58 protein-coding genes and 1 tRNA gene (2 of these 59 cut by a window edge) are annotated in these 55908 nt (G+C 71.6%); 44 read left to right on the top strand and 15 right to left on the bottom strand.

The annotated features are described in order from the left end of the window. A protein-coding gene (locus tag IEX37_RS01445; protein WP_188754467.1) for a MaoC family dehydratase crosses the window boundary here: on the bottom strand, positions 1-336 show its 5' portion. The gene continues 129 nt to the left of window position 1, outside the view; only the first 336 of its 465 coding nucleotides appear in the window; the start codon lies at positions 334-336; its stop codon lies beyond the left edge, outside the window. Positions 337-513: 177 nt separating this feature from the next. Here IEX37_RS01445 and IEX37_RS01450 point away from each other — a divergent pair, with 177 nt between their 5' ends. The 14 genes from IEX37_RS01450 (at position 514) to IEX37_RS01515 (ending at position 14842) form a co-directional block, all read left to right on the top strand. Then, on the top strand, positions 514-1599 hold the full coding sequence (locus IEX37_RS01450) for an ABC transporter substrate-binding protein (protein WP_194461739.1): 1086 nt from the start codon (positions 514-516) through the stop codon (positions 1597-1599). A gap of 67 nt (positions 1600-1666) precedes the next feature. Then, a complete protein-coding gene (locus IEX37_RS01455) occupies positions 1667-2494 on the top strand; it encodes an ABC transporter ATP-binding protein (protein WP_188754469.1) in 828 nt (275 codons plus the stop codon). A gap of 1 nt (position 2495) precedes the next feature. Then, on the top strand, positions 2496-3293 hold the full coding sequence (locus IEX37_RS01460; RefSeq protein ID WP_188754470.1) for an ABC transporter permease: 798 nt from the start codon (positions 2496-2498) through the stop codon (positions 3291-3293). 80 nt (positions 3294-3373) lie between these two features. Continuing rightward, positions 3374-3949 carry a UGSC family (seleno)protein gene (locus tag IEX37_RS01465; protein ID WP_188754471.1) on the top strand — a complete coding sequence of 192 codons (576 nt, stop codon included), beginning with the start codon at positions 3374-3376 and terminating at the stop codon, positions 3947-3949. Then, positions 3946-5001: a hypothetical protein gene (locus IEX37_RS01470; protein WP_229662998.1), complete on the top strand. Its 1056-nt coding sequence runs from the start codon at positions 3946-3948 to the stop codon at positions 4999-5001. Before IEX37_RS01465 ends, IEX37_RS01470 begins: the two co-directional genes overlap by 4 nt. A 37-nt stretch (positions 5002-5038) precedes the next feature. Beyond that, positions 5039-5902, top strand: coding sequence for an SDR family NAD(P)-dependent oxidoreductase (locus tag IEX37_RS01475; RefSeq protein ID WP_229662999.1), 864 nt, complete (start codon positions 5039-5041; stop codon positions 5900-5902). After that, on the top strand, positions 5902-7317 hold the full coding sequence (locus IEX37_RS01480) for a 3-oxoacid CoA-transferase (RefSeq protein WP_188754472.1): 1416 nt from the start codon (positions 5902-5904) through the stop codon (positions 7315-7317). Before IEX37_RS01475 ends, IEX37_RS01480 begins: the two co-directional genes overlap by 1 nt. Continuing rightward, positions 7314-8189 (top strand): amidohydrolase family protein, encoded by an 876-nt coding sequence (locus tag IEX37_RS01485; protein ID WP_308421659.1) that lies wholly within the window; start codon positions 7314-7316, stop codon positions 8187-8189. The genes IEX37_RS01480 and IEX37_RS01485 overlap by 4 nt, the downstream gene beginning before the upstream one ends. Before the next feature lie 123 nt (positions 8190-8312). Continuing rightward, positions 8313-9263, top strand: a complete 951-nt coding sequence (locus IEX37_RS01490; RefSeq protein WP_188754473.1) for an IclR family transcriptional regulator — start codon at positions 8313-8315, stop codon at positions 9261-9263. Positions 9264-9583: 320 nt separating this feature from the next. Next, on the top strand, positions 9584-10564 hold the full coding sequence (locus IEX37_RS01495; protein WP_188754474.1) for an ABC transporter permease: 981 nt from the start codon (positions 9584-9586) through the stop codon (positions 10562-10564). Beyond that, on the top strand, positions 10561-11484 hold the full coding sequence (locus IEX37_RS01500; protein ID WP_188754475.1) for an ABC transporter permease: 924 nt from the start codon (positions 10561-10563) through the stop codon (positions 11482-11484). The genes IEX37_RS01495 and IEX37_RS01500 overlap by 4 nt, the downstream gene beginning before the upstream one ends. Further along, positions 11481-12413: an ABC transporter ATP-binding protein gene (locus IEX37_RS01505; protein WP_188754476.1), complete on the top strand. Its 933-nt coding sequence runs from the start codon at positions 11481-11483 to the stop codon at positions 12411-12413. Before IEX37_RS01500 ends, IEX37_RS01505 begins: the two co-directional genes overlap by 4 nt. Further along, positions 12403-13188, top strand: coding sequence for an ABC transporter ATP-binding protein (locus IEX37_RS01510; protein WP_188754477.1), 786 nt, complete (start codon positions 12403-12405; stop codon positions 13186-13188). The genes IEX37_RS01505 and IEX37_RS01510 overlap by 11 nt, the downstream gene beginning before the upstream one ends. 64 nt (positions 13189-13252) lie before the next feature. Then, entirely contained in the window at positions 13253-14842 is a 1590-nt protein-coding gene (locus IEX37_RS01515; protein WP_188754478.1) for an ABC transporter substrate-binding protein, read from the top strand. 64 nt (positions 14843-14906) lie between these two features. Here IEX37_RS01515 and IEX37_RS01520 read toward each other — a convergent pair whose 3' ends face one another. Further along, a complete protein-coding gene (locus IEX37_RS01520) occupies positions 14907-15992 on the bottom strand; it encodes a zinc-dependent alcohol dehydrogenase (protein WP_188754479.1) in 1086 nt (361 codons plus the stop codon). Between the two features lie 278 nt (positions 15993-16270). Continuing rightward, positions 16271-16846 carry a TetR family transcriptional regulator gene (locus IEX37_RS01525; RefSeq protein WP_188754480.1) on the bottom strand — a complete coding sequence of 192 codons (576 nt, stop codon included), beginning with the start codon at positions 16844-16846 and terminating at the stop codon, positions 16271-16273. 77 nt (positions 16847-16923) lie between these two features. Between IEX37_RS01525 and IEX37_RS01530 the strand changes: the two genes are divergently transcribed. From IEX37_RS01530 to IEX37_RS01555, 6 genes are all read left to right on the top strand, one after another. Next, the gene (locus tag IEX37_RS01530; protein ID WP_188754481.1) at positions 16924-17535 is read left to right on the top strand and encodes a biotin transporter BioY; all 612 of its coding nucleotides are present in this window, start codon (positions 16924-16926) and stop codon (positions 17533-17535) included. Then, complete coding sequence (locus IEX37_RS01535) at positions 17528-18259, top strand: energy-coupling factor ABC transporter ATP-binding protein (protein WP_229663000.1); 732 nt, start codon at positions 17528-17530, stop codon at positions 18257-18259. The genes IEX37_RS01530 and IEX37_RS01535 overlap by 8 nt, the downstream gene beginning before the upstream one ends. Continuing rightward, a complete protein-coding gene (locus tag IEX37_RS01540; protein WP_188754482.1) occupies positions 18256-18849 on the top strand; it encodes an energy-coupling factor transporter transmembrane component T family protein in 594 nt (197 codons plus the stop codon). Before IEX37_RS01535 ends, IEX37_RS01540 begins: the two co-directional genes overlap by 4 nt. A 144-nt stretch (positions 18850-18993) precedes the next feature. Continuing rightward, the gene (locus IEX37_RS01545) at positions 18994-20592 is read left to right on the top strand and encodes an ABC-F family ATP-binding cassette domain-containing protein (RefSeq protein WP_188754681.1); all 1599 of its coding nucleotides are present in this window, start codon (positions 18994-18996) and stop codon (positions 20590-20592) included. 114 nt (positions 20593-20706) lie between these two features. Beyond that, the gene (locus IEX37_RS01550) at positions 20707-21252 is read left to right on the top strand and encodes a type 1 glutamine amidotransferase domain-containing protein (RefSeq protein ID WP_188754483.1); all 546 of its coding nucleotides are present in this window, start codon (positions 20707-20709) and stop codon (positions 21250-21252) included. Positions 21253-21382: 130 nt separating this feature from the next. Next, entirely contained in the window at positions 21383-21919 is a 537-nt protein-coding gene (locus IEX37_RS01555; RefSeq protein ID WP_188754484.1) for a hypothetical protein, read from the top strand. Position 21920: 1 nt separating this feature from the next. Here the strand turns inward: IEX37_RS01555 and IEX37_RS01560 are convergent, their stop codons facing one another. From IEX37_RS01560 to IEX37_RS01570, 3 genes are read right to left on the bottom strand one after another with little or no spacing between them, the layout of a single operon-like run. Next, positions 21921-22754 (bottom strand): SURF1 family cytochrome oxidase biogenesis protein, encoded by an 834-nt coding sequence (locus IEX37_RS01560; protein ID WP_188754485.1) that lies wholly within the window; start codon positions 22752-22754, stop codon positions 21921-21923. Next, the gene (locus IEX37_RS01565; RefSeq protein ID WP_188754486.1) at positions 22751-22990 is read right to left on the bottom strand and encodes a hypothetical protein; all 240 of its coding nucleotides are present in this window, start codon (positions 22988-22990) and stop codon (positions 22751-22753) included. The genes IEX37_RS01560 and IEX37_RS01565 overlap by 4 nt, the downstream gene beginning before the upstream one ends. Beyond that, positions 22987-23364, bottom strand: coding sequence for a DUF3099 domain-containing protein (locus tag IEX37_RS01570; protein WP_188754487.1), 378 nt, complete (start codon positions 23362-23364; stop codon positions 22987-22989). Before IEX37_RS01570 ends, IEX37_RS01565 begins: the two co-directional genes overlap by 4 nt. A 145-nt stretch (positions 23365-23509) precedes the next feature. Here IEX37_RS01570 and fabG point away from each other — a divergent pair, with 145 nt between their 5' ends. Next, positions 23510-24220 carry a 3-oxoacyl-ACP reductase FabG gene (gene fabG / locus IEX37_RS01575; protein WP_188754488.1) on the top strand — a complete coding sequence of 237 codons (711 nt, stop codon included), beginning with the start codon at positions 23510-23512 and terminating at the stop codon, positions 24218-24220. 23 nt (positions 24221-24243) lie between these two features. Here the strand turns inward: fabG and IEX37_RS01580 are convergent, their stop codons facing one another. Both IEX37_RS01580 and serB read right to left on the bottom strand, forming a co-directional pair. Beyond that, positions 24244-24939 (bottom strand): alpha/beta fold hydrolase, encoded by a 696-nt coding sequence (locus IEX37_RS01580; RefSeq protein WP_188754489.1) that lies wholly within the window; start codon positions 24937-24939, stop codon positions 24244-24246. 59 nt (positions 24940-24998) lie between these two features. Beyond that, positions 24999-25691 carry a phosphoserine phosphatase SerB gene (serB, locus tag IEX37_RS01585; protein ID WP_188754682.1) on the bottom strand — a complete coding sequence of 231 codons (693 nt, stop codon included), beginning with the start codon at positions 25689-25691 and terminating at the stop codon, positions 24999-25001. Between the two features lie 55 nt (positions 25692-25746). On the opposite strand from serB, the gene IEX37_RS01590 reads away from it, so the two are divergent. Both IEX37_RS01590 and IEX37_RS01595 read left to right on the top strand, forming a co-directional pair. Continuing rightward, positions 25747-26529 (top strand): ABC transporter ATP-binding protein, encoded by a 783-nt coding sequence (locus IEX37_RS01590; protein WP_188754490.1) that lies wholly within the window; start codon positions 25747-25749, stop codon positions 26527-26529. 95 nt (positions 26530-26624) lie between these two features. Beyond that, positions 26625-26876: a type B 50S ribosomal protein L31 gene (locus IEX37_RS01595; RefSeq protein ID WP_135113515.1), complete on the top strand. Its 252-nt coding sequence runs from the start codon at positions 26625-26627 to the stop codon at positions 26874-26876. 83 nt (positions 26877-26959) lie between these two features. Here the strand turns inward: IEX37_RS01595 and IEX37_RS01600 are convergent, their stop codons facing one another. After that, positions 26960-27703, bottom strand: a complete 744-nt coding sequence (locus IEX37_RS01600; RefSeq protein ID WP_373286241.1) for an exonuclease domain-containing protein — start codon at positions 27701-27703, stop codon at positions 26960-26962. Between the two features lie 262 nt (positions 27704-27965). On the opposite strand from IEX37_RS01600, the gene IEX37_RS01605 reads away from it, so the two are divergent. Beyond that, entirely contained in the window at positions 27966-28844 is an 879-nt protein-coding gene (locus IEX37_RS01605) for an alpha/beta fold hydrolase (RefSeq protein ID WP_188754492.1), read from the top strand. Between the two features lie 16 nt (positions 28845-28860). On the opposite strand, the gene IEX37_RS01610 is transcribed toward IEX37_RS01605, so the two are convergent. From IEX37_RS01610 to IEX37_RS01625, 4 genes are all read right to left on the bottom strand, one after another. Continuing rightward, positions 28861-29334, bottom strand: a complete 474-nt coding sequence (locus IEX37_RS01610; RefSeq protein ID WP_188754493.1) for an Lrp/AsnC family transcriptional regulator — start codon at positions 29332-29334, stop codon at positions 28861-28863. A 101-nt stretch (positions 29335-29435) separates the two neighbouring features. Continuing rightward, complete coding sequence (locus IEX37_RS01615) at positions 29436-30467, bottom strand: DNA topoisomerase IB (RefSeq protein WP_188754494.1); 1032 nt, start codon at positions 30465-30467, stop codon at positions 29436-29438. A 14-nt stretch (positions 30468-30481) separates the two neighbouring features. After that, positions 30482-31063 carry a histidine phosphatase family protein gene (locus IEX37_RS01620; protein ID WP_188754495.1) on the bottom strand — a complete coding sequence of 194 codons (582 nt, stop codon included), beginning with the start codon at positions 31061-31063 and terminating at the stop codon, positions 30482-30484. Between the two features lie 79 nt (positions 31064-31142). Further along, the gene (locus tag IEX37_RS01625) at positions 31143-31994 is read right to left on the bottom strand and encodes a Sir2 family NAD-dependent protein deacetylase (protein WP_188754496.1); all 852 of its coding nucleotides are present in this window, start codon (positions 31992-31994) and stop codon (positions 31143-31145) included. Positions 31995-32074: 80 nt separating this feature from the next. Between IEX37_RS01625 and IEX37_RS01630 the strand changes: the two genes are divergently transcribed. Beyond that, positions 32075-32902 carry a TrmH family RNA methyltransferase gene (locus tag IEX37_RS01630; RefSeq protein ID WP_188754497.1) on the top strand — a complete coding sequence of 276 codons (828 nt, stop codon included), beginning with the start codon at positions 32075-32077 and terminating at the stop codon, positions 32900-32902. 11 nt (positions 32903-32913) lie between these two features. Here IEX37_RS01630 and IEX37_RS01635 read toward each other — a convergent pair whose 3' ends face one another. After that, entirely contained in the window at positions 32914-33729 is an 816-nt protein-coding gene (locus IEX37_RS01635) for an SGNH/GDSL hydrolase family protein (RefSeq protein ID WP_188754498.1), read from the bottom strand. Positions 33730-33866: 137 nt separating this feature from the next. On the opposite strand from IEX37_RS01635, the gene IEX37_RS01640 reads away from it, so the two are divergent. The 10 genes from IEX37_RS01640 to IEX37_RS01685 all read left to right on the top strand — a co-directional run bounded on the left by IEX37_RS01640 (position 33867) and on the right by IEX37_RS01685 (position 46146). Next, positions 33867-35618, top strand: a complete 1752-nt coding sequence (locus tag IEX37_RS01640; protein ID WP_188754499.1) for a DEAD/DEAH box helicase — start codon at positions 33867-33869, stop codon at positions 35616-35618. Positions 35619-35971: 353 nt separating this feature from the next. Next, positions 35972-37081: a multiple monosaccharide ABC transporter substrate-binding protein gene (chvE, locus tag IEX37_RS01645; protein ID WP_188754500.1), complete on the top strand. Its 1110-nt coding sequence runs from the start codon at positions 35972-35974 to the stop codon at positions 37079-37081. A gap of 79 nt (positions 37082-37160) precedes the next feature. After that, entirely contained in the window at positions 37161-38699 is a 1539-nt protein-coding gene (gene mmsA, locus IEX37_RS01650) for a multiple monosaccharide ABC transporter ATP-binding protein (protein WP_188754501.1), read from the top strand. Then, entirely contained in the window at positions 38696-39889 is a 1194-nt protein-coding gene (gene mmsB, locus IEX37_RS01655) for a multiple monosaccharide ABC transporter permease (protein WP_188754502.1), read from the top strand. Before mmsA ends, mmsB begins: the two co-directional genes overlap by 4 nt. A 55-nt stretch (positions 39890-39944) precedes the next feature. After that, positions 39945-41171, top strand: coding sequence for an ROK family transcriptional regulator (locus tag IEX37_RS01660; protein WP_188754503.1), 1227 nt, complete (start codon positions 39945-39947; stop codon positions 41169-41171). A 249-nt stretch (positions 41172-41420) separates the two neighbouring features. Next, positions 41421-42443 carry a VIT1/CCC1 transporter family protein gene (locus tag IEX37_RS01665; RefSeq protein ID WP_229663026.1) on the top strand — a complete coding sequence of 341 codons (1023 nt, stop codon included), beginning with the start codon at positions 41421-41423 and terminating at the stop codon, positions 42441-42443. Positions 42444-42602: 159 nt separating this feature from the next. Further along, positions 42603-42688: transfer RNA gene (locus IEX37_RS01670), tRNA-Leu, on the top strand. 362 nt (positions 42689-43050) lie between these two features. Further along, a complete protein-coding gene (locus IEX37_RS01675) occupies positions 43051-43698 on the top strand; it encodes a hypothetical protein (protein ID WP_188754505.1) in 648 nt (215 codons plus the stop codon). A gap of 195 nt (positions 43699-43893) precedes the next feature. Continuing rightward, positions 43894-45195, top strand: coding sequence for a M20/M25/M40 family metallo-hydrolase (locus IEX37_RS01680; protein ID WP_188754506.1), 1302 nt, complete (start codon positions 43894-43896; stop codon positions 45193-45195). 117 nt (positions 45196-45312) lie between these two features. Continuing rightward, positions 45313-46146: an undecaprenyl-diphosphate phosphatase gene (locus IEX37_RS01685; RefSeq protein ID WP_188754507.1), complete on the top strand. Its 834-nt coding sequence runs from the start codon at positions 45313-45315 to the stop codon at positions 46144-46146. 349 nt (positions 46147-46495) lie between these two features. Here IEX37_RS01685 and IEX37_RS01690 read toward each other — a convergent pair whose 3' ends face one another. Continuing rightward, complete coding sequence (locus IEX37_RS01690) at positions 46496-47386, bottom strand: PAC2 family protein (protein WP_229663001.1); 891 nt, start codon at positions 47384-47386, stop codon at positions 46496-46498. A gap of 123 nt (positions 47387-47509) precedes the next feature. Between IEX37_RS01690 and IEX37_RS01695 the strand changes: the two genes are divergently transcribed. The 9 genes in view from IEX37_RS01695 to lnt are tightly spaced (at most 53 nt apart) and all read left to right on the top strand, a layout consistent with a single transcriptional unit that may run on beyond the window. Beyond that, on the top strand, positions 47510-48229 hold the full coding sequence (locus IEX37_RS01695; RefSeq protein ID WP_268236507.1) for an HAD family hydrolase: 720 nt from the start codon (positions 47510-47512) through the stop codon (positions 48227-48229). Continuing rightward, positions 48226-49266, top strand: a complete 1041-nt coding sequence (locus IEX37_RS01700) for a tRNA (adenine-N1)-methyltransferase (RefSeq protein ID WP_188754508.1) — start codon at positions 48226-48228, stop codon at positions 49264-49266. Before IEX37_RS01695 ends, IEX37_RS01700 begins: the two co-directional genes overlap by 4 nt. Positions 49267-49276: 10 nt before the next feature. After that, complete coding sequence (locus tag IEX37_RS01705; RefSeq protein WP_188754509.1) at positions 49277-50242, top strand: FKBP-type peptidyl-prolyl cis-trans isomerase; 966 nt, start codon at positions 49277-49279, stop codon at positions 50240-50242. A 53-nt stretch (positions 50243-50295) separates the two neighbouring features. Then, positions 50296-51276 carry a helix-turn-helix transcriptional regulator gene (locus tag IEX37_RS01710; RefSeq protein ID WP_229663002.1) on the top strand — a complete coding sequence of 327 codons (981 nt, stop codon included), beginning with the start codon at positions 50296-50298 and terminating at the stop codon, positions 51274-51276. Beyond that, the gene (locus tag IEX37_RS01715) at positions 51273-52259 is read left to right on the top strand and encodes a helix-turn-helix transcriptional regulator (protein ID WP_188754510.1); all 987 of its coding nucleotides are present in this window, start codon (positions 51273-51275) and stop codon (positions 52257-52259) included. Before IEX37_RS01710 ends, IEX37_RS01715 begins: the two co-directional genes overlap by 4 nt. Before the next feature lie 32 nt (positions 52260-52291). Further along, on the top strand, positions 52292-52537 hold the full coding sequence (tatA, locus tag IEX37_RS01720) for a twin-arginine translocase TatA/TatE family subunit (protein WP_188754511.1): 246 nt from the start codon (positions 52292-52294) through the stop codon (positions 52535-52537). A gap of 28 nt (positions 52538-52565) precedes the next feature. Next, positions 52566-53354, top strand: a complete 789-nt coding sequence (gene tatC / locus IEX37_RS01725; protein ID WP_308421660.1) for a twin-arginine translocase subunit TatC — start codon at positions 52566-52568, stop codon at positions 53352-53354. Further along, positions 53351-55798 (top strand): DEAD/DEAH box helicase, encoded by a 2448-nt coding sequence (locus IEX37_RS01730; protein WP_188754512.1) that lies wholly within the window; start codon positions 53351-53353, stop codon positions 55796-55798. The genes tatC and IEX37_RS01730 overlap by 4 nt, the downstream gene beginning before the upstream one ends. 5 nt (positions 55799-55803) lie before the next feature. After that, positions 55804-55908, top strand: partial view of an apolipoprotein N-acyltransferase gene (gene lnt / locus IEX37_RS01735; protein ID WP_188754513.1) — the start only. The gene runs 1542 nt beyond the window's last position; only the first 105 of its 1647 coding nucleotides appear in the window; the start codon lies at positions 55804-55806; the stop codon falls past the right edge of the window.

Raw genomic sequence — 55908 nt, forward strand, 5'->3', positions numbered from 1 at the left:
CACGCGGATGCGCGCCCCCGAGGGCACGGGGTGGGGGAAGCGGATGCGGTTGAAGCCGTAGACGATGCCGGTAGAGGTGCCCTCGACGCGGTAGATCTCGCGAAGGTGGGGCACGACCATGCTGAGGGTCAGCATGCCGTGGGCGATGCGCCCGCCGAACGGTGAGGCCGCCGCGGCCTCGGCGTCCACATGGATCGGATTGTCGTCACCGGAGAGCCGCGCGTAGAGGTCGATGTCCTCCTGCGGCACGGGGCGCCAGGCGGAGGGCCCGAACGACGTTCCGGTGATCTCGCCGACCTGGTCGATGGACGTGACGAGGCGCGTGCTGTCGGTCATCTCAACTCCTTCGTTGACGATCGTGAGTGTCAGGTTACCTGTATCACGTTCGCGCGGGGATTTGCGGTTCCGCTAAGTGAAAAGACTCGTTGACCCGGGCATGGCCCGTCAGCGAGTCTCATCGAGACCGCCCGCAAGGATGCGAGCGGCGATCCGACAGTGGAGTCGATGATGATCATGAATCTTGATGCGATGGCTCGGCGGCGGCGACTGGCCGGCCTGACGGTGGGGCTCGCCGCCGGAGCGCTCGCGCTCGCCGGGTGCGCCGGCCAGACGCCCGCTCCCGGAGACGACGGCGCGGGCGCGGGCGGCGAGGACCTGGGCCGGATCGTGGTCGTGAGCTTCCTCCCGCTGGAGTCGTTCACGTTCACGCCCGAGATGTTCGCGTACGCGGGCGGCTACTTCGAAAAGCACGGGCTGGACGTTGAGCTTCAGGCCGTGCAGGGCTCCTCGGCCGCGATCCAGTCCCTGCTGGGCGGGGCCGCGACCATCACTCGCGCGAGCACGGTCGACCTGTTCCCGCCGCTCGAGCAGGGCCAGCCCCTGACGGCCGTGGGCACCATGGCGTACAAGTCAAATCTCCGTGTCATCTCCGCCGACAGCAACCCCGTCGAATCCACCTCGGACATGGAGGGCGAGGTGATGGGCATGGGCTCCATCGGAGGCACGAGCGAGAAGATGCTCGACCTCGCTCTCGACGCCGGCGGCGTCGATCGTGACTCCGTCACGCGTCAGGCCGTCCCCGTCACGGGAGCCACGTTCGAGCTCGTCAAGCAGGGGCAGCTCGCCGGCTACATCGTGAGCCTGGACACGTCCATCCAGATCGGCCAGCAGAACGCCGACGCGATCGTCACGGATGCGGGACTGGGTGACGCCCCCGACATGCAGGCGTGGGTCACCACCTCGGCGAACCTCGAGGACCCCGAGAAGGTCGCTCAGATCGAGGCGTTCCTCGCCGCGATCAAGGAAGCGGTGCAGTTCGTGATCGACGACGCGGAGAACGACTTCGCGAACGTCCTGCAGATCCTGCGCGACAGCGGCGAGTTCTCGTTCGCCGCGCTGGACAACGACGAGGTCGCGAGCGCGGCGCTCGACATCTACACGACCGAGACCTGGGTGGACCCGGACGGGGGCACCGAGCTGCTCGCCAACGACCTCGACGCATGGATCAACGCGTACGAGACCTACGTGGAGGCGGAGTTCCTCGAGGGCGGGCGCGACCCACAGGAGTGGATCACCGACGAGTACCTCCCCGCCGGCTGAGCGTCGCCCGTCCCGGGCTGCGCGAGCCGGCCGGCCCAACCGTTACAGAGAGGGAACGATGTCCACGATGAGCGACGGAGCGCTGGCGACCTCGCCGGCCCCCACTGGCGCCGAGACCCCGGGACTGCGCATCCGGGGGGTCGGTCGCGACTTCCGCACCCGCAGCGGCATCACGCACGCCGTTTCCGGGATCGACCTCACGATCGAGCGCGGCGAGTTCGTCGCCCTGATCGGGCGTTCCGGGTGCGGCAAGACCACACTGCTGCGCATGATCGGCGGCCTCCTGCCGCCCACGACCGGCACCATCGAGGTCGACGGCAAGAACCTCTGGGTGGACGGGCGGGTCGATTCGTCGGCCGTCACGAAGCTCGGGTTCGTGTTCCAGGAGAGCAACCTGTTCCCCTGGTTCTCGGTGCTCGACAACATCGCGCTGCCCATGAAACTCCGGGGCGTGGGCAAGCGGGCCCGGCGCGCGCAGGCGCGAGAGCTCGCGGAGCTGGTCGGACTGAAGGGGTTCGAGCAGTCGTATCCCCGTGAGCTCTCCGGCGGCATGCGGCAGCGCGCGGCGATCGCCCGGGCGCTGTCGACGGAGCCGGAGCTGCTGCTGATGGACGAGCCGTTCGGCGCCCTGGACGCCCTCACGCGCGAGCGCATGAACCTCGAGCTCCAGCGCATCGTGCTCGAGACGTCCTCGACCGTCGTGTTCGTGACGCACGACATCCCCGAAGCGGTGTTCCTGGCCGACCGCGTCGTCCACATGACGCCCCGCCCGGGGCGCATCCGGCAGATCCTGCCGGCGGAGTTCCCGAAGCCCCGGAAGGTCGACCTGCAGACCACGCCCGAGTTCAACGAGATCGTCCGGCGACTGCGCCACGACATCGACGAGGAGGACTGACATGTCCCGCACGCGACTCATGCGGCTCCTGCCGTGGATCGTCACCCCCACGCTGGTCGTGGTCCTCATCGCGACGTGGCACATCGTCGTGACCGCGCTCGAGGTCAACCCGTTCATCTTCCCGCCGCCCGCCGAGGTGTGGCAGTCGTTCGTGCAGCTCATGGGCAACCAGCGCACCTGGTCGGCGACGGCGACGACCGTGAGCGAGGTCGTGATCGGCTTCCTCATCGCGGTCGTCTCGGGCCTCGTCGTCGGCGTGGTGCTCGGCAAGCTGCGGTGGCTCGAGGTGAGCCTGCGCCCGCTCATCGTGATCGCGCAGGTCGCGCCGAAGGTCGCGTTCGTGCCGCTGTTCGTGATCTGGTTCGGGTTCGGCATGACCTCGAAGATCGTGCTGTCCGCACTGCTGGCGTTCTTCCCGATCATGCTCAACGTGCTGCTCGGCGTGCGCTCGGTCGAGCAGGGGCAGCGCGAGGTCATGCAGAGCCTGAACGCGACGCGCTGGCAGAAGTTCGTGCAGCTCGAGATGCGCAGCCTGCAGCCGTACCTGTTCGCCGGCATGGAGGTCGCGATCGTGCTCGCCACGATCGGCGCGATCGTCGGCGAATACCTCGGCGGGAACGACGGGCTGGGCAACATGGTGGTGTCCGCCATGAACTCGCTCGACGCCGCCATGACGTTCGCCCTCATCCTCTGGCTGTCGGTGATCGGTCTGGCGCTGTATCTCATCGTCAACGAGCTCAAGCGGTTCTTCATCCCGTGGCACGAGTCGGTGTACGGGCTGCGGAACACCTCGATCTGACCCCACGGCCCCGGGGCGACGTCCGCTTTCCGCGTCGCGGAATCGCCGGACGCCGCCCCGGGGTCGCGACGGATAGTGGGGTGAGCATTCCCACGAACGATCGGAGCAAGACCATGACGACGACCATCATCGACCCCACCGCGAGCGCGCGGCGGGCGGCGGCGTCGACGGCCTCCGCGTCGCCCACCGTCTCCGAGGTGAACGGGCTGCGGATCGGCCTGCTCGAGAACACCAAGCGCAACGCGGCGCAGGTGCTCGACGCCGTCGGCGACGTGCTCGTCGCCCAGCACGGCGTCGGTGCCCTGGTGCGCCGGACGAAGCCCCAGTTCTCCATGCCCCTCACGGACGAACAGGTCGAGGATCTGCTGGCGTCGTGCGACGCCGTCGTAATCGGTGTGGGCGACTGCGGCTCCTGCAGCGCGGCCGCGGTGGCCGACGGCATCGCCCTCCAGCAGGCCGGGCTTCCGACCGCCGTGATCTGCACCGAGGCGTTCGCGCAGACCTCGCGCGCCATGGCGGCCGTCAAGGGCGACGCGGACTTCCCCTTCCTGACGATCGAGCATCCAATCGCGAACCTCGGTCCGGCCGACATCGCGGCGCGCGCCGCGGGGGTCGCGGGCGGTGTCGTGCGGAGCCTGACGGGCGAGACTCGGTGAGCGGCTCCACGGCGGTCGCGGAGACGACCTCCGACGAGCTCGATCCCGTCGCCGCGGCGCGCGTCAGCGAGTACCTCTTCGAGCGGGGATGGACGGACGGGCTGCCGGCCGTCGCGGCGTCGGAGGAGTCCGTCGCCGACTTCCTCGCGCACACCGATCGGGATCCCGACGAGATCGTCGCGCGCCTGCCGCAGGTGGGACGCACGGCGACCGTGCGGGACGTCGCGACGCACGCCGTCATGGCGGGCTGCCGGCCCGAGTACCTGCCCGTGGTGCTCGCCGCCTGGGACGCCCTCTCGGCGGAGCGCTCCGCGCTCGGTGGCGGCTGGCAGTCGACGAGCGGCCCCGGCCCGCTGCTCGTCGTCAACGGGGACATCCGCGGGAAGCTCGGCATCAATTCCACGGGAGGGGTGTTCGGGCCCGGCTTCCGCCCCAACGCCACGATCCCGCGCGCGATCGGCCTCACGGTGCGCAACAGCTTCGGCGTCCTGCCGCACGAGCTCGAGCAGGCGACGCAGGGCATTCCGGGGCGCTGGTCGATGTGCATCGGCGAGGACGAGGAGAACAGCCCGTGGGAGCCGCTGTCGGTGGAGCTCGGCATGGCGCCCGGAGAGAGCGCCGTGAGCACGCTCCTGCTGCGCACGAGCGAGTTCATCGACAACCGCCACTTCCGTGAGCCCGTCGAGGTGCTGCGCGACTTCGCCGACACCATCCAGCGCTCCGGCCCCTGGATCTTCCGCCATTCGTCGGTCGGCATCGTGATGAACCCCGAGCACGCCCACCTGTTTGCGGGGGCGGGGATGTCGAAGCAGGACGTCCGCGAGTGGCTCGTCGCGCACTGCGGGCGCACGGAGGGCGAGCTGGCGCGCGTCGGGAAGGCGCTGAGCGGGCGCACGGGAGAGACCTTCGCCCCCGACCACTTCCATCCCGTGTTCGCCGACGCGAGCCCGGCGAGCCTGCCGATCGTGGTCGCCGGCTCGCGCAATGCGGCCATCTCGATGGTCGTGCGGGTCTTCTCGACGTGGACGGGCCGGGCGTTCCCGATCCGCTGAAAACCACCCATCCGGCGATGAGGCCAGAAGGAGAACGATGACCACGAAGGATGACTGGGCGGCGCAGACGACCGCCGACGCGCTGGCCTCGGCGGAGACGCCGAGCATGGCCGGGCGCGTCGCGCTCGTCGCGGGGGGCGGGCTGAGCGGGCCCCTCGGCGGCGTCGGATTCTCCATTGCCTGGCTGTGCGCCCGCGCGGGCGCCAGGATCGCGGTGCTCGACCGCGATCGCGCCGCCGGTGAGCGCGCCGTCGATGCGATCCGCGAGGCCGGCGGCGAGGCCGAGTGGTTCTCGGTGGACGTGACCGACTCCGCATCCGTCGCGGGCGCCGTCGCCGCGGTCATCGAGCGTTTCGGGCGGCTCGATCTGGTCGCGGACTCGATCGGCGGGGGCGGGGCGGTGCCGGCGTTCGAGGTGGACGACGAGGAGTTCGAGCGGGTGATGGACCTCAACTTCCTGTCGGCGTGGCGGGTGATCAAGTACGCGCAGCGGCATTTGGGGGAGGGCGGCTCGATCGTCACGATCTCGTCCAGCGCGACGGAGGGGCGAGGCCCCACGATGCCCTACACGATCGCGAAGACGGCGCTCGAGAAGCTCACGGTGGGCGCCGCCTCGACGCTCGCCCCCCGCGGCATCCGCGTCAACGGCGTGCGCGTGGGCATGATCTGGGGCGCCTTCGCGGCGCGCGGCATGACGGAGGAGCAGCGCGAGCTGCGACGGCAGAACGTCGCTCTGCAGAGTGAGGGCAACGTGTGGGACATCGCGTCGGCCGCGTTCTTCCTGCTCAGCGAGCGCGCCCGGTGGGTCTCCGGCCAGGTGCTCGCGGTGGACGGCGGCGGCTTCGCCATGAAGGCCAACACGGGGGCCGCCGGCTCCGCCCCGAAGGCGAAGGACCGGTGATGGACGCCGTGAGGAAGGACAAGGTCTTCGCTTCCGCCGCCGCGGCGGTCGCGGACATCCCGGACGGCGCGTCGGTCGCGATCGCGGGCTTCGGCATCACCCACTCGTTCCCCTCCACCCTGATCCTCGCGCTGCGGGATCACGGCGCGAAGGACCTCACGGTCTACTGCAACGGGCTCGGCTCGTCGGGGCACCCGACGGCCCAGCTGCTCGCCGAGAACCGGCAGATCTCCAAGCTCGTCGCGAGCTTCTCCGCGCGCCCGGGGCCGATCACGGCGGCCGAGGAGCAGATCATCGCCGGTGACATCGAGTTCGAGGTGGTGCCCCAGGGCACGCTCGTGGAGCGGATGCGCGCGGGCGGAGCCGGCATCCCCGCGTTCTACACGCCGGTCGGGGTGGGCACGGCCATCGCCGAGGGCAAGCCGTCGGCCGAGTTCGACGGGGAGTCGTTCGTGCTCGAGCGCGGCATCACGACGGACTACGCGCTGCTGCGCGCCCACCGCGCGGATCGCGCCGGCAACCTGCAGTTCCGCGGCGGCAGCCGCAACTTCAACGACAGCTTCGCCAAGGCCGCGCGCGTGGCGATCGTCGAGGTCGACGAGATCGTCGAGACGGGCGAGCTTGCCGCCGACGACATCGACCTCCCCGGTGTCTGGGTCTCGCGGGTCGTCCTCTCGAGCGTCCGCGTGGACCCCGCGAAGCTGCCCCGCAAGGCGGAGCGCGGCGGTGACACCCACCGGGAGTACAACGGAAAGCCCGCCCTCAGCAGAGCCGAGATCGGCCGTCGGGCCGCCGCGCTGCTGCCCGACGGGGCGATCGTGAACCTCGGTGCCGGTCTGCCGAACCAGGTGACCAACTTCCTCGAGGGCCGGGACGTCACGCTGCATGCCGAGAATGGCATCCTCGGCTACGGCCGGTTCGTCGGCGTCGAGGACGCGGATCCCGACCTGCACGACGCGGGCGGCAACTTCATCGAGCTGGAGTCCGGCGCGAGCTTCTTCGACTCGGTCGCCTCGTTCGAGATCGCACGCGGGAAGCGGCTCGACGCCGTGATCCTCGGCGCGTACCAGGTGGACGCCGCCGGCGACCTCGCGAACTGGGCGCAGCCGGGACGGCCGGGCGGCGGGATCGGGGGAGCGATGGACCTGGCCGTCGGCGCGCGCTCCGTCATCGTGACGATGGAGCACGTCGACAGCAAGGGCCGGCCCAAGCTCGTGGAGACCGCGGCGTACCCGATCACGGCACCGCGCTGTGTGGATATCGTCGTCACGGACCTCGCGCTGCTGCGAAGGGGAGAGGAGGGCTTCGTGCTCGAGGAGATCGCGGACGGTTTCACGGTGGACGAGGTGCTGTCCCTCACCGACATGCGGGTCTCGGTCCCGGCGCAGCCGGCCGTCATGCAGGAGCGCTGGTGACCGCGGTGGGCGACGGCATCGTCGCGATCGACTTCCACACGCACGTCCAGCGTTCGGCTCGGTCGGCGCCGCCCGAGGCGGTCTCCGAGAACGCCGAGGCGATGGCGGCCTATTTCCGGACCGACGCGCGCACGCCCACCGTGCACGACCTGGCCGAGGTGTACCGGGCGCAGAGCATGATGTGCGTCGCGTTCACGGTCGACAACCGCTGGGCGACCGGAGAGGAGCCGGCGGTGACGAACGACGAGGTGATCGAGCTCGCGGCCGAGCACTCCGACACGGTGATCCCGTTCGGCACGGTCGATCCGCACGGCGGACGGCGCGCGGCGCGGGAGGTGACGCGCCTGGCGGAGAAGGGGGCGCGCGGATTCAAGTTCCATCCGAGCAGTCAGGCGTTCTATCCGGACGACCGCGACGTGTACCCCGTCTACGAGGCCATTCAGGAGGCCGGCGCGATCGCGCTCTTCCACAGCGGGCACACCGGAGCGGGGGCCGGCACGCGGGGCGGAGGCGGCATCCGCCTCAAGTACGGCAACCCGATGCACGTCGACGACGTCGCGGTCGACTTCCCGGACCTGCGCATCGTGCTCGCACACCCCTCGTTCCCGTGGCAGGACGAGGCCCTGTCCGTGGCGCTGCACAAGCCGCACGTCTACATCGATCTGTCGGGCTGGTCGCCGAAGTACTTCCCGCCGAACCTCGTGCAGTACGCGCGCACGCTGCTGAAGGACAAGATGCTCTTCGGCACCGACTACCCGGTGATCACGGCGGAGCGGTGGCTGCGCGATTTCGAGGGCCTCGGCTTCGATGAGGACGTGAAGCGGCGCATCCTGCTCGACAACGCCGTCCGCCTGCTGGGCCTTACGCGCTGATCGTTCCGCGTGGGCGGGGGTTTCCGCCCTCCGGAAGGCCGCTCGGCCGCGCGTGCGCCCGATGCGACCATGGAAGGGCGGCGCACTGGCGCGCCGGCGCGACGATCTAAGGCGGCTGGTCGTATGAGCGGTGTCATCGAAGAACGGGATCTCCTGAAGGTGCAGGGCGCGCAGGCGGCGGCCGTACGAGCCCGCCGGGCCGCGCCGGCAGGGCGGTCGCACGAGGCCGGCGCACCGGCCGACGCGCGCGGCGGACGTGCCCCGCGGCAGGAGGAGGGCGTGAAGCGCACGGCGGCGGCGCGCGTCCTGGCACTGTTGGAGGCGTTCTCGCGCGGCGGCGGCGCGCTGACCCTGTCGGAGATCAGCCGATACGCGGACCTCTCGCTGACGACGGCGCACCGCCTCACCCACGAGGTGCTCGAATGGGGCGGACTCGAGCTCGACGCGACGGGACGTTACCGTCTCAGCGGGAAGTTCCTCGAGCTCGCCTCGACGTCGACGCGTGCCCTGCGGCTGCGCGAGAGCGCCCTGCCGCACCTCGTGGACCTGCACCGGGTGACCGGGCTCACCGTGCACCTCACGACGCGGGAGGGCGGCGAAGTGGTCTATCTCGAGGCGCTGCGGCCGCACCCGAACTACACCGGCGAGAACCGGATGGGGGGACGTCTCGCGCTGCACGTGACGGCGACGGGTCTGGTGCTGCTGGCCTACGCCGATCCCGAGGTGCTCGAGGAGTACCTCGACGCGCCCCGGCGCGCGTTCACCGCGCGCACGCCGACGACCGCGGCCGAGATCCGGGCGCGCGTCGAGGAGGTGCGCCGGCGCCGCTATGCCGTCGCCGAGGGGTGCCTCGCGGAGCGTGTCGGCTCGGTGGCGGTTCCGCTCACGGGCGAGGACGGCCGGATCGAGAACGCGGTCGGGATCGTGTACTCGCTCGGTCAGACCGACCCGCGGCGGCTGGTGAACCTCGCGCGCGCCACGGCGGACCGGATCTCCGAGTCGCTCCTGCGGCGCGATGCCCGCCCCGATCCGCGCACGATCGCTTACAACCGCCGCAAGGCCGGCCTGGCCTGACACCTTCGGGCACGCCCGCCGGGCGATCGTCGACGCGAAGGAGCTTCCGCGCCGCGGAAGCGGTGCTTGCCGCGGCGACGCGCGGCGCTCAGCCTGAAGCCGTCCACCCCGACCGTCCCCGATGAGGCGGGATCGCGGTTCCGCACCGCGGAAGAAATCCGATCGGCAGCGGCGGGACGCGGTCAGGATGGACGGCACCCGCGGTCAACGCCGATCGCGGGCCGACCTGCAGACGCTTCGAGGGAGAACGTGCCCATGCATACCGTCCCCATGCACACCGCGCCGACGCGGGGCGCGCGAGCGGAGAGGACGCGACGATCGTGAAGGCGCTCGTCGTTCACTACGGCAGGCTCGTGCTGTCGTCGGTGCTCCTGTTCCTCGCGGTCATCACCTCTCTGTTCTTCCTGCTGGAGATCGCTCCGGGCGACCCGATCCAGTCCCTCGTGGGCGACGCTCCCATCTCGGAGGCGTTCCGTGAGCAGATCACGGCCGCCTACGGCCTGGACCGGTCGATGGCCGAGCGGTACTTCATCTATCTCGGCAACGTGCTGACGGGCAACCTCGGCTACTCGTTCGGCTCCAACGAGGCCGTGCTCGGCCTGATCCTGAGCCGTATCCCCAACACCCTCGCCCTCGCGGTGCCCTCCTTCATCCTCTCGACCATCGGCGCCATCATCCTGGGCTCCATCGCGGCGCGCACCCGCAAGCGCTGGCTGGACGCGTCGATCTCCGGCGCCTCCGTCGCGCTCTTCTCGGTGCCGAACTTCTGGCTCGGCCTCATGCTGATCTCGGTGTTCTCGCTGTGGCTCGGCTGGCTGCCCACACAGGGCAAGGGGCCGTACGGCCAGCCGGGCATCTCCTGGGAGTACGCGATCCTCCCGATCGTCACGATGGCCACGAGCGAGCTCGCGTTCAAGGCGCGCATCATGCGCTCGTCGATGATCGAGTCCCTCGGTCAGGACTACATGGACACGGCGCGCTCGAAGGGGCTGTCGTCGTCCCGGCAGCTGTGGGGCCACGGCCTGCCGAACGCGCTGCTGCCCATGGTGACGGTGGCCGGCTACAGCCTCGGCTTCATCCTCGCCGGCTCCGTGCTCATCGAGCGCGTGTTCGGCTGGCCGGGGATGGGGCTTCTCTTCGTCGACGCGATCGAGCGCAAGAACAACATGGTGGTGCTCGGCGTCGTCATCTTCATGACCATCACGATCATCGTCGTGAACTTCCTCACCGACGTGGTCTACGGCATCGTCGATCCGCGCCTGCGCGCGCGGTTCACCCGTCCTGTGAGGAGCACGGCATGAGCGTCGGCCAGAGCATCGACACCACGTCCGTCTCGGTCGCCCTGACGGGGCGCCCCGGCGGCATCGGACGGCGGCGGCGAGCGCGCGGGAAGCCGGGATCGGCGTGGGGCGCGTTCCTCCGCAAGCCCGTCACGCGCATCTTCCTGCCGATCGTCGTCTTCTTCGCCGCCGTGGCAGTCGTCGGCCCCTTCTTCGTCGGCAATCCCGCCGCGGCGCACTTCTCGAGCGTGCTGCCCCCGAGCGCGGAGCACCTGCTCGGCACCGACCATCTCGGCCGCGACTACCTCGCCCGCGTCGTGCACGGCGCCCAGGTGTCGCTGCTGGTGGGCTTCAGCGTCGCGCTGCTGTGCATGACGATCGGCGTCGTGATCGGCGGCCTCGCCGGCTATTACCGCGGCGCGATCGATGTCGCGCTGGTCAAGATCGCCGAGTTCTTCCAGGTGTTCCCCGGGCTGGTCGTGGCACTCGTGGCCGCCGCACTGATCGGGTCGAACGTGTTCATCATCGTCGCCATCCTGTCGATCACGATGTGGCCGAGCGTGGCCAGGATCGTGCGCGCCGAGGCGATGCGCATCTCCCAGCTCGGATACGTCGAGTCCGCGAAAGCGGCGGGCTTCCGCGGGCCGCGCATCCTGTGGTCGGACGTGATCCCGAACGCGATGCCGCCCGTGCTCGTGGCGACCACGATGACGGTCGGGCGCGCGATCCTGCTCGAGTCGGGCCTGGCGTTCCTCGGCGTCGGCGACGCGAACCGGCCCAGCTGGGGCGCGCTGCTCAACGCCGCGCAGTCGCATCTGCGCGACGGATGGTGGCTCGCGCTGTTCCCCGGCCTGTGCATCTTCATCGTCGTGCTCGCCGTCAACATGCTCGGCGACGCGCTCAACGACGCCTACAACCCCACGATCGGGAGGGTGAAATGACGGTCACGAGCGACACGCTGGAAGCGGATGACGCCGTGCGCGCGGAGGCGGGAGGCAGCCCCCTGCTCGAGGTGAGCGACCTGCGCGTCCACCTGCCCACGGGCGAGGACGAGGAGGTGCTCGCGGTGTCGCGGGTCAGCCTCACGGTCGAACGCGGCGAGCGCGTCGGCATCGTGGGCGAATCGGGTTCGGGGAAGTCCGTGACCGGCCGTGCCATCGCGGGACTGCTTCCGGGCTCGCCGCGCGTGCGCGTCGGCGGGTCGGTCCGGCTCGAGGGGCGCGAGATGCTCGGGGCGCCGCCGAGTGAGTGGGATCGGGTGCGCAGCGAACTGGTGGGCATGATCTTCCAAGACCCGCTGACGTTCCTGAACCCGGTCATGCGTGTCGGCCGGCAGGTCGCCGAGTCGATCCGGACCGGCACTCCCCGCGAGAAAGAGGCCGAGGCGCAGCGATTCCTCGCGCTGGCCGGTCTCGACGACGTCGCCGAGCTCGCGCGCCGGTACCCGCACGAGCTGAGCGGCGGCATGCGGCAGCGAGTGCTGATCGCGCTGGCGATCGCCAAGCTGCCGCAGCTGATCATCGCCGACGAGCCGACCACCGCCCTTGACGCGACCGTGCAGGCCGTGGTGCTGAAGACGCTCGACGAGACCGTGCGGGAGCTCGGCACGTCGCTGATCCTGATCTCGCACGACCTCGCGGTCGTGGCGAGCATGACCGAGCGCATCTACGTGATGTACCGGGGTCGGGTCGTCGAGTCGGGCACGACCGCCGACGTGCTCACCAAGCCCAGACACCCGTACACGCAGGCGCTGCTGCGCAGCGTGCGCAGCCTGACCGACGACGACGCCGAGCTCTACTCGATCCCGCCGACGCTCCGCGCGGAGCTGGCGGCATCACTCGATGAGGAGGACGACGACGATGCTGCTTGAAGCGCGTGAGGTGTCGAAGGTGTACCGCGGCCGCCGCGGCGGCGCGCCGGTGGTGGCGGTGGACCGCGCGAGCATGAGCGTGGCACCCGGCCGGTTCGTGGCCGTCGTGGGGGAGTCCGGCAGCGGCAAGAGCACGCTCGCCCGCATGCTGCTGGGGCTCATTCCCGCCAGCGACGGCCACGTGCTGCTCGACGGCGAGGACATCGCGACCATGCGGGGGGAGCGCATGGCGCACTTCCGCCGCAGCGTGCAGGCCGTGCTGCAGGACCCCGCCGGGTCCCTCAACCCTCGCAAGCGCGTGCGGCAGGCGATCGGCGAGGTCGTGCGCCTGCACCGCATGGCGAACGGTGCCGCCGGCGTGCGCGCGAAGATCGTGGAGGCGCTCGAGCTGGTGGGGCTGACCCCGGGTGAGCAGTTCCTCGAGCGATTCCCGGGCGAGCTGAGCGGCGGACAGCGGCAGCGCGTGCTGATCGCGCGCGCGATCGTCGTCGATCCCGAGATCATCGTCGCAGACGAGGCCGTGTCGGCGCTCGACGCGTCGGTCAAGGCCGGCGTGCTGCGCACGATGCGCGAGCTCACGGAGCGCCTCGGCGTCGGCTACGTGTTCATCACCCACGACCTGCCCGTCGTGAAGAAGGTGGCCGACGAGGTCATCGTGATGAAGTCGGGCCGGATCGTCGAGTCCGGGCCCAAAGCCCAGATCTTCTCGGAGCCCCGGCAGGAGTACACGCGGACGCTCCTGGCCGCCGCCCCGGTGCTCGAACCGGTGGCGTGATCCGCTCCGCGACCCGAAGCAACCCGCAGTCCCACGAAGCCCCGAACGAAAGAGGACCTCGATGATGAGTCACAGCACACGGATGGCCGCGCTCGCGGTGGGCGCCGTCGCCCTCCTCGGCATCGCCGGATGCACCGGCGGAGGCGGCGGTGGAGGAGGTGAGGGGCAGGAACGCGTCTTCATCCAGGCCATCGGCTCCGAGCCCGACAGCTTCAACGCCCAGGTCACGAGCGGGCTGGCCGCGACGATGTTCAGCGGTCAGCTCTTCGACACGCTCGTGCGCGTGTCCGATCGCTACGAGATCACGCCCGGCCTCGCCGAGACGTGGGAGCTCGCGGAGGACGGGCTCACCCTGACCCTCAACCTGCGCGACGACGTCTCGTGGCACGACGGCGAGCCCTTCACGGCCGAGGACGTGAAGTTCAACCTGGAGGAGATCGTCGAACTCCAGACCTTCGGCGCACCGCTCGCGCAGCGCGTCGACACGGTCGAGGTGGTCGACGACCACACGGCGGTCGTGCATCTCAGCGAGCCGTACGGCCCGCTGCTGGAGACCCTCGGCATCCAGTTCATGATCCCGAAGCACATCTACGAGGGCACGGACTACGTCACGAATCCCGCGAACATGGAGCCGGTCGGGACGGGGCCGATGATGTTCGAGTCATACTCGTCGGGGGAGCAGGTCGTGTTCGTGCGGAACCCCGACTACTGGGAGGGCGAGGTGAACGCCGACCGGGTCGTGTACCCGATCATGACCGACCCCAACAGCCGGGCGCTCGCGCTGTTCGCGGGCGAGGTGGACAAGGCCGAGATCGAGCCGTCGCAGCAGGATCGCGTCGCCCAGGAGGACAACCTGGAGCTGATCACCCGGGGCGTCTTCCCGCAGCTGATCTCGGCGATGTTCAACGCGCAGAGCGAGTACCTGCAGGATCCGGAGGTTCGTGCGCTCGTCTTCGCGGCTCTCGACCGCGAGGCGATCACCGAGCGCGCGCTGTCCGGGCTGGGCGAGCCCGCGACGGGCTTCTTCCCCGAGGCGCTCGACTGGGCTCGCGACACGAGCATCGACTTCGACCGCGACTTCCCGCATGACATCGACGCGATCAACGCCGGGCTCGACGCGGCCGGCTTCCCCGTGCAGGCGGACGGGTTCCGCTTCACGCTGAACGTGCAGTACATCCAGTCGCTCGCGGAGGTCGGAGCGACCGCCGAACTCGCGAAATCGCAGCTCGCCGAGGTCGGCATCAACGTCGACCTCCACGGCTCCGCATCCCCCGTGTTCACCGAGCGCGTCTACACCACGAGCGACTTCGACCTGGCGTTCCTCCGTTCGACGATCGGGGCCGACCCGAGCATCGGCGTCGCCCGCTGGTACACGTGCAACGAGCGCAGGGCGGCCGCGTCGAACCCGTCCGGTATCTGCGACCCTGAGATCGACGCTGCGGCGGCCGCGGCGGTGGAGACGGTGGACCGCGAGACGCGCGCCGAGCACTTCCGTGCCCTGCAGCAGCGAGCGCGGGAGCTGATCTACTACGCACCCGTCGCGTGGTTCAACGGCGCCTTCCCGACTGTCAACACCTCGCGGTGGGACGGACTGCTGGACGTGCCGCCCGGCAACTCGATGACCCCGTGGCTGACGATGTCCTTCAAGGGCTGACGCTCAGACGGAAGCGGCCCCGGGATCGGTTCACGATCCCGGGGCCGCTTTCTGCGAGTCGCGCTCAGGGCTCGACCGAGACGTGGATGGCGGGCTCGTCGGGCACACCGGCGAGCACGTCGATGCCGCGCACCACGTCGTCGAGGCCGAAGGAGTGCGTGTGCAGCTCCTCGAGCGGGAACCGCCCAGACTCGATGAGCGTGATCGCCTCGTCGATCGAGGTCGACTCGACGCCGCGCGCGCCCACGACCGTCAGCCCCTTCTGGATGATCCGGTCGGTGACGAGCTCGATGCCGCGACCGTGCTTGAGGCCGGCGAGCACGACGCGTCCGCCCGGGCGCGCGGCGTCCAGCGCGTCCTGAACGGGCTGGGCTGCATCGGGGGTCAGGTCGAGCACGACGTCCGCCAGGCGTCCGTCCGTCAGCTCGCGGACGCGCTCGGGAACGTCCTCCGAGTCGGCGTACACGGCGGTGTCCGCACCGAGCGCGAGTGCCGCGTCCAGCTTGTGCCGGTCGCGCGCGAGGCCCGTCACGATGATCTGCTCGGCGCCGGCCTGACGGGCGGCGATCGCGGCCGCGATGCCGCGTTGTCCCGCGCCCAGGATCAGCACGGTCGAGCCCTCGCGTGCGCCCCCCAGGTGCACGCCCCAGCGCACGCCCGCCGCGAAGGAGTTGTACATCGCGGCGACGGACACCGGGACCTCCCGGTCGATGCGGTGGACCACGGACTGCGGGTGCAGGTACATGTAGTCGGCGAAACCGCCGATCAGCGGCGTGGGGCTCTCGAACGGGCGATAGCCGTACGCGCCGAGCGAGCGCTCGCACGACACGTGGTTGCGGGCGGCGCAGGCCGGGCACGCGTGGCACGGCACGACCACCTCCACCGCCACGCGATCCCCCTCGCGGACGCCCCAGCGCTCGGCGGCGCCCGCCCCGATCCGGTCGATCACACCCATGGGCTCGTGGCCCGGGACCAGGCGCGTCGGCTTCCCCGCGCTCCGTCCCGAGCGCACCTGGGCGACGTCGCTGCCGCACAGCGCGGCCGCCTCGATGCGGAGGATGGCTTCGTCCTCGCCGATGTCGGGTACGGGATACTCGACGAGTTCGACGGTGTTGGGGCCCGTGAGGAGGGCCGCTCGGGACGTGGTCATGGGGCATCGCCCTTTCGTCGTGGCCGTCGTCGTCGACGGCGCGTCGGGATGCCGGCATCCGGCGAGGCGAGGCTACGGGAGCGGGACACGGCTGCCAACGCGCGGTTCCGGGCCGCGGAAGGGCGGTGCCGGCGTCGAGGAGATCGCCGACACGGTCCAGGAGATGCGCAGGATCGAGGACGTGCGGGCGCCCCGGCCCCTCTCGCCTGCACATGCCCGCGATCCTCCGCCGTCCGTCCTCCCGCACGCGCGGCGCCGAGGGCGGCGACACCATCGGTTCAGCCGCGCGGGGCGGCCGTCAGGCCGGCCAACAGCATCCGCAGGCCATGCGCGAACTCGTCAGCCGTCGACCGGGCCACTTCCGCCTCGGCGGCGGGGTACGCGCCGAACCGTGCCGCCTGGATGCGCTGCTGCACGAGCGAGGCGTGGCCGAGCACGAACTGCAGGAGCACGGTCGCCGCCGTCCGCGCTCGCGCCGGCTCGACGTCCCGTTCCAGAGCCGCGGCGAGGCGGGAGAGCGCGTCGTCCGATGCGAGCCCCAGCGCGTACGTGCTCAGCACGATCTCGGCGCCGTCCCGGTGCGACAGCAGCGCGTCGCGCAACGCCAGCGCCACCGCGGTCGGGTCGCGCCCCGCTCCGGCGGCGGACCCGACGATGCGGTCGGCGACGGCCGCGAGCAGGGACTGCTTGTTCTCGAAGTGCCAGTAAAGGGCGCTCGGCTGCACGCCCAGCGCGGCGGCGAGGCGGCGCATCGACAGGTCCGGGAGCCCCGTCTCCTCCAGGAGCCGCAGGGCGGTGTCGACGATCGCTTCCCGGTCGTAACGCCCGGTGCGGGGAGTGTCACGGGCCGGCATGGACCTCACTATACTGAACGGCGTTCACGTGAACGGTGTTCAGGACGCCGTCGCGATCCCCAGCCTCAGGAGCCAGCATGAGCCGCACCGCAACCGTCGACGGGCGGGATCTCGCCCGCATCGCCGTCTTCGCCGCCATCATCGTCGTCCTCGGCGTGGCCGGATCGGTTCCCGGTCCGGGCGGGGTGCCGATCACCGCACAGACCCTCGGCGTCATGCTCGCCGGTGCCGTGCTCGGCGCCAAGCGGGGCGCCCTGGCGGTCGCCATCGTGATCCTGCTCGCGGCGATCGGGCTCCCCGTGCTCTCGGGCGGGCGCGGGGGACTGGGCGTCTTCGTCGGGCCGACCGCCGGGTATCTGCTGGGATGGCTGCCCGGCGTCGTGGCGACGGGCCTGATCGCGCACGCCGGCCTCCGGCGCGGGACGGCCTCGGTCGCGCGCCTCTGGTGGCGCGTCGCGCTGGGCGCGGCCGTGGGTGGCGTCCTCGTGGTCTACCTGGTCGGGATCCCGGTGCAGGCGCTCGTGATGGACCTCTCGCTCGCGCAGGCGGCGGTGGGGAGCGTCGTGTTCCTCCCGGGTGATGCGATCAAGGTCGCGGTCGCCACCGCCCTCGTGCTCGCTCTGCACCGCGCGTATCCGCCGGCCTTCGCTGCCGCCGCTCGTCCCGCGACGGCGGACGGACGTGGCTGAGCGCCCGGACGGCCATGCGCGGGGCGACGGCTCGATCGCGCTCGAGCGCGTGTCCGTCGCGGCCGGGGGAGCGCGCATCCTCGACGACGTCACGGTGCGGCTGTCACAGCGGCGGATCGGCGTGATCGGCGCGAACGGCTCCGGGAAGTCGACGTTCGCGCGCCTGCTGAACGGTCTGGTGGCGCCGTCGAGCGGCCGCGTGACCGTGCACGGGATCGACGTCGCGGCCGACCCGCGGGCGACGCGCGAGCGCGTCGGGTTCGTGTTCTCGGACCCCGACGCGCAGATCCTCATGCCGACGGTCGCCGAGGACGTGGCGCTGTCGCTCCAGCGCGCGGGGCTCTCGCGGGCCGAGATCGCCGAGCGCGTCCGCGGTGAGCTGGAGCGGCACGGGCTCGCCGACCGCGCGGATCAGCCGGCATACAGCCTCTCCGGCGGCCAGAAGCAACTGCTCGCGCTCGTGTCGGTGCTGATCCGCCGCCCGGCTCTCGTGGTCGCGGACGAGCCGACCACGCTCCTGGACCTGGGGAACGCGCGGCGTATGGCGCAGCTGCTGCTCGCGGATCCCGGCGCCGGCGGCATCGACGCGCAGGCCGTGATCGTGACGCACGACCTCGACCTCGCGGCGCGCTGCGACATCGTGCTCCGGTTTTCGGACGGGCGGCTCGTCGAGGCGGGGGACCCCGGGTCCGTCATCGACGCGTATCGCCGCGAGTTCGCGTGATCTCCCTGTACCGGCCCGGCCGGAGCCTCCTGCACCGCCTCCCCGCGGCCGCGAAGCTCGCGGGGCTGGCGGTGCTCGCCGTCGCCCTGTCCGTGTGGCCCCACACGTGGATGACCGCCGCGGCGGCGCTCGGCGTGGTGTTCGCCCTCTTCGCTCTTGCCGGCTTCGGGCCTCGCACGTGGGCCCGGCAGGCGTGGGCGATCCGCTGGATCGTCGTCTTCGTCGCGGTCCTCCAGCTCGTGTTCGCCGGTCCCGCCGCGGCGTTCGTCACGACCGTGCGCATCGCCGCGGTGGTGCTGCTGGCGGCGCTGCTGACCTTGACGACGCGCTCGTCGGACCTGCTCGACGCGCTCCGGCGCGGCGTGGAGCCGCTGCGCCGATTCGGCGTCGATCCCTGGCGGGTCGCCTTCGCGCTGTCGCTCACGATCGCACTCGTGCCCGTGATCGCGGGCTTCTTCCGCCGCATCCGCGAGGCGCAGCGGGCGCGCGGCGTGCGCCTCGGGTTCCGAGCCGTCGTGCCCCTGCTCGTCCGATCGCTGCGACACGCCGACGACGTCGCCGACGCCCTGAGTGCCCGGGGGATCGCCTGACGCCGGGTGATCGCGCCGGCTGACCGCCGGACGATCCGGCGCAGGTGGGAGGGGGCGCGCGCGAGGATCTATACTGGGAGGCTGGCCGTTCGGCCGCCCCTCCCGTCCCCGACGCTCGCCACCCGCGAAGAACGGATGTCCGCTGTGCTTGCCGTGCACGATCTCGAGATCCGCGTGGGCGCGCGACTGCTGATGTCCGACGTCTCCTTCCGGGTGGGCCCCGGCGACAAGGTCGGCCTCGTGGGCCGCAACGGCGCGGGGAAGACCACCCTCACGAAGGTGCTCGCCGGCGACCTCATGCCCTCGAACGGCAGGGTCGACCGGGTGGGGGAACTGGGATACCTGCCACAGGACCCCCGCAGCGGCGACCCCGAGCAGCTCGCGCGTACGCGCATCCTCGACGCCCGCGGGCTCGGCTCCCTGGCGCTGGGCATGCAGGAGGCGTCGGTCGAGATGGCGTCCGACGACGCCAAGACCGCCGCCAAGGCGATGAAGCGCTACGCGCACTTCACCGAGCGGTTCGAGGCCCTCGGCGGGTACGCCGCGGAAGCGGAGGCGGCCTCCATCGCGCACAACCTGTCGCTGCCCGATCGGATCCTGGACCAGCCGCTGAAGACGCTCTCGGGCGGCCAGCGGCGCCGCATCGAGCTGGCGCGCATCCTGTTCTCCGACGCGGAGTCGATGATCCTCGACGAGCCGACCAACCATCTCGACGCCGACAGCGTCGTGTGGCTGCGCGAGTTCCTGAAGTCGTACAAGGGCGGGCTGATCGTGATCAGCCACGACGTCGACCTCGTCGGCGAGACCGTCAACCGCGTGTTCTACCTGGACGCCAACCGCCAGGTCATCGACATCTACAACATGGGCTGGAAGCACTACCTGCGCCAGCGCGTCGCCGACGAGGAGCGCCGCAAGAAGGAGCGCGCCAACGCCGAGAAGAAGGCGTCGGCGCTGCAGCAGCAGGCCGCGCGCTTCGGCGCGAAGGCGTCGAAGGCCGCCGCCGCCCACCAGATGGTCGCGCGCGCCGAGAAGCTGCTGTCGGGCCTCGAGGAGGTGCGCCAAGAGGACCGCGTCGCCAAGCTGCGGTTCCCGAAGCCGGCCCCGTGCGGCAAGACGCCGCTCATGGCCAAGTCGCTGTCGAAGTCGTACGGCGCCCTCGAGATCTTCGCCGGCGTCGACCTCGCGATCGATCGCGGCTCGAAGGTCGTCGTGCTGGGGCTCAACGGGGCCGGCAAGACGACGCTGCTGCGCATCCTCGCGGGCGTCGACAAGAGCGACACGGGGCGGATCGAGTCGGGGCACGGCCTGAAGATCGGCTACTACGCGCAGGAGCACGAGAACCTCGACGTGAAGCGCTCGGTGCTCGAGAACATGATCTCGGCCGCGCCCGACCTGAACGAGACCGAGGCGCGCAAGGTGCTCGGCTCGTTCCTCTTCACGGGCGACGACGTCCACAAGCCGGCGGGCGTCCTCTCGGGCGGGGAGAAGACGCGCCTGTCGCTCGCGACGCTCGTCGTGTCGAGCGCGAACGTGCTGCTGCTCGACGAGCCGACCAACAACCTCGATCCCGCGTCGCGCGACGAGATCCTCGGCGCACTCGCCCATTACGAGGGCGCGGTCGTGCTCGTGTCGCACGACGAGGGCGCGGTCGAGGCTCTCAACCCCGAGCGCGTGCTGCTCCTGCCCGACGGCGTCGAGGACATCTGGAACAAGTCGTACCTCGACCTCATCACGCTCGCGTAGCGCGCCGCGTCGTCGCTGTCGAGGCCCTTGCTCCCCGCGGGGGCTCCGGCTGGGATGGATGCGTCCGATCCCACACGACGCGCTCCGGCGCGCTCAGGATGAGAGGAGCCGTCCATGGCCGTTGCCGACAAGAAGATCGCATTCCTGCTGACGAAGGGGGTCGAGCAGGTCGAACTCACCAGCCCGCGCGAGGCGCTCGACCGCGAGGGCGCGACCACGGTGATCGTCTCGCCGTCCGAGGGCACGCTCCAGGCGATGCAGAACGACTGGGAGCACGGCGACGTCTTCGACGTGGACGTGCCGGTGTCGCAGGCGCAACCCGGGGACTACGACATGCTCGTGCTGCCCGGCGGCACCCTCAACGCCGACGCGCTGCGCCTCGACCAGGACGCCGTGGCGTTCGTGAAGGAGTTCTTCGCGTCGGGCAAGCCGGTGGCGGCCATCTGCCACGCCCCGTGGATTCTCGCGGAGGCGGGCCTCGCCGAGGGCCGGGAGCTGACCTCGTACGCCTCCCTCGAGACCGACCTGAAGAACGCGGGCGCGCAGTGGCGCGACGAGGAGGTCGTGATCGACGGCAACCTCATCACCTCGCGCAATCCGGGCGACCTCGACGCGTTCAACCACGCGATCCTCCAGGCCCTGGCCACCCCCGAGCCCTGAACCGGCCGGTGACGAGCTCGTGAACTCTCGCACGGGCTCTGGCGAAGTCGCCTGCGTTCCCCACACAATGTGACCGTGCCCGCGGCCTCGGCCGGGCGGCACGGTCACAGGCGTCTCTGGCGGGAGTGGCATGGGCAGACGGCAGCACTGGTCTTCGGCGGGATCGCTTCGCGCCCGCGCGACCATCGCGACGGTTCTCGCGGCGGGATCCCTCGCGGGGTGCGCTCAGCCGAGCGGGGAGACAGCAATCGTCGGTCGTTCGGACGCCTCCTACGCCTGGCTGCCCGACGCGGCGGCCATGACCGAGGCCGCAGGGCTGGTCGTGCAGGTGGCGGAGAGGCCGGTGAGATCCGAGCGCGTGGTCTCCTTCCCAAGCCGACGGGTGACGATTACCGAAAGCGGCGAGGAGAAGCACGAGACGCTCGACGCCGTCGTGTACGAGGTCGTCGTGTCGGAAGTCCAGAAGGGCGGAGCAGCCGTCGGTGATCGCATCCTCGTGGCGCCGGCGATCGATGGCGACGCGTCACCGGCATCAAGTCAGGCGCCCCTGCTTGAGCGGGGCGGGGACGTCATCCTCTATCTGGTTCCGGCGGTCGGACTCGGCGGACCGGAGGACGGCGTGTGGACGACCCTGTCGCCGTACCAGGGCGTCGAAGTCGAGGGGTAGGTCACCGGGCCGCGTCGATGAGCGCGTCCTCCTCGTCCGCGTCGCGGTCGCGACGGCGTCGCGCGGGCGGAGGAGGAAGGGCGTCGTCGTCCTCGTCGTTCGGGGACTCGCGGCGGGCGCGGATCTCCGTGCGGATCATGTAGGCGATGAAGACGAAGCCCATGATCGCGAACAGGATCCACTGGATCGCGTACGACAGGTGCGGTCCCGGGTCCTCGGTCGGCGGCGCCAGCGCGGCCGGCCGCTCCGCGGGGGCCGGGTCCTCCGAGGCCATGAGCACGTACGCCGCGGTCACGGTCGTCGCGCCCGTGCGCTCGGCGAGCGAGGGCAGATGGATGGTCGGCAGCTGTCCCTCCGGCGCGCCCCGCCCGGATGACGGCAGCGGCTCGCCGGGGCGGAGCCGCCCGGTCACCGTGACCTGCCCTTCCGGAGCGGCCGGCACGGTCTCGGGGACGGCGTCCTCTCCGGGCGGCACCCAGCCGCGATCCACGGCGACGATCCGTCCGTCCGCGAGCTCGAACGGCACGAGCACCTCGAACGCGCTGGTGCCGCCGTGCGCGCGATTGCGGACGAGCAGCTGCTCGTCGTCGAGGTACCGGCCCTGCAGCACGACCGGCCGCCACTCGTCGCCCGGCTCGTAGCCGCCCGGCTCGGCGTCGAGGATCGTCTCGATCGGCACAGCCGGCGCGTCGTAGTTCTCCGCAACGAGCGCGAGCATCTCCGCGCGGCTCTCGTTGCGGGCGAACTGCCAGTGCGAGAGGAAGGCGCACACGATCGCGAAGGCGAGCGCGACGAGGGCATAGCCGGTCCAGCGGACGGCGGGGGAGCGGTTCATGCGCGGCGCTCCGTGGCGGCGTCGTCCCCGGCCGTCACGCCGTCGCGCACCTCGAGCGGGAAGTCGCGCGCGGCGAGGAAGTCGCGCAGGTAGCCCACGTGTTCATCGCACGCGAGCCAGACCTTGCGCCGGTCGGGGGTGTGGATGCGCGGATTGCGCCACAGCACCGACCGCGTCGCGGCCGCGGCGCAGCCGGCGCGCGAGCAGGTGGGGGCCCCGGGGTCCAGCCCGATCATCGCGGACCCGGGTCCTCGCGCCGGGGCGCCTCCGAGATCCGGATGACCGGCGCCGCCGCGTCGCCGTCGCGCTCGGGCCGGGTGGCGGGGGCCTCGATCGCGGGGGCCTCCGGGCGCTGCGCCACGACCACGGGCTTGCCGCTGGCGGCATTCGCGACGACGACGGCGAAGTAGGGCAGGACGACCGCGCCGATCGCGAACAGGATGGTGTGCCAGCCGTACGGGATCACGAGGGCCATGAGCACCAGGCAGGCGGTGCGGATGCCCATCGTGATCAGGTACGTGCGCACGCGAGCCCCGGCGTCGTCCTCCGGCGCGAGCGGGAGCGACGTCGCCGACTGCGTCGGAGGGGCGTGCTTCTTCGGGGTCTTCACGGTCTCTCCAGCCTACGCCGCCGATGCCGGGATGACGCCCGGACGGCGGGGATGACCCAGCGGCCGAAGAGCACACCCTAAGCTGGCGACCGGTCCACGACCCGGCCGCCCGATCCGGGCCGCCCCGATCAGGAAAGAGCACACCGTGAGCAGTGAACGCGTCGTCCTCGTCACCGGCGGAAACCGCGGCATCGGCCGCGCGATCGCCGAGCGCTTCGTCCAGGAGGGGTACCGCGTCGCGGTGACCGCCCGCAGCGGCGAGGGCCCGGAGGGCACGCTGACCGTGCGCGCGGACGTGACCGACGCCGCCGCCGTCGATGCCGCCTTCACGGAGGTCGAGCGCGAGCTCGGCGCCGTCGAGATCGTGGTCGCGAACGCCGGCATCACGAAGGACACGCTCCTGATGCGGATGAGCGAGGACGATTTCGACAGCGTCGTCGCGACGAACCTCGGCGGCGCCTTCCGCGTGGTCAAGCGCGCCTCCAAGGGCATGCTGAAGGCGCGCTTCGGTCGCGTCATCCTCATCTCCAGCGTCGTCGGCCTGTACGGCTCGGCGGGTCAGGTGAACTACGCCTCCTCGAAGAGCGCGCTCGTGGGCTTCGCCCGCTCGCTCACGCGCGAGCTCGGCGCTCGCGGGATCACGGCGAACGTGGTCGCCCCGGGCTTCATCGAGACCGACATGACCGCGGCCCTGCCGGAAGACACCCAGGCCGAGTATCGCAAGTCGATCCCCGCCGGCCGCTACGGCAGCGCGAGCGAGGTCGCGGGCGCCGTGGCGTGGCTGGCGTCGGACGACGCCGCGTACATCTCCGGTGCGGTCATCCCCGTCGACGGCGGCCTCGGAATGGGGCACTGACGACGGCGTCGCCTCACTGACGCTCAGGCGATGGCGGCGGCTATCGCCTGAGCGAGCGCCGCCGGGCGCGAGAACTGCGGCCAGTGCCCGGATCCGAGCCGGACCACGTCGAGCCGCTCGATCGCCTCCAGCTCCGCGGCCCACTCCGGCCAGTGAGCGATCATTCCGCGCAGCGCGGTCTCGTCCGCCTGCCCCATCAGCAGCGTCACCGGAACCCCGTGGCGACGCTCGTCGTGCAGGGTCAGCGGGTCGGTCGGTACGCGGGCGGGAACGCTGCGCGCGGTCGCCGCGACTCGCGCGCGCGTGTCCTCGTCGAGGTCCGCGATGTCGTCGGGCTCGAACGCGTCCCACCCCGGGAACGGCACCACGCCGTCCACGACGGGGAACTCCGAGATGATCTGCCCGTTCGGCGGCGGTACCGTGTCGACGAGCACGACGCGCGAGACGGCCTCGGGGCGCCGGTCGGCCGCGGCCCAGGCGACGTTGCCGCCGCCGGAGTGCCCGACGACCACCGCGGGTCCGTGCCGTCCATCGATCTCGGCCACGACGGCATCGACCCACTGGTCCATGCCCACGTCAGCGGACTCGGCGGCAGGCGCGCCGACGCCGGGCAGCGTGAGGGGCAGCGCGCGATGCCCCGCGCGCTCGAGGGGGCCGACGACGTCGGACCAGGAGGATGCGTCCAGCCAGAGGCCCGGGACGAGGATGATGTCGCTCATGCCGTGAGGCTACGCTCGGCCTCCGACATGCCGCGCGCGCGTCCGCGTCGGCGCGCTGGTCAGTGCGGGGCGCGGGGCAGCAGCGGAACGACCTGCGCCAGATCGACCGGGCCGATCACGACGGGCGCGGCTCGCCGCACGGCGGGCTTGGCGTTGAAGGCGATGCCGAGCCCCGCGGCCTGGAGCATGAGCAGGTCGTTGGCGCCGTCGCCGATCGCGATGGTCCGGGTGGCCGGAACGTCGTGCTCGTCCGCCCATCTCAGCAGCTGATCGCGCTTCGCCGCGGCATCCACGATGGGCCCGTCCACCGTGCCCGCGAGCACGCCGTCGGCCGCGGTCAGGCGATTCGCTCGCCAGAAGTCGACCCCGAGCTCGGGGGCCACATCGTCGAGGATCTCGTGGAACCCGCCCGAGACCACGCCGACGAGGCCCCCGCGGGCGTGCACCGCGTCCACGAGGGTCGTCACGCCGGGGGTCGGCTCGATGCGGGCGCGCACGCGTGCGAACGAGGCGACCGGAACGCCCGCGAGCTCCCGCACGCGCGAGCGCAGGCTCTCCGCGAAGTCCACCTCGCCGCGCATCGCCGCCTCCGTCGCCGCCGCGACTTCGGCACCGCGGCCGGCCTCGTCGGCGATCAGCTCGATGACCTCGTTGCGGATCAGGGTGGAGTCGGCGTCGAGGATGACGAGGAAGCGCGCGGTCACGGTCTCCGAGCGTAGCGGTCCTGCGCCCGCTGCCCCGCCGCTGCGCATTCGCGTCGCCGCGCGTCCGGCGGGATGCACCGGGGCGACTGGGTAGGCTGGCCCCATGCCCACAGTGCTCTCCTTCGACAACGTCGTGGTCCGCCGGGACGGCCGGAACATCGTGGACGGGCTCACGTGGACCGTGAACGATGACGAGCGATGGGTCGTGCTGGGTCCGAACGGTGCGGGCAAGACGACCCTGCTGCAGCTCGCCGACACCCTGCTGTACCCCACCACCGGGACCGTGGAGATCCTGGGCGAGCGTCTCGGCCGGACGGACGTGTTCGAGCTGCGCCCGCGCATCGGATTCGCCTCGCAGGCCCTCGCGCGGCGGATTCCCGCGGACGAGCGCGTGCTCGACGCGGTGCTGACCGCCGCGTACTCGGTGCTCGGCCGATGGAACGAGCAGTACGAGAACATCGACGAGCGGCGGGCCCGCCGGGTCCTGGCCGAGTGGCGCCTCGAGCACCTCGCCGAGCGCACGTTCGGCACCCTCAGCGACGGCGAGCAGAAGCGCGTGCAGGTGGCGCGTGCGATCATGACGGATCCCGAGCTGCTGCTGCTCGACGAGCCGACCGCGAGCCTCGACCTCGGGTCGCGCGAGGTGCTCGTGGGCCTGCTGAGCGAGTACGCGCAGTCGCCCGTGACGCCCGCCCTCGTGATGGTGACGCACCACGTCGAGGAGATCCCCGCGGGCTTCACGCACGTGCTCCTGCTGCGCGACGGCAAGGCGGTCGCGGCCGGCCCCCTCGCCGAGACGCTCACCGACGCGGCGCTGACCGACACCTTCGGCGTGCCCATCGTGCTGTCGCAGGCGGACGGGCGCTACGCCGCTCGCGCGCGCTGAGCGGGATCTGCTCGCAGGCGGCGTCGCATCTGGTAGACTCGGTCGCTGGTGCCCAAGCACCGGAAGACTTTCGAACTCTCTTGGCAAGGACCCCCATGAAGACTGACATCCACCCCGAGTACAAGGCGGTCGTGTTCCGCGACCTCGGTTCGGGCGAGACCTTCCTCACCCGTTCGACCGTGACGAGCGACAAGACGATCGAGCTCGACGGCGTCGAGTACCCGGTCATCGATGTCGAGATCTCGTCGGCGTCGCACCCGTTCTACACGGGCAAGCAGCGCATCATGGACTCGGCCGGCCGCGTCGAGAAGTTCAACCAGCGCTTCAAGAACTTCGGCTCGAAGTAAGCCGCAGCTCTCGCGCACGAATGCCCCGCCTCGGCGGGGCATTCGTCGTATCGGGGGGTGGGCGGCCCGGCTCGGTGAGGGGTTCAGCGGACGGGCCAGGTGCCGTCGAGCGCCTCGGTCGGCTCCAGGCGGCCGATACGGACGAAGTACTCCGTCAGGCTCTCCGCCTGCTCGCGCGCCCAGCCGATCTGCCGCGAGTGCAGCTCGTGCGGGCATTCGGGCAGACGATCCGCGAAGCGCTCGGCCAGGGCGAGTGCGACGCGGCCCGCCGCGACCGCGTCGGCGCTCGCGTCGTGCGCGGCCTCGAGCGGCACGGAGTAGTGCGCCGCCACCACGTCGAGCGTCCGCTTGCCCTTGCGGTATCGGTCGTAGGTCTTGTCGATCACGAGCGGGTCGATCACGGGCGCCGGCTCGGCGAGCGGCGCGACGCCGTGGCGCGAGGCCTCGTGCTTGAGCAGCGAGAAGTCGTAGGCGGCGTTGTATGCCACGACCGGGATCTCGGCGGACAGGAGCGTGCGCAGCGCCGCGGCGACCTCGGCCACGACCTCGGCGGCCGGACGGCCCTCCGAGCGGGCTCGCTCGGTCGTGATGCCGTGCACGGCGGTGGCTTCGGCGGGAATGTCGATCCCCGGGTCGGCGAGCCAGTGCTCGTCGTGGACCACGGCGCCCGACTCGTCGAGCAGACCGACGTACGCCGAGACGATGCGGTCCTGCGTGACGTCGATCCCCGTGGTCTCCAGGTCGAACACCCCGATGCGCCGTGTCCAGGGCGCGCGGGCGAGAGCCGCAGCGGTCGGGACGGGCGCGACGGCCGTCGCCGCGAACAGCTGCGAGAAGAGCGCCGTCTCGGCCAGCGTCGCGCCGCCGAGTGCCTTCCCGGCCGAGCTGCTCCGGCGGGCGCGTCGCGCGACCGATCGTCGCGGCGCCCAGGTGCGGGTCTCTCCCGGTCCGTCGAGCTCGTCCAGCTCGAACAGCGGGGGCGGATCCGGCCACGACCTCGACATACCACCACACGGTAGAGCGCCGCGACGACATTCCCGCCGCGCCACCCCGGGAAGCGTCCAGGTCCGCTCTCCGTAGACTCGTCGCGTGCCCGTGCCGTCGCCCTATGCCGCCCCGCTCGCCGCGATACCCGTGGCCCGACACGAGGTGGGCGTGCTCGGCGGGCGCACCGCGTACTGGGTGTACGGCGCCGGCGACGCCGCGACGACCATCGTGGCCGTGCACGGGTTCCGCGGCGAGCATCACGGCCTGGAGCCCGTCGTGGCGTTCCTCGACGGCATCCGGGTCGTCATGCCGGATCTGCCGGGCTTCGGCGAGACGCCGCCGTTGCCCGGCCGTGCGCACGACATCGCGACCTACGCCGAGTGGCTCACGGCGTTCGTCGGGGCCGTCGCGCCCGGTGCCGTGGTGCTGGGGCACTCGTTCGGCTCGATCGTGGCCTCTGCGGCCGTCGCCGGCGAGCTGAGCACCCCGCGCCTCATCCTCGTGAACCCGATCGGCGCGCCGGCACTGTCCGGCCCGCGCGGCGTGCTGACACGCCTCGCGATCGCCTACTACTGGGTCGGCGCGCGCCTGCCCCGGCGCGTCGGCACCTGGCTGCTGCGGAACCGGCTGATCGTGCGGGTCACGAGCATGGCGATGGCCAAGACGCGCGACCGCGGCCTGCGCGCGTTCATCCACGACCAGCACGACCGGTACTTCTCGAGCTTCGCCGACCGCGACGTGCTGCACGAGGCGTTCGTCACCAGTGTGTCGCACGACGTCGGCGACTACGCCGACCGGATCGGCGTGCCGACGCTGCTCGTGGCGGCGGACCGCGACGACATCACGCCGATCGAGGCGGAGCGCGTGCTCGCCCGGCGCATCCCCGACGCGACGCTCGTGGAGATCGCGGACGTCGGCCACCTCATCCACTACGAGAAGCCCGTCGAGGCGGTCGCCGCCATCCGAGCGTTCCTCTCGTGAGCCGCCGGTCGCGGGCCTAGGGCTCGCGGCGGGCCAGCTCCATCAGGCCGCTGACGCGGTACGGGACCGCCTCGCTCATGACGAGCGACGTCTCCGTGCGCTCGACCCCCTCGATCCCGAGGATGCGCGCGTCGACGTCGAACAGGTGGCGCGCATCGCGGCAGGCGACGAGGGCGAGCAGATCTGTCTGACCCGACATCCCGTGCACCTGCACGACCTCCGGAACCCCCGCGAGCTCTCCCGTGATGCGCGGCAGCTCCACCTGGCGCACGCCGATCGCGATGAAGGCCTCAAGCGGGAACCCGAGGGCCGTCGTGGAGATCGAGCGCTCGAAGGAGCGGAAGACGCCCGTCTTGTCCAACCGCGCCATGCGGGCCTGGACGGTGTTGCGGGACAGGCGCAGGCGTTCGGCCAGTGCCACCACGGTGGTGCGGGGGTCCTCGCTCAGTGCCGCGAGCAGCTCAAGGTCGACGTGATCCAGGGAGGCCATAGTGCGAGACACTAGCAGGGCGCGGAGTGCCGGTTTGCGCATCCTGCTCAGTCGTTATCGGATCGAGTGGGCGACGTGGCGGACGGGCCCGTGCAGTGTGCTCACTCGTCGTCCGTGCTCTGGATGAGGCGCCGCGTCGCACGCTCGAGCGCGTCCTGCCTCTCGCGGTCCGAGCGATAGCGGCGCCGCACGGCCGCGCGGATCGTCCGCCCCTCCTCGTACGCGGAGACCACGCGCGGGTCGACGTAGGACGCCCGTGCCAGCGTCGGCGTGTTTCCCAGGAATGCCGCGACGTCGCGCATGGCGTCGGTGACGACGCGGCGGCGGCGTGTGACTCCGCCGCGCCCCGACCGCTCGAGTGCCTCGGCGCCCTCGGCGATCGACACCGCCGCGAGCACGGTGGCGTGCCACGTCCGGAAGTCCTTCGCCGTGGCGTCCATGCCGGTCACGTCCCGGACATACTCGTTGACGATCGCGGGGGTGACGGGATGCCAGCGCTCGTCGCGGTAGGCGAGCAGCGTCTCGCCCGCGTCCTCGCCGCGGCGGCGGCGCAGGCTCTCGACCGCGCGCGTCACCTCGGCGTCCGCGATCTCGATCCGGTGGGCGACGCCGGACTTGCCGGTGAAGGCGAACACGAGGACGTCTCCGCGCCGGGCGACGTGGTCGCGCCGCAGGGTCGTGAGCCCGAAGCTCCCGTGCGCGTCGGCGTAGACGTCGTTGCCGATGCGGAAGCAGCCGAGGTCGAGCAGGCGCACGGCGAGCGCGCAGGCGCGGTCGCGCGTGAGGGCGTCGAGCGCGAGGTCCGCCTCCACGCGCGGGCGCGCCCGCGCCAGCGCGCGACCGAACCCGAGCACGCGGTCGAACTTCTCGGCGTCGCGGCGCGTGCGCCAATGCGGGTGGTACAGGTACTGCCGGCGCCCCGCGGCGTCCGTGCCGACGGCCTGCAGGTGCCCGTTGGGGTGCGGGCACACCCAGACGTCGCGCCATGCGGGCGGGACCGCGAGAGAGCGCACGCGCTCGGCGTCCTCGGGCGGCAGCCGGTCACCGTGCTCGTCGAGATAGACGAAGCCCCGGCCCGCGCGCCGGCGGGTCCAGCCCGGCTGATCGGGCGACGTGCGGCGCAGACGCACCATGCGGCCGCCCGGGCTCAGCCCCGGGCCTCCGCGGGCACCAGCTCGACGTGCTCGGTGAGGGCGAGCTCGCCGTCGACGAAGCGGAAGACGTTGCTCGCGCCGTTCTCGACGCGCTCGCCCGGGCGCGGCAGGCGGCCGCCCGAGGCGTGCGTGAGCAGCGCCCGGATGACGCCGCCGTGTGCGACGACGATGGTCGGGACGTCGTCGTCCCGGGAGGCGATGTCGCGGACCGCGGCGAGCGCGCGCTCCGTGACGTGCTCCGGGGCCTCCGCCCCGGGCACGGGGCCGGTGCCGTACGCCTCGCGATAGTCGGTCACGATCATGCCCTCGCCGTCGCCGTAGTCGCGCTCGACCAGACCCGCGTGCGTCTCGGGCTCCTCCAGACCGAGGACGGCCGCGATGATCCGCGCGGTCTCGTGCGCGCGCTGGAGCGGGCTCGCGACCACGCGGCCGTAGCCGCCGTCGCGCAGCCGCTCGGCGGCGTCGCGCGCCTGGCCGCGGCCGGTGTCGTTGAGGGGCACATCCGTGCGGCCCTGAATGCGCTGGGCGCGGTTCCAGTCGGTCTGTCCGTGGCGCACGAGAGCGAGGATCGTCACGCCAGCGAGCCTAGGGCACGTCGCATGTGTCCTCGCCGGGAGCCGCTGCCCCGCGACGGGGGAAGGGCAGGGCGCCGCGTCAGCGTGCGGCGGGCAGAGCGTGCGCGAGGGACGCGAGCACCTCCGTCGCGCCGGCGTCGACCTTGACCGTCGCGCGGCCGTCGCCGCGCGTGTCGCCCCGGTTCACGATCACGACCGGCAGCCGGCGCCGGCGCGCACGCTCCAGCAGCCGGATTCCCGAGTTGACCACGAGCGACGAGCCGGCGATCAGCAGGGCCTCGCTGTCACGCACGAGCTGCTCGGCCTCGCGGAACTTCTCGGCCGGGATGAACTCGCCGAAGAAGACCACGTCCGGCTTGAGCATGCCCCCGCACACGCTGCAGTCCGGAATGGCGAAGCCCTCCGCGGACTCGGGGAGCACGTCCCCGTCGGGGCCGAGCCTGACGTTCTCCGGCACGGTGATCCACGGGTTGTCCCGCTCGAGGCGCTCGGCGATGTCGCGCCGGTCGAACACCTGGCCGCAGTGCGTGCAGAAGACCCGGCGCATGGTGCCGTGCAGCTCCACCACGCGGTGGCTGCCCGCGCGTACGTGCAGGCCGTCGACGTTCTGTGTGACGACTCCGGACACGATGCCGTCCCGTTCGAGCGCCGCGAGGGCCGTGTGCCCCTCGTTCGGCGTGGCGGCGGAGAAGGCGCGCCAGCCCAGGTGCGAGCCGACCCAGTACCGGCGTCGGGCGGCCTCGTCGCTCAGGAAGGTCTGCGCGGTCATGGGGGTGCGACGCGGCGCGCCCTGGCCCCGGTAATCCGGGATCCCCGAGTCGGTCGAGACCCCGGCTCCCGTCAGCACGGCCACGCGCAGGCCCGCGAGGGCCTCGATCGCGCGTCCGACCGCGGCCGTGGCGTCGGCATCGAGGTCGTGAGCGAGAGGCACGCAGCGAGTCTAAGTCGTGGCCGGCGGGAGGGGTGCGGAGCGCGAGCGGATCGGGTCCGCGCGTGCGGGATGCTGGAGGGATGAGGATCGAGCGCATCGAGGACGCCGCGGACGTGCGGCTGGCGGACTACCGGGATCTGACCGACGTCGCGCTGCGCCGCGTGCTCGAGCCGGCGCACGGGCTCTACATGGCCGAGTCCGCCAAGGTGCTCGCCCGCGCGCTGGCGGCCGGGCACGAACCGCGCTCGGTGCTCGCGCAGGAGCGATGGCTGCCCGAGCTCCCGCAGCTCCTGGGCGACCGGGACGTCCCGGTCTACCTCGTGCCCGCCGAGGTGGCCGAGGGAGTCACGGGCTACGCCGTGCACCGGGGCGTCCTCGCCGCCATGCACCGCCCCGCGCTGCCCGCCGTCGCGGACATCCTGCGCGACGCGCGCCTGGCGGTCGTGCTCGAGGACATCGTCGACCACACCAACGTCGGGGCCGCCTTCCGGGCCGCTGCGGGCCTCGGTGCGGACGCGGTGCTCGTCACGCCCCGGTGCGCGGATCCCCTCTACCGCCGCAGCGTGCGCGTGAGCATGGGCACCGTGTTCCAGGTGCCGTGGACGCGTCTGCCCGAGTGGGACGGGGCCGACGGTGCCGGAGCGCAGCTGCACGCGGCGGGCTTACACCTCGCCGCGCTCGCGCTCGCGGACGACGCGGTCGGGCTCGACGGGTTCGCCGCTGCGCCGCCCGAGCGCGTTGCGCTCCTGATGGGCGCGGAGGGCGACGGCCTCTCGCATCGTGCTCTCGCCGCCGCCGACACGCTCGTGACCATCCCGATGGAGGGCGGCGTCGACTCGCTCAACGTGGCCGCGGCGAGCGCGGTGGCGCTGTGGGCCGTCGGCCGCGGCCAGCGAGCCCGCCGCTGACCCCGCCGGGCTTACAAGCGGGGGATGGGCGTCGGCTCGGGGCGCTTGGCGCGCACGGTGTCTCCGGAGGACTGGTGGCGCAGACGCCGCAGCACCCACGGCACGAGGTGCGTGCGGGCCCAGATGAGGTCGCCGCGGCGCGCCTCCCGCCAGGTCGTGGGGGGCAGCGGGTCGGGCTGCATGGGCTGGAGATCGTTGGGCACGTTGAGCGCGCGCAGCACCATGCGGGCCACCTCGTGATGACCCAGGGCGTTCAGGTGCAGCCGGTCGTCGTCGAAGAAGCGCGGGTCCTGGATGGCCTTGAGCGCCCACTGGTCGGCCACGATGCAGTCGTACTTGTCCGCCACCGCGCGCACGTTCTCGTTGTAGATCGCGATCTTGCCGCGGAACGGGCGGAACACGGGGGAGAAGGCCACGTCCACGCCCGTGAAGACGACGACCGTCGCTCCGTCCGCGCTCAGCCGCGCGACCGCGTCGTCGAACTGCTGAGCGATCGTGTCCGGATCCGTCCCGGGTCGGATGACGTCGTTGCCGCCCGCGCAGAAGGTGATCAGGTCCGGCCGCAGCGCCAGGGCGGGCTGCACCTGATCCGCGACGATCTGCGCGATCAGCTTGCCGCGCACGGCGAGGTTCGCGTACGCGAAGTCGTCGACCTGCCGCGAGAGCGCCTCCGCGACGCGGTCGGCCCAGCCGCGGTGGCCTCCGGGCGACCCGGGCTCGGGGTCGCCGATCCCTTCGGTGAACGAGTCGCCGATGGCGACGAAGCGGCGCCACGGGTGCGGCCCCTCGTTGGGGACGAACGGCGAGCGGGGGATCTCGGCAGTCATCGCTTCCTCCAGCGGAACTCGGCAGGGACGCCCAGCAGACTACGACCTGCGCGCCTTTGGCGGATCCGTCTCCGGGGGGAGATCCGCCGCGGAGGGCAGCGGCGGATGTCGCCGGGGGCGATTACCCTGGGAACCCCATGCTGTCACCGTCCTATCCGCAGAGAGCGCCCTGGGGGACCGCCGGCAAGCTCCGCGCCTGGCAGCAGGAGGCCCTCGACGCGTACTTCGCGGCCGGCAAGCGCGACTTCCTCGTCGCGGCGACCCCCGGGGCCGGCAAGACGACGTTCGCGCTCACGCTGGCGGGTGAGCTCCTGCGTGCGGGTGAGGTCGATCGCGTGATCGTCGTCGCCCCCACCGAGCACCTCAAGACGCAGTGGGCCGATGCCGCCGCCCGCGCGCACATCCGCCTCGACCCGGCCTTCCGAAACAGCCACACGACGTTCTCCCGTCAGTACCACGGCGTCGTGGTCACGTACGCGCAGGTCGCGGTGAAGGCGTCCGTGCACCGCGCCCTCACGGAGGGCGGTCGCACGCTCGTCATCCTCGACGAGGTGCACCACGGCGGCGAGGCGCTCAGCTGGGGCGACGCGCTCCGCGAGGCGTACGCGCCGGCCAAACGCCGGCTGCTCCTGAGCGGCACGCCCTTCCGCAGCGACGACGCCCCCATCCCGTTCGTCGAGTACGCGCCCGACGAGCGCGGATTCCGCACGTCGGTGACCGACTACGCGTACGGCTATGACCGCGCGCTCGCGGACGGCGTTGTCCGGCCCGTGCTCTTCCACGTGTACTCGGGGCACATGAAGTGGCGAACGCGCGCGGGCGACGAGCTCGAGGCGCACCTGGGGCAGGACAATCTCAAGGACGTGACCTCCCAGGCCTGGCGCACGGCGCTGGATCCGCAGGGCGAGTGGATGCCCGCGGTCCTGCGCTCGGCGGATCAGCGGCTCTCCGAGATCCGGCACCACGTGCCCGACGCGGGCGGGCTCGTCCTGGCGACGGACCAGACCGCGGCGCGCGCCTACGCGAAGCTGCTGCACGGCATCACCGGTCAACGCGCCACGGTCGTCCTCTCGGACGACGCGGAGGCCTCGCAGCGCATCGAGCGGTTCTCGCAGAGCGACTCGCGCTGGATGGTCGCGGTGCGCATGGTCTCGGAGGGCGTGGACGTGCCTCGCCTGGCCGTGGGCGTGTATGCGACCTCCTCGTCGACGCCGCTGTTCTTCGCGCAGGCGATCGGCCGATTCGTGCGCGCACGCCGTCGCGGAGAGGCGGCGAGCGTGTTCCTCCCGCACGTGCCGGTCCTGATGGGCCTCGCGAGCGAGATGGAACGGCAGCGGGACCACGTGCTCGGCCGGGGCGAGAAGGACGAGGACGGGCTGGACGACAGCCTGCTCGAGGCCGCCGAGCGCGAGGAGAAGGCGTCCGACGCCCTCACCGAGGAGTTCTCGTTCCAGGCGCTCGGCTCGGTGGCTCACTTCGACCGGGTCGTGTTCGACGGCAAGGAGTTCGGCGAGCTCGCCGTGCCGGGCACGGAGGAGGAGCAGGAGTTCATCGGGCTTCCGGGCCTGCTGGAACCGGAGCACGTGCACGAGCTGCTGATGCAGCGCCAGGCGCGTCAGTCGCGTCACCGGCAGGCGCGCGAGGCGCGCGAGAGCTCGGGCGAGGCGGAGCCGGTCGCGACCCTGCCACCGCCCCTGCACCGCACCCTGCGCGAGCAGCGGCAGCTGCTCAACAGCCTCGTCGGCGTCTACGCACGCCAGACCGGCGAGCCGCACGGCGTCATCCACGCCGAGCTGCGGCGGCGGTGCGGCGGCCCCGAGGTGGCGAAGGCGACGGTCGCGCAGCTGCAGGCGCGGATCGACCTGCTGCGCAAACGCGTCCGTTCCTGAGCCGCGCGGACGCCGCGCCCGAAGCATGTGAGTTGCACGGGCCGGCGTAGCCATTCTGTCCGCGGGGACGTCGGAAGGCGCTTCGCCGGTCGCGGACCCGGCGCCGCCGGGAGTCGGCCGGGGCGCCTCGGCGGCGGCGGATGGCGCTGTACGACGCGCGTTCGCCGTCACATCCCCGCGGACTATGGTGCGATGCCGTGTCCTGCGATATGTTCGCGGAGTCGACATATTTGTGATTGTCCGGCGGACGAGGAGGTCGCTGTGATCGCCTCCTCGCCGGTGCCGGCGGCGGAGAACCCGTCAGGTCGTCGGCGGCACGGCACACCCGTTGCATTTCAGAGAGGAAACGCATCATGTCCCCACGCAAGACCCTCGTCCTCGCGGCCGGTGCCGCTCTGGCGCTCGGCCTGACCGCCTGCGGCGGCGGGCAGGGCGGCGCAGGCGGTGACGGCCTCGCCGACTGCAACGTCGGCATCTCGATGCCCACGCGCTCGCTCGAACGGTGGATCAACGACGGCGAACAGCTGAAGGCGCTGCTCGACGACGCGGGCTGCACGACCGACCTGCAGTACGCGGACAACCAGGTGAACCAGCAGATCAGCCAGATCCAGAACCAGATCGCGAGCGGCGCGAAGGTCCTGGTCATCGCGGCGATCGACGGCGAGGCCCTCGGCCCCGTGCTCGAGGAGGCGGCGGGCCAGGACGCCACCGTCATCGCCTACGACCGCCTCATCAACGGCACCGAGCACGTCGACTACTACGCGACGTTCGACAACGAGCGCGTCGGCCAGCTGCAGGGCCAGTTCATCATCGACGAGCTGGGTCTCGACGGCGGCGAGGGCCCGTTCAACCTGGAGCCGTTCGCGGGCAGCCCCGACGACAACAACGCCGCCTTCTTCTTCGGCGGGGCCTGGGACCTGCTCCTGCCCTACATCGAGAGCGGCCAGCTCGTCGTTCCGAGCGGCAAGCAGCCGGCCTCGTCGGCCGACTGGGCGAGCATCGGCATCCCCGGCTGGTCCTCCGACACGGCGCAGGCGGAGATGGACAACCGCCTCACGTCGTTCTACACGGGTGGAGAGCGCGTCGACGTCGTGCTGTCGCCGAACGACAGCCTCGCGCTCGGCATCCAGGCGTCCCTCCGCTCCGCCGGCTACGAGCCCGACGCGGACTGGCCCCTGTTGACGGGGCAGGATGCCGACGTCGCCAACGTGCAGGCGATCCTCGCCGGCGAGCAGTCCATGACGGTGTGGAAGGACACGCGCGCGCTGGGACAGCAGGTGTTCGAGATGATCCAGTCGATCCTGAACGGGGAGGAGCCGGAGATCAACGACACCGAGACGTACGACAACGGCGTCAAGGTCGTCCCGTCCTACCTGCTCGATCCCGAGGTGGTCACGGCCGACCAGGTGGAGGAGAAGCTCGTGGACTCGGGCTTCATCCCCGCCGAGGACCTGGGCCTGTGAATCGAGCGGGTGCCGGCGCCCAGGCGCGCCGGCACCCGCCGGCTCCCCTCTTGGCAATGACGCGACGAATGGAGGGCGGATGAGCGAGAACCTCATCCTCCGGATGGAGTCCATCACGAAGGAGTTCGGCGGCGGTGTGAAGGCGCTCGACGGCGTCTCCCTCGAGGTGCGGCGCGGCGAGGTGCACGCCATCTGCGGCGAGAACGGTGCGGGCAAGTCGACGCTGATGAAGGTGCTCAGCGGTGTGCACCCCGCCGGCAGCTTCCGCGGCACGATCGAGTTCGAGGGTCGTCCCGTGGCCTTCAAGAGCATCAACGACAGCGAGGCCGAGGGCATCGTCATCATCCACCAGGAGCTGGCCCTCAGCCCCTACCTCTCGGTCGCGGAGAACATCTTTCTCGGTAACGAGGTCGCCCGTGGCGGCGTGATCGACTGGAACAAGACCAACCAGGAGGCCGCGAAGCTGCTTGCGCGCGTCGGCCTCGACGAGAACCCCGCGACGAGGATCTCGGACCTGGGCGTGGGCAAGCAGCAGCTCGTGGAGATCGCGAAGGCACTGTCCAAGCGCGTGAAGCTCCTCATCCTGGACGAGCCGACCGCTGCGCTCAACGATGAGGACTCGAGCCACCTGCTCGACCTGATCGCTCATCTGCGCGGGCAGGGGATCACGTGCATCATCATCTCGCACAAGCTCGGCGAGGTCATGCGGATCGCCGACGCGATCACCGTGATCCGCGACGGGCGGACGATCGAGACCATGCCGCGAGCGGATGCGACGGAGGCGCGGATCATCCGCGCGATGGTCGGCCGGGAGCTGCACACCATGTTCCCGCCCCGAGAGCCGCAGATCGGCGAGGAGCTCTTCCGCGTCGAGAACTGGACGGTGCATCACCCCCTGGATCCCGGCCGTCGCGTGGTCGACGACGTGAGCTTCCACGTGCGAGCCGGCGAGGTCGTCGGCTTCGCGGGCCTCATGGGGGCCGGGCGGACGGAGCTCGCGATGAGCCTGTTCGGCCGCTCGTACGGAACGGGCATCAGCGGGCGCGCGTACAAGTCGGGAAGGGAGGTGTCCCTCCGCACGGTCGATGAGGCGATCCGCACCGGCCTCGCGTATGCGACGGAGGACCGCAAGCGGTACGGCCTGAACCTGATCGGCGACATCACGGGGAACGTGTCGGCTGCGGCGCTGGGACGACTCGCGAGGCTCGGCGTCGTCGACCGCCACCGCGAGTACAAGGTGGCCGACAGCTACCGCCACAAGATGAACATCAAGGCGCCGAGCGTGTCGGCGCTCACGGGGCAGCTGTCCGGCGGAAACCAGCAGAAGGTCGTCCTCAGCAAGTGGGTCTTCTCCGGGCCCGATGTGCTCATCCTCGACGAGCCGACGCGGGGCATCGACGTGGGCGCGAAGTACGAGATCTACGGAATCATCAACGAGCTGGCGACCCAGGGGAAGGCGATCATCGTCATCTCCTCCGAGCTGCCCGAGGTCATCGGGCTCTCCGACCGGATCTACGCCATCTCCGAGGGGCGCATCACGGGCGAAGTGGCCCGGGAGGACGCCGACCAGGAGACGCTCATGCACTACATGACCATGGGAAGGAACGGAACACCGTGAGCACCGCCTCGACCCCGGCTCGCCGGCGCCTGCCGAAGCTGTCGATCAACCTGCGCCAGTACGGCATCCTCGCCGCGCTGGTCATCATCGTCGTCCTCTTCCAGGTGCTCACGAACGGCCGGCTGCTGATGCCGGGCAACGTCAACAACCTCATCCAGCAGAACGCGTACGTGCTGATCCTCGCGATCGGGATGGTCATGGTGATCATCGCCGGTCACATCGACCTCTCGGTCGGATCCATCGTCGCGATGGTGGGCGCGATCACCGCAATCGCGATGATGCACTGGGGCTGGCCGGTCTGGGCCGCGGTGCTCCTGGCTCTCGTGGTGGGGGCGATCGTCGGCGCCTGGCAGGGGTTCTGGGTCGCCTTCGTGGGGATTCCGGCGTTCATCGTGACCCTCGCCGGCATGCTCCTCTTCCGAGGACTCACCCTCGTCCTCCTCACGGGTGGGACCATCGGCGGGCTCCCGCGCGACTTCACCGCGATCGGCGCAGGCTGGCTGCCGGGCTTCGGTGACGTCGCGGACGGCAGGGACGGGCTCACGCTGCTGATCGGCCTCATCGCGGTCGCGGGACTCGTCGCGCAGCAGCTGCGCACGCGCGCGACGCTGCGCCGTCTGGAACTGCCGCGCGAGAGCGCGACGAGCTTCTGGGCGAAGACGGTGCTCGCGGGGGCGGGGATCCTCGCGCTGTCGTGGCTGCTGGCCGGTTACAGCGGGACGCCGATCATCCTCCTCATCCTCGCCGTCCTCATCCTCGTCTACACGTTCGTGCTGAACCGCACGGTGTTCGGGCGGCACGTCTACGCGATGGGCGGGAACCGCTTCGCGGCGATCATGAGCGGCGTGAAGACGAAGTGGGTGGACTTCTTCGTCTTCGTCAACATGGGGCTGCTCGCCGGCCTCGCCGGCGTCGTGAGCACGGCGCGCGCGGGAAGCGCGGTCGCGAGCGCCGGCCAGCAGTTCGAGCTCGACGCGATCGCGGCCGTCTTCATCGGCGGCGCCGCGGTGACGGGAGGCGTCGGGACGGTCATCGGCGCGGTCATCGGCGGCCTGGTCATGGGCGTGCTGAACATGGGCCTGTCGATCCTCTCGGTCGACGCCGCGTGGCAGATGGCCATCAAGGGGCTCGTGCTGCTCGCGGCCGTGGCGTTCGACATCTTCAACAAGAAGCGAGGGGCGGCCCGGTAGCATCGTCCGGAAGAAACCGAACCCCCTTGCCCGAGATCCGGAGCGTAGCGCCGACGTGACGACGACGACCGAGGACGCCGGCGACGTCGCGGCCTCGGCCGAAGCCGGCCCGTCGCCCAGCGCCCCGTCGACGAACGCGCTCGTGCGGCAGGGCAACCTGTCGGCGGTGCTCACGATGCTGCACCACGACGGACCGCACTCGCGGGCCGAACTGGTGCGGCGGACGGGGCTGACGCGGTCCACGATGACGGTGCTGACGGCGGAGCTCATCGAGCTCGGCCTGGCGCGCGAGGGGCAGAGCCGTTCGGGCGTCGGGAGGGTGGGGCGCCCCGCGGTGAAGCTGGAGGCGAATCCGGAGGTCGCCGCGATCGCCGTGCACCCCGAGGTGGACGCCATCACGGTCGGTGTCGTCGGGCTCGGGGGCGAGGTGCTGCGGCGCGTCCGCTACGACACTCTGGCGCCGGCTTCCGCGCGTGACACCGTGCGGATCGTGCGGTCGATCGTCGAGGGCATGCGTCCCGACCTGGAGCGCGATCACCGCATCGTCGGAGCCGGAGTCGCCGTGCCGGGGCTCGTCCGTTCGCGCACGGGCAAGGTGCTCATGGCGCCGCATCTCGGCTGGCGGAACGAGGGGATCGCCGAGGCGCTCGGCAGGGCGCTGGGGGACGAGGTCGTCGCCGCGAACGATGCGAGCATCGGCGCCAAGGCCGAGGCGGTGTTCGGTGCGGGCCGCGGCGTGCGCAACATGGTGTTCGCGAACGGCACCGCGAAGGGGATCGGCGGCGGAGTCATCATCAACGGCGAAGTGCTCAACGGCACGGAGGGCTTCGCGGGGGAGATCGGACACACGCTGGTGGATTCGCAGGGGAGCCGGTGCTACTGCGGCCGCCGGGGGTGCCTCGAGACCGAGGTGAACCCGCGGCATCTGCTGCCGTTCCTCGGGCGACACCACATCGACGAGGACGAGCTCGACATCGCGCTCGGGCTTTCCCGCGACCCCGCCCTGCTGCGGGAGGTCGCGCGCCAGGCCGAGCTGCTCTCGGAGGCCCTCACCAACTTCGTCAATCTCTTCAGCCCCGACCTCGTGGTGCTGTCCGGCTACCTGGGCAACCTGCTGTCGGTGAGCAGGGAACGCCTCACCGAAGCGGTGCGGCTGCGCCCGCTCGGCGGGGAGGCGCGGTCGGTGCGCCTGGAGCGTGCGAGCCTGCGCTCGTCGCTCATGCTCGTGGGGGCCGCGGAACTCGTCTTCGAGCGTCGCGTGCTTCCCGTATCGGGCTCGTAGGGCGGACCACATCGGGACGGCCTCCCGGCTGAGACGGCCGCCCTCCGTCCTGCGGTGGGCCGAAATGCTGTCAATCCGGGCCCTCGGGCGCGGCGATCGGCGGGGCGTCGGTAGCGTGGCAGGGAACCCTTTCCCTTCCTCCCTGGAGGTCGCTTGAGCGCGTCCGAATCCGGCCACCACGAGCCGCGCGGTTCAGAGCCCGAACCACAGCAGGGCACGAGCGCCGAGCGCCGCCGCTGGGCGCAGTACCTGGCGGACGAGCGTGCGGAGGCGCACGTGTATCGTCGCCTGGCCGCCTCGAAACGGGGGGAGGAGCGGGCGATCCTCGAGCAGCTCGCGGAGGCCGAGGGCCGCCATGAGGCGCACTGGCTGGCGCTGCTGGGCGGTGAACCCGCGCGCATGCCGCGCGCCGGCCTGCGCACGCGGATGCTCGGCTGGATGGCCGGACGCTTCGGATCGATCTTCGTGCTGGCGCTCGCGCAGAACGCCGAGGCCCGTTCGCCGTACGACGACGAGAAGCGCGCGACGGCCGCGATGCGGGCCGACGAGAAGATCCACCACGAGGTCGTGCGCGGTCTCGCGGCCCGCGGGCGGCGGCGGCTGTCGGGCACGTTCCGCGCGGCCGTGTTCGGCGCGAACGACGGGCTCGTGTCGAACCTCGCGCTCGTGCTCGGCATCGGCGCCACGGGCGTCGCGCCCCACTTCGTGCTGTTCAGCGGTATCGCCGGCCTGCTGGCGGGTGCCCTGTCGATGGCGGCGGGCGAGTTCGTGTCGGTCCGATCCCAGCGCGAGCTGCTGGACGCGACCGAGCCCGGCTCGCTCGGCGACGAGGCGCTGCCCGACCTCGACATCGACTCCAACGAGCTGGCGCTCGTCTACCGCGCGAGGGGCATGGGTGAGGAGGAGGCCGTGGCTCGGGCCCGGCGCGTCATCGCGGAGGCGCACGCAGGACGCATGCCCGCCCGCATCGCGGGCCCCGACGCCTACGAGGTCGTCGGCGGGGCCTGGCGCGCCGCCGGGTCGAGCTTCCTGTTCTTCGCGAGCGGGGCGATCATCCCCGTGCTGCCGTGGATCTTCGGGCTCACGGGTCCGGCGGCCGTCGTGGTGGCGCTGGCCCTCGTGGGCATCGCGCTCCTCGGCACGGGAGCGACCGTCGGCCTGCTCTCGGGTGCGCCGCCCCTCAAGCGCGCCCTGCGCCAGCTCGCGATCGGATACGGCGCGGCCGCCCTGACGTACATGCTCGGCCTCCTGTTCGGCGTCTCGGTCTCCTAGCACGGGCGCGGTCGCCGGATCCGCCGAGAGGCGCGACGGGGCGCGGCGCCCGGGACGCGCCCGGCCCGGGTCGGATTCGTTGGCGAGTGCCGATCGTGGTAATGTCTTACTTCGGCCGGTGAGGCCGACACCCCGGTCACATCGACCGGACACCCAGTTGCGCGGGTGGCGGAATAGGTAGACGCGCTAGCTTGAGGTGCTAGTGCCCGTATTAGGGCGTGGGGGTTCAAGTCCCCCCTCGCGCACGCGAATGAAATAGCCCCTGGCCTGGGATTCAGTTCCCAGGTCAGGGGCCGTTTTCGCTGGAAGTGCTAGAAGAGGTGCTCAGCGTTCTGCGGAGCCTTGGTGCCGTCAGGCTTCGAGGGCGTGGCGGTCGTTGTGTTCGACGGAGGCCGGCAGCCCGGCAGCTTGCGCGAGGCATCCGCGACGCACAGCTGCACATCATCCCCGGAGCGGGCCATCAGTGGCATGTGCCGGCTCCCGAGGAGTTCTCACGCGCGCTGAGAGCCTTCCTGACTGGGGCGGGAGCGAGCGACAAGTAGCCGGAACCAGGAGCCGATCTGTTGAGTGCATCTGCTCCGCATGTGCGGTCTGGGAGAATGGGCGCATGGCGTCACTGGAGCAGAACAGCACGACGCAAGCCCCCGAGTGGTTCGGTTCTGCGGCTCGTGGCATAGCGTTCTTCCCGGTGATGATGAGCGCTTACGCCGTCTTCTACGCCGCGTGGTGGCCGTTCGCCTGGGGCTACGCCGGGTCCGGGGTGTTCGCGCTCGTCGTCGTTCTCGCGGCGGTCTTTATCGCGCGAGGCGTCGCGCAGATTCGCCACGCTTCATCCTTCCCGAACAACCGCAACGATGAGGATCAGCGGCTCGGAAAGACAATGGGGCTGCTCAACAGCGTGACGCATCCGATCTGGATGCTCGGCTCGATCATCTTGCTCGCGTTCGGGGAGGGCCGGTGGGTGCTGCCGCTGATGGTGTTCGTGATCGGTGCGCACTTCGTGCCGATGGCCCGCATCCTCGGGCGCAGGATCGACTATGTGCTTGGCCCGGTCGCGATGGTCGGGGCGATCATTGCCGGGGTGCTCGCTCTTGATCCGCAGGTGTCATGGCTGGTGGTCTTCGCCGTCGCGGGTATCGGCGGTGCTGTTGCGACACTCTGCTACGCGGTCTACATGGCGAGGGCCTATAGGCGGCTGTGCGAACGCGCCGTAGTGCCCTTCCCGCTCACGGCCTCGGTGCCGAAGCCTCGCTAAGCGTTGCCGAGGTGGGCGGCGAAGCGGTCTACGGCGGAGCGCTGCATGGTCGGGGTGACGTGGCAGTTGAAGCCCCCCTCACTCAGACCGAAGAATGACCCCCGACCTGGGATTCACGTTCCAGGCCGGGGGTCGTTCCCGTTGGGGCGCGAGGGCGGGCCGCAGGCGTCCGCGGCGCACGGGTACGGTGGAGCCATGCCCACCCCCGAGACGGAAGTGCCCGAGGTCGTGCGCGTCGCGCGAGACCTGATCCGGTTCGACACCACGAACTGGGGCGCCGGGCGCTCCGAGGGCGAGCGCGAGGCGGCCGAGTACGTCGGGGCGTACCTGGAGGCGCTCGGCCTGCGGCCCGAGTACTACGAGCCGGCTCCCCGCCGGACCAACGTCGCCGCCCGCGTTCCGGGCCGCGACCCGAGCCGCCCCGCCCTCGTGCTGCACGGGCACCTCGACGTCGTGCCCGCCGTCGCCGAGGACTGGTCGGTCGACCCGTTCGCCGGGGTCATCCGCGACGGCATGCTCTGGGGACGCGGCGCCGTGGACATGAAGAACATGGACGCGATGATCCTGACCGCGGTCGCGGATCTGCTCCGGGCGGGCGAACAGCCTGAGCGGGACCTGGTGCTGGCGTTCTTCGCGGACGAGGAGAACGGCGGGGTCGACGGATCGCAGCGCGTCGTGCGCGATCGGCCGGAGTGGTTCGCGGGCGCCACCGAGGCCATCAGCGAGGTCGGTGGCTACTCGATCGCCGTCGGCGGACGGCGCGCGTATCTGCTGCAGGTGGGGGAGAAGGCCCTGATGTGGATCCGGCTCGTCGCGCGCGGCCGCGCCGGCCACGGCAGCCGCGTCCACCCCGACAACGCCGTCACGCGACTCGCGGAGGCGATCGCCCGGCTCGGGGAAACCCGCTGGCCCGTCGAACTCACGGACACGACGCGCGCGCTTCTCGAGGGAATCGCGGAGCTCGCCGGCAGCGCCAGCACGGATCCGGACGAGCTGGCGTCCTGCACGGGACCGGCGGATGCGTTCATCCGCTCCACATACCGCACCGTCGCGAACCCGACCGGTCTGACCGCGGGCTACAAGCACAACGTCATTCCCGACCGCGCCGAGGCCACCGTCGACGTGCGCGTCCTGCCCGGTACCGAGGACGCCGTGCTCGCCGAGATCCAGCGGATCGTCGGCGACGACATCGAGATCGAGATGTTCTTCCGCGACATCGGCCTCGAGATCCCGTTCGCCGGGGACCTGGTCGAACAGATGGTCGCGGCGCTCGGCCGGCACGACCCGGGAGTCCCCGTCCTGCCCTACCTCCTGGGCGCGGGCACGGACAACAAGGCGCTCTCGACCCTCGGGATCGCGGGCTACGGCTTCGCGCCCCTCAAGCTCCCCGCCGACCTCGACTTCACCGGCATGTTCCACGGCGTCGACGAGCGAGTGCCGCTCGACGCGCTGGAGTTCGGTCGACGAGTGCTCGCCGACCTGCTGCGCTCCCTCTGACCCGGCCACAGCCGGGAGCGGGAATCGCCCGTGCGGCGGACGGAACCGGCAACCTCCGTCGCCTAGAGTCGTGAGGTCGTGCGTCCCCGCGGCCCTCCCCGAGAAGGAAAGACCCCCATGTCGTTCATCGAAGCGATCATCCTCGGCCTCGTGCAGGGGCTCACGGAATTCCTGCCGATCTCCTCGAGCGCGCACCTGCGCATCCTCGGCGAGGTCCTGCCGTCGGCGACCGATCCCGGTGCGACGTTCACCGCGATCACGCAGATCGGCACCGAGGCCGCCGTGCTGGTCTACTTCTGGAAGAAGATCGTGCGGGTCATCTCACGATGGGCGCAGTCGCTCGCGGGCCGCGTTCCCCGCAACGACCCGGACGCGCGCATGGGGTGGCTGGTCATCATCGGCTCGATCCCCATCGGCGTGCTGGGATACCTCTTCCAGGACGTCATCCGCAACGTCTTCCGAAACCTGTGGCTCGTGGCGATCGTGCTGATCGTGTTCGGCATCCTGCTCGGCATCGCCGACCACTTCGGGCGCCGCGCCCGCGACCTCGACGACCTCACCTACCCCAGCGGCGTCGCCCTCGGCTTCGCGCAGGCGCTCGCGCTCATCCCGGGCGTGTCCCGATCCGGCGCGACGACCACCGCGGCGCGCGCCCTCGGCTACAAGCGCACGGCCGCGGCCGAGTACGCCTTCCTGCTCGCCGTCCCCGCGGTGTTCGGCAGCGGCTTCTACGAGCTGCTGCACGCGATCCGCGAGCCCGAGACGGGTCCGTACGGGATGGGCGAGACCGTCGTGGCCACGCTCGTCGCGTTCGTCGTGGGCTGGGTCGTCATCGCCTACCTGATGCGCTACCTCAAGACCGGCAGCTTCCTGCCGTTCGTCATCTACCGCGTGCTCCTGGGCGGCACGATCCTGGTCCTGCTGGCGACAGGCGTGTTGAGCGCGTTCTGATTTTCTTTCTCCCACGCGTCGGGCCCCGAGGGGCCGCTCCGCGAGGGAGGCGCTTCGCTTCGCTGCGCGCGCCGGCGCTGCGCGCCTGGTGGCGGGCGCACTCGCGCCCGCACGCTCGCTTCGCTCGCACCGGGTTGAGGTGGGTGGGTGGGTCTCGGCTTCGGCTCGCTGCGCTCGCTCAGCCCGTTTCGACTTCGCTTCGCTCCGCTCAACGACCGGAGGTGATGCGACGCCCAGGTTCCGCTCGTTGAGCGGAGCGGCGGAGCCGCGGAGTCGAAACGGGTTGAGCGGAGCCGCGCAGCGGCGGAGTCGAAACCGAGTGCAACCCGCCGCGGGGTGTGAGGGCGGGTCAGCGGCGGTCGTCGCGGCCGCGGCCGTCGCTGCGGCGCAGGTAGCTCTCGAACGCCTGGGCGATCGCGTCGCCCGAGGCCTCGGGGGAGTCCCACGTGTCGCGCGCCTGCTCGAGCTGGCGGATGTACTCGCGCATGTCGTCGTCGTCCGCCGCGGCGGCGTCGATCGTCGCCTCCCACGTGGCCGCGTCGGCCGCGAGAGTGCCGCGGGGCACCGGGGCGGCGACCAGCTCCTCGAGCCGGTCGAGAAGCGCCAGCGTCGCCTTCGGGGACGGCGTGTGGCCCGCCACGTAGTGCGGCACGCTCGCCCACAGGCTCGCGGACGGGATCCCCGCGCGCTCGGCGGCATCGCCCAGCACGCTCAGCACGCCCACGGGACCCTCGTACGAGCTGCGCTCGAGCCGCAGCTCGCCGCGCAGGGCGTCGTTGTCGCTGCCCGCGAAGATCGAGATCGGCCGCGTGTGCGGGACGTCGGCCATCATCGCGCCCAGCGTCACGAACCCGGTGACGTCCTCGCGCAGCGCCACGTCCATGAACTCGGCGGCGAACGCCTGCCAGGCGCGCGCGGGCTCGACGCCCGTGAGCACCCACAGCTCGATCGCGTCCGCCGCGCCGTCCGCGCGGGGCACGGGGCGGTGCAGCGTCGCCTCGGGCCACCGCAGGCGCCGCCGGCCGTCGCCGTCGACCCCGACCGTGGGCCGCGTGTACTGGTAGTCGAAGTAGAGTTCGGGATCGACGCTCACGACAGGCTCGTAATCGCGCGCCGCGAGCAGCTGGCTCACCGCGCCGGTCGCGGCCTCGCCGGCATCGTTCCAGCCGTCGAATGCGGCGACGATGATCCGGCGGCCCAGGGTCGTCGGCGCCTCGGTCTTCTCGACCTCGCGGTCCACTCCGCTCCTTCCCGCCCGCCGCGCCTCGCGCCCGGCGGAGCCTCGTCCCAGGATAGGCGCGTCGGGGCCCGGTGGCGCCAGCACACGGCGATTGCGAGGGAGGGCGGCCGTTAGGCTGTCACGGTGACTTCGCCCCTCAACCTCCCCGCCCGCTCCGTCGGCGCGGGGCCGCGCGCCGTCCTGTGGGACATGGACGGCACGCTCGTCGACACGGAGCCGTACTGGATCGCCGCGGAGCGGCCCCTCGTGGAGGAGTACGGCGGCACGTGGACCGAGGCCGACGGGCTGCGGCTCGTGGGGCTGAGCCTGGACGCCTCCGCCCGCATCCTCCAGGAGGCGGGGGTCCGCCTGTCGACGGACGAGATCGTGTCGACGCTCACGACGCGCGTGATCCGGATGTGCGCCGAGAAAGGCGTGCCCTTCCGTCCTGGCGCCGTCGAGCTACTGCGCGACCTGCGGGCCTCGGGGATCCGCTCCGGGCTGGTCACGATGTCGATGCGCCGCATGGCGCTCGCGATCGCGGAGCTGATCGACTTCGAGGCCTTCGACGTCGTCGTCGCCGGCGACGACGCGCGCCGGCCCAAGCCGTACCCCGATCCGTATCTGCAGGCCGCGGAGGCCCTCGGCGTCGACATCGCCGACGCCGTGGCGATCGAGGACTCGCCCAACGGGCTCCGCGCCGCACTTGCATCCGGGGCCGCCACGATCGGTGTGCCGAACATCGTGCCGCTGGACGGGTACGGCGCCGAGCTGTGGCCCACCCTCGCCGGCCGGACCGCTGCCGACATCGTCGCGTTCCACGCGGCGCACACGCCCCTGGCGGCCGAGGGCGGCGTCTCGTGACGGCCGTGCCCCGGGGACCGTTCCGGATCGGCGACCGCGTCCAGCTGACGGGGCCGAAGGGCAAGCTCCACACCATCACGCTGCGCGAGGGCGGCGAGCTCCACACGCATCACGGCGTACTCCGCCACGAGCAGCTCGTCGGGCAGCCCGACGGTTCTGTCGTCGAGAACAGCTCGGGCCACGAGTACCTGGCGCTGCGACCCCTGCTGCGCGACTTCGTCATGTCGATGCCGCGCGGGGCGGCGATCGTCTACCCCAAGGACGCCGCCGCGATCGTCGCCCAGGCCGACGTCTTCCCGGGCGCCGTGGTCGTGGAGGCGGGCGTGGGATCGGGCGCTCTGTCGCTGTCGCTACTGCGCGCCGTGGGATCCGAGGGCCGCCTCATCTCGTTCGAGCGCCGCTCCGAGTTCGCGGACGTCGCGCGCGCCAACGTCGAGACGTTCTTCGGGCGCACCCCCACGACGTGGGAGGTCGTCGAGGGCGACCTGGCCGAGGAACTGCCCCGCGTCGCGCACCCGGGCTCGGTCGACCGCGTCGTGCTCGACATGCTCGCGCCCTGGGAGGTCATGGACGCGGTCGCCGACGCCCTCACGCCCGGCGGTGTCGTGATCTGCTACGTGGCGACCGCGACGCAGCTTTCCCGCGTGGCCGAGTACATCCGCGGCACCGGTGCGTTCACCGACCCCGAGGCCAACGAGACGATGGTGCGCGGATGGCACGTCGAGGGCCTCGCCGTGCGGCCCGACCACCGCATGGTCGCGCACACGGGGTTCCTCATCTCGGCCCGGCGACTGGCTCCGGGCGTGGTCCCGCCCGAGGTCAAGCGCCGCGCCTCCAAGCGCAGCTTCAGCGACGAGGACCTCGAGATCTGGACTCCCGGTGCCGTCGGGGATCGGGAGATCACGGACAAGAACCTGCGCAAGCGCGTGCGCGAGGCGCAGAAGGCGGCCGAGGGCGCGCGCCGCGCCGCGGGAGCGGCGCCCGAGTCGTCCGGGGAGGCGTCCGCCTCGTCCGGAGCGGGCGACGACGGCGCATAGACTGATCGACATGCGGAGAACCTCGGCCGTCCTGTCGATCGCCGCCCTCGCGGGCGTGACCCTGGTGGGCTGCACGCCCGCCGGTGCCGCGTCGCCCGACTGCGATCGCGACCCCGTGACGAACCCGGACGCGATGTCGCTCATCGAGGTGTCCGGGTCGCCCGAGCAGGTGCCGGTCGTCGACATGTACACGCCGTTCACCGTCGCGGAGAACGCCTACGCCGACATCGAGCGCGGCGACGGGCCCGCGATCACCGACCTGCGGCAGCCGGGCGTCCTCGACATCACGCTCTTCGACGGGGCGACGGGCCAGACGCTGCTGGGCACGGCCTACAGTGGCGACGTCTCGGCGCCCGGGTCGCTCGAGGGATGGATCGACCAGTTCCCCGGCCTCGAGGATGCCCTGCAGTGCGCGACCGAGGGCTCGCGCGTCGCGGTGGCCCTGTCTCAGGACGGCGTCTCGGAGCAGGCGCGCGCCTACTACGCGCAGTTCGGCGTGCCGTCGGAGGGGTCCATCGTCGCGGTGGTCGACGTGCGGCGCGTGCTGCCCCGCGCGGCCTCCGGTCAGCTCCGGTTCAACGACGGTCACGGCCTGCCGACCGTCGTGAGGGCCCCGGACGGGCGCCCCGGCATCAGCCTCCCCGGCACAGCCGCGCCGCGCGACGTCGTCGTGCAGACACTCATCGAGGGGGACGGACCCGTCCTGGGCGAGCAGACCGCCTTCGTGCAGTACACCGGCGTGACGTGGGAGGGCGGCGAGGTCTTCGACACCACGTGGGACGACGGCACGCCCGCCCCGCTCGCGGCCGCGCAGGTCGTGCCGGGCCTCGGCGATGCGCTGCGCGACCAGCGCGTCGGGTCGCAGATCATGGTGGTCGTGCCGCCGGACCAGGGCTACGGCGACCAGCCGCGCGGCTCGATCCCCCCGAACTCCACGCTCGTCTTCGTCGTCGACATCCTCGCCCTGCAGGAGTAGGCGGCGTCGGCGCGCTCCGATCTCGCGCGGCCCGTGCGCCCTAGGATGGGGGCGTGTCCCAGAGGATCCCGGCGGAAGAGCGCCAGCTGAACCTGGTCGTGGCGCTCATGGCCACGGAGATCGGGCTGACGAAGCAGCAGATCCTCGAGACCGTCTCGGGCTACCGCCAGCGCACGACATCCTCGAGCGACGCCCTGGAGAAGATGTTCGAGCGCGACAAGGAAGACCTGCGCGAGCTCGGCGTCCCGATCGAGACGCTCGGCGACCACGCCGATCCGCACGATCTCCGTGAGGCGCGGTACCGCATCCCGAAGGCCGAGTACGACCTCCCCTCCGACATCGACTTCACCCCCGCGGAGCTGGCGATCCTGCGCCTGGCGGGATCCGTCTGGAGCGAGGGGTCCCTGTCGAAGGATGCGCACACCGGTCTGCGCAAGATCCGAGCCCTCGGCATCGAGGTCGACGAGCCGATCATCGGGTTCGCGCCCCGCCTGACGGTGCGGGAGCCGTCGTTCGCCCCGCTCCGCGACGCGATCGAGGCGTGCCGCGTCGTGGCCTTCGACTACCTCAAGCCGGGGGAGCCGAGCCCGCGGCGACGCGTCGTCCGTCCGCTCGCGCTCGTCGACTACGAGGGCCGCTGGCACGTCTCGGCGCACGACGTCGCCGCGGACGGGGAGCGCATGTTCCTTCTGTCGCGCATCGTCAGCGACGTCGAGCCGACGGGCGAGCGCTTCGAGCCGGCGTTGCGCGACGGCGCCGGCGAGCGCGCCATGCGCGGACTGGAGGAGGTCGCGGCGCGCAACCGCGCCCTCCTGGAGGTCACTCCCGGCAGCGAGGCCGCGCTGCGCCTCACCCGGCGCAGCCTGCCGGCGCCCCAGGGCATCCTCGTGCCCTACGTCGACGCGCACATCCTCGCCGACGAACTGGCGTCCTACGGACCGGAGGTGCGCGTCGTCGAGCCGGCGCCGCTGCGGGCGGCGGTCATCGAGCGGCTGCGCGCCGCGCGGGACGTCCACCGGGACGGTGCGGCATGAGACGCATGCTGACACCCGACCGGGTCGCGCTGCTGCTCACCCTCGTGCCGTATCTGCTGGAGCGGGGCGAGGTGTCGGTCGAGGAAGCGGCGCGAGAGTTCGACGTGACGCCGGACGAGATGCGTGCGATGGTCGAGAAGCTGACGGTCATCGGCATGCCGGGTGACGGCGATTACCTGCAGATGCCGAACGAGATGTTCGACATCAACTGGGACCTGCTCGATGAGCAGGACGTCATCGAGATCACGCAGGCGGTCGCACTGGACCGCGCGCCCCGGCTGACCGCGCGCGAGGCAGCCGCGCTGCTCGCGGGCCTGCGGCTGGCCAGCTCGCTGCCGGGCGTGGCCGAGAGCGAGGTGTTCGCCGGGCTGCTCGCCAAGCTCGCCCGGGGCGCGGCGTCGGCGCCCGCCGAGGTGGTGGTCGCGCCGGCGCCCGTCGACGAGGTTCGCTCGATCGTGTCGCGGGCGCTGCGCGAGCAGGTCGCGGTCTCGTTCACCTATCGGCGGCCTGACTCCGAGCCGACGACGCGCACGGTGGATCCGGTCAAGGTGATCGTCACCGAGGGGCAGTGGTACCTGCAGGGGTGGTGCCACCTGCGCCGCGCGATGCGCAACTTCCACCTGGAGCGCGTGTCCGACGCCCGGCTGACGGACATCCGCATCGCGCACGCGCATGAGCCGGTGCCGGAGCTGTTCGCGCCGGGCGAGCACGACCAGACCGTGGTCGTGCGCTTCGCGACCGAGCTCGCGCCCCTGCTGGGCGACTACCTGGCGGGCGCGGAGACCTCCGAGTCCGGCGGAACGACGACCGCACGTCTGCGTGTCTCCGACGCGCACAGCCTCAAGCGGCTCGCGACGCGCCGCGGCGGTCGCATCGAGATCGTCGAGCCGGCGTCGGCGCGCCGGGCCGCCGCCGAGTGGGCCGATGCAGCGCTCGCCCTGTACGGCGAGGCGTCCAGCCCGCCCCCGGGAACCGCGGGTTAGACTGACCGCACTGTCGAGCATCGGAGAGAACAATGCCTCTTGGCAACGCTGGACCGTGGCAGCTGCTGCTCATCCTGGTCATCGTCCTGCTCATCTTCGGCGCTGCGCGCCTTCCGGCCCTGGCCAAGAGCCTCGGTCAGTCCGCGCGCGTGTTCCGCGGCGAGATGAAGCAGATGAAGGACGACGGCAAGACGGAGTCGAAGTCCGCCGACGACGAGGCCGGCGCCGGTTCGACGTCCGCCGAGCCGCGCACGGGTTCGCCCGAATCCAAGCCCTGACGCTCTCGTGGCCACGACCGATGCGGACGTGACCTCACGGGACGACCAGCCCTACCGCGATCGGAGGATGTCGCTCGCGGGGCACCTGATGGAGCTCCGTCGCCGGCTGATGATCGCGGCTATCGGTCTCGTCGTCGGCATGGTGATCGCGTTCATCGTCACCGACCCGGTCATCGACTTCCTGCTCCGACCCATCGAGCTCGTCGCGGGCGAGCTCGGCGACGACTTCACGCGGCTGACCTACACGGGGCCGACGAGCGCATTCGACATGCGCCTGCGCATCTCGTTCGCGATCGGGATCGTGCTGTCCGCGCCCGTCTGGCTCTGGCAGATCTGGGCATATGTGATGCCCGGGCTCACGCGGCGCGAGGTGCGCTACACGGTCGGTTTCATGGCGGCCGCGATCCCCCTGTTCTTCGGCGGATGCGTCGTCGCGGTGATGCTGCTGCCGAACGTGCTGCTCGTCATGGCGTCGTTCGTGCCCGATGCGCAGTTCGCGTCGCAGTTCTACGAGTCGTCCGGCTACTACGACTTCGTGTTCAAGATGATCACGATCGTCGGCATCGCGTTCGTGCTGCCGGTGTTCCTCGTGGCGCTCAACCTCGCCGGCGTCGTCGATGGGCGCGCCGTGCTGAAGGGGTGGCGTCCCGCGTTCGTGATCGCCCTCGTGTTCGGCATGCTCGCCTCGCCGCCCGCCGACATGGTGACCATGCTGATCCTCGCCGTCATCCTGTTCGCGCTGTACATGGCGGCGGCGGTCGTGTGCCTGGCCTTCGACCGGCGCAAGCGCAAGCGGGATCCGGAGCTCGCCCCGTGAGCGCGGCGGCCGGGCCCTCTCCCGCCGAGCGCTACGCCGCGGCGCGCGACCGGCGCGCGCACCCGGAGACGCACGCGTTCGCCGAGGCGCAGCGGTTCACGCTCGACGACTTCCAGATCGCGGGCTGCCGGGCACTGGAGGACGGGCGCAGCGTGCTCGTGGCGGCGCCCACCGGCGCGGGCAAGACGATCGTCGGCGAGTTCGCGGTGCACCTGGCGATGCGGACGCCGGATCAGAAGGCCTTCTACACGACGCCCATGAAGGCCCTGTCGAACCAGAAGTTCCGGGAGCTCCAGGACGTCTACGGCGAGGACGACGTCGGGCTGCTGACGGGCGACACCAACATCAACGGGTCGGCTCGGGTGCTCGTCATGACGACCGAGGTGCTCCGCAACATGCTCTACGCGGACTCGCCGGCGCTGCGCGGGCTCCGCTACGTCGTCATGGACGAGGTCCACTACCTCGCGGACCGTTTCCGCGGCGCCGTGTGGGAAGAGGTCATCATCCACCTCCCCGCCGACGTGCGGCTCGTGTCCCTGAGCGCCACCGTGTCGAACGCCGAGGAGTTCGGCGACTGGCTCGACACCGTGCGCGGCGACACCGAGGTGATCGTGTCCGAGACGCGCCCCGTGCCGCTCGAGCAGCACGTCCTGGTGCGCGGCGACCTGCTGCCGCTGTTCGACGACCGCGCGGGGGCGGCGACGACGCAGGTCAACCAGGAGCTGCTGCGCGTGCGCAGCTCGTTCGCCGCGGCCAGCGGCGGCTTCTCGGCCGTCCACCGGGGCGGCCGGCGCCGCAGCGGCCCGCGTCGACCCCCGCCACCGCGTCGCATGGAGCGCATCGACCGGCCCGACGTCGTGCAGCTGCTCGAGCGCTCCAACCTGCTGCCGGCGATCTTCTTCATCTTCAGCAGGGCCGGCTGCGACGCGGCCGTCCAGCAGGTGCGGCGGTCGGGTCTCCGGCTGACGACCGCGGAGGAGCGCGCGGAGATCCGCGAGATCGTCGAGGCTCGCACGGCCGCACTTCCCGACGAGGACCTCGGTGCGCTCGGCTACTGGGAATGGGTCGAGAACCTCGAACGCGGCGTCGCGTCGCACCACGCGGGTCTGCTTCCCGCGTTCAAAGAGGTCGTCGAAGAGCTGTTCCAGCGCAAGCTCGTCCGAGTCGTGTTCGCGACCGAGACGCTGGCGCTCGGCATCAACATGCCGGCACGAACCGTCGTGCTGGAGAAGCTCGAGAAGTTCAACGGCGAGGCGCGCGTCGCGATCACCTCCGGCGAGTACACGCAGCTCACCGGCCGGGCCGGGCGGCGCGGCATCGATGTCGAGGGCCACGCGGTCGTGCAGTGGACGGAGGGCCTCGATCCGCAGGCCGTCGCCGCGCTCGCCTCACGGCGCACGTACCCCCTGAACTCGAGCTTCCGCCCCACCTACAACATGGCCGTCAACCTGATCGACCAGTTCGGGCGCGCCCGGGCCCGCGAGGTGCTCGAGTCGTCGTTCGCGCAGTTCCAGGCGGACCGGGCCGTGGTCGGGCTCGCACGGCAGGTCAAGGACGCCGAGGAGTCCCTCGCCGGCTACGAGAAGGCCATGACGTGCGAGCACGGGGACTTCACCGAGTATTCGGCCATCCGGCGGGACCTCAGCGATCTCGAGAAGCTCAACCGGAAGGACCAGGGCGCCTCCCGCGGCACGCGCGAGAAACGCCAGCGCGAGATCAACGGCCTGCGCCGTCGCATGCAGCGCCACCCGTGCCACCGGTGCCCGGACCGTGAGAAGCACGCGCGCTGGGCCGAGCGCTACTGGAAGCTGCGCCGGCAGACCGACAAGACCCGCCGACAGATCGAGAGCCGCACGGGCACCGTGGCGCGCGTCTTCGACCGCATCATCGACGTCCTCGTCGCGCTCGACTACGTGCGCCTGGAGGGCGACGAGGCGACGCTGACCGACGCGGGCCGCCGCATGCGGCGCATCTACGGCGAGCGGGATCTGCTCGTCGCGGAGGCGCTGCGCACCGGGATCTGGAGGAACCTGGACGCCGCCTCGCTCGCGGCGCTCGCGTGTGCGCTCGTGTACGAGCCGCGACGCGACGACGCGGGCGCCGACCCCCGTTCGCTCCCTCGCGGGGCGTTCCGGATCGCCCTGAGCGAGACCGAGGACCTCTGGGCGCGCCTCGACGACCTGGAGCAGGAGCACCACCTGCCCGGCACGGAGCCCGTCTCCACCGGGCTCGCGGCGGCGATGCACATGTGGGCGCGCGGCGCGCTGCTCGACCGGGTCCTGACCGAGGCCGACATGGCGGCGGGCGACTTCGTGCGCTGGGCGAAGCAGACCATCGACCTGCTGGACCAGCTCTCGCTCGTCGCCGAGGGTGAGCTCGCCCGCACCGCTCGCCGCGCGCTCGACGCCGTCCGGCGCGGCATCGTCGCGTACAGCTCGGTGTGAGAGCCATGCGAGATCGTCCGGCCGCGGCCTCGCCGCGCCCCCTCCTGCCCCTCTGGGCCGCCGTGCCCGCGGCCGCGGCGGGCGGGCTGGCGCTGGACGCGGCCTTTCCC

This window comes from Microbacterium album (assembly GCF_014643695.1).
In the GTDB taxonomy this organism is placed as follows: Bacteria; Actinomycetota; Actinomycetes; order Actinomycetales; family Microbacteriaceae; genus Microbacterium; species Microbacterium album.

Excerpts from the sequence above, each read along its gene's own strand:
- serB (WP_188754682.1), bottom strand. The coding sequence starts at position 25,691 with ATGCGCAGCGGCGGGGCAGCGGGCGCAGGACCGCTACGCTCGGAGACC.
- IEX37_RS01515 (WP_188754478.1), top strand. The coding sequence starts at position 13,253 with ATGAGTCACAGCACACGGATGGCCGCGCTCGCGGTGGGCGCCGTCGCC.
- IEX37_RS01615 (WP_188754494.1), bottom strand. The coding sequence starts at position 30,467 with ATGGTGCGTCTGCGCCGCACGTCGCCCGATCAGCCGGGCTGGACCCGC.
- IEX37_RS01610 (WP_188754493.1), bottom strand. The coding sequence starts at position 29,334 with ATGGCCTCCCTGGATCACGTCGACCTTGAGCTGCTCGCGGCACTGAGC.
- IEX37_RS01590 (WP_188754490.1), top strand. The coding sequence starts at position 25,747 with ATGCCCACAGTGCTCTCCTTCGACAACGTCGTGGTCCGCCGGGACGGC.
- tatA (WP_188754511.1), top strand. The coding sequence starts at position 52,292 with ATGCCTCTTGGCAACGCTGGACCGTGGCAGCTGCTGCTCATCCTGGTC.
- IEX37_RS01455 (WP_188754469.1), top strand. The coding sequence starts at position 1,667 with ATGAGCGACGGAGCGCTGGCGACCTCGCCGGCCCCCACTGGCGCCGAG.
- IEX37_RS01565 (WP_188754486.1), bottom strand. The coding sequence starts at position 22,990 with ATGATCGGGCTGGACCCCGGGGCCCCCACCTGCTCGCGCGCCGGCTGC.
- IEX37_RS01505 (WP_188754476.1), top strand. The coding sequence starts at position 11,481 with ATGACGGTCACGAGCGACACGCTGGAAGCGGATGACGCCGTGCGCGCG.
- IEX37_RS01525 (WP_188754480.1), bottom strand. The coding sequence starts at position 16,846 with ATGCCGGCCCGTGACACTCCCCGCACCGGGCGTTACGACCGGGAAGCG.
- IEX37_RS01595 (WP_135113515.1), top strand. The coding sequence starts at position 26,625 with ATGAAGACTGACATCCACCCCGAGTACAAGGCGGTCGTGTTCCGCGAC.
- IEX37_RS01520 (WP_188754479.1), bottom strand. The coding sequence starts at position 15,992 with ATGACCACGTCCCGAGCGGCCCTCCTCACGGGCCCCAACACCGTCGAA.
- IEX37_RS01500 (WP_188754475.1), top strand. The coding sequence starts at position 10,561 with ATGAGCGTCGGCCAGAGCATCGACACCACGTCCGTCTCGGTCGCCCTG.
- IEX37_RS01705 (WP_188754509.1), top strand. The coding sequence starts at position 49,277 with ATGCGGAGAACCTCGGCCGTCCTGTCGATCGCCGCCCTCGCGGGCGTG.
- IEX37_RS01550 (WP_188754483.1), top strand. The coding sequence starts at position 20,707 with ATGGCCGTTGCCGACAAGAAGATCGCATTCCTGCTGACGAAGGGGGTC.
- IEX37_RS01630 (WP_188754497.1), top strand. The coding sequence starts at position 32,075 with ATGAGGATCGAGCGCATCGAGGACGCCGCGGACGTGCGGCTGGCGGAC.
- IEX37_RS01530 (WP_188754481.1), top strand. The coding sequence starts at position 16,924 with ATGAGCCGCACCGCAACCGTCGACGGGCGGGATCTCGCCCGCATCGCC.
- IEX37_RS01675 (WP_188754505.1), top strand. The coding sequence starts at position 43,051 with ATGGCGTCACTGGAGCAGAACAGCACGACGCAAGCCCCCGAGTGGTTC.
- IEX37_RS01685 (WP_188754507.1), top strand. The coding sequence starts at position 45,313 with ATGTCGTTCATCGAAGCGATCATCCTCGGCCTCGTGCAGGGGCTCACG.
- IEX37_RS01580 (WP_188754489.1), bottom strand. The coding sequence starts at position 24,939 with ATGAGCGACATCATCCTCGTCCCGGGCCTCTGGCTGGACGCATCCTCC.
- IEX37_RS01510 (WP_188754477.1), top strand. The coding sequence starts at position 12,403 with ATGCTGCTTGAAGCGCGTGAGGTGTCGAAGGTGTACCGCGGCCGCCGC.
- IEX37_RS01715 (WP_188754510.1), top strand. The coding sequence starts at position 51,273 with ATGAGACGCATGCTGACACCCGACCGGGTCGCGCTGCTGCTCACCCTC.
- IEX37_RS01560 (WP_188754485.1), bottom strand. The coding sequence starts at position 22,754 with ATGAACCGCTCCCCCGCCGTCCGCTGGACCGGCTATGCCCTCGTCGCG.
- mmsA (WP_188754501.1), top strand. The coding sequence starts at position 37,161 with ATGAGCGAGAACCTCATCCTCCGGATGGAGTCCATCACGAAGGAGTTC.
- IEX37_RS01555 (WP_188754484.1), top strand. The coding sequence starts at position 21,383 with ATGGGCAGACGGCAGCACTGGTCTTCGGCGGGATCGCTTCGCGCCCGC.
- IEX37_RS01450 (WP_194461739.1), top strand. The coding sequence starts at position 514 with ATGAATCTTGATGCGATGGCTCGGCGGCGGCGACTGGCCGGCCTGACG.
- chvE (WP_188754500.1), top strand. The coding sequence starts at position 35,972 with ATGTCCCCACGCAAGACCCTCGTCCTCGCGGCCGGTGCCGCTCTGGCG.
- IEX37_RS01635 (WP_188754498.1), bottom strand. The coding sequence starts at position 33,729 with ATGACTGCCGAGATCCCCCGCTCGCCGTTCGTCCCCAACGAGGGGCCG.
- IEX37_RS01475 (WP_229662999.1), top strand. The coding sequence starts at position 5,039 with ATGACCACGAAGGATGACTGGGCGGCGCAGACGACCGCCGACGCGCTG.
- IEX37_RS01490 (WP_188754473.1), top strand. The coding sequence starts at position 8,313 with ATGAGCGGTGTCATCGAAGAACGGGATCTCCTGAAGGTGCAGGGCGCG.
- IEX37_RS01640 (WP_188754499.1), top strand. The coding sequence starts at position 33,867 with ATGCTGTCACCGTCCTATCCGCAGAGAGCGCCCTGGGGGACCGCCGGC.
- IEX37_RS01460 (WP_188754470.1), top strand. The coding sequence starts at position 2,496 with ATGTCCCGCACGCGACTCATGCGGCTCCTGCCGTGGATCGTCACCCCC.
- IEX37_RS01680 (WP_188754506.1), top strand. The coding sequence starts at position 43,894 with ATGCCCACCCCCGAGACGGAAGTGCCCGAGGTCGTGCGCGTCGCGCGA.
- IEX37_RS01480 (WP_188754472.1), top strand. The coding sequence starts at position 5,902 with ATGGACGCCGTGAGGAAGGACAAGGTCTTCGCTTCCGCCGCCGCGGCG.